Annotated in this window: 63 protein-coding genes and 2 other annotated features (1 of these 65 running past the window's edge); of the genes, 53 read left to right on the top strand and 10 right to left on the bottom strand. The window is 42.8% G+C overall.

Features of this window, described 5'->3' with window-relative positions; translation table 11 throughout:
* The 20 genes from icd to ACFSUO_RS12775 form a co-directional block, all read left to right on the top strand.
* On the top strand, positions 1-518 hold the final stretch of the coding sequence (gene icd, locus ACFSUO_RS12870) for an NADP-dependent isocitrate dehydrogenase (protein ID WP_382394707.1). It extends 754 nt beyond the left edge of the window; 518 of the gene's 1,272 nt are visible here — the last part of the coding sequence; its start codon lies beyond the left edge, outside the window; its stop codon occupies positions 516-518.
* Between the two features lie 95 nt (positions 519-613).
* Positions 614-1,552 carry a malate dehydrogenase gene (mdh, locus tag ACFSUO_RS12865; protein WP_382394705.1) on the top strand — a complete coding sequence of 313 codons (939 nt, stop codon included), beginning with the start codon at positions 614-616 and terminating at the stop codon, positions 1,550-1,552.
* Positions 1,553-1,772: 220 nt separating this feature from the next.
* Positions 1,773-2,249 (top strand): MaoC family dehydratase, encoded by a 477-nt coding sequence (locus ACFSUO_RS12860; protein ID WP_382394703.1) that lies wholly within the window; start codon positions 1,773-1,775, stop codon positions 2,247-2,249.
* Between the two features lie 149 nt (positions 2,250-2,398).
* Entirely contained in the window at positions 2,399-3,091 is a 693-nt protein-coding gene (locus ACFSUO_RS12855; protein ID WP_382394701.1) for a response regulator, read from the top strand.
* Positions 3,091-4,479: a two-component system histidine kinase PnpS gene (gene pnpS, locus ACFSUO_RS12850; protein ID WP_382394699.1), complete on the top strand. Its 1,389-nt coding sequence runs from the start codon at positions 3,091-3,093 to the stop codon at positions 4,477-4,479. Before ACFSUO_RS12855 ends, pnpS begins: the two co-directional genes overlap by 1 nt.
* 315 nt (positions 4,480-4,794) lie before the next feature.
* Positions 4,795-4,920 (top strand): hypothetical protein, encoded by a 126-nt coding sequence (locus tag ACFSUO_RS12845; protein WP_382394697.1) that lies wholly within the window; start codon positions 4,795-4,797, stop codon positions 4,918-4,920.
* A gap of 70 nt (positions 4,921-4,990) precedes the next feature.
* A complete protein-coding gene (polA, locus tag ACFSUO_RS12840) occupies positions 4,991-7,633 on the top strand; it encodes a DNA polymerase I (RefSeq protein ID WP_382394695.1) in 2,643 nt (880 codons plus the stop codon).
* Between the two features lie 12 nt (positions 7,634-7,645).
* Positions 7,646-8,476 carry a DNA-formamidopyrimidine glycosylase gene (gene mutM, locus ACFSUO_RS12835; RefSeq protein ID WP_382394693.1) on the top strand — a complete coding sequence of 277 codons (831 nt, stop codon included), beginning with the start codon at positions 7,646-7,648 and terminating at the stop codon, positions 8,474-8,476.
* Between the two features lie 9 nt (positions 8,477-8,485).
* Entirely contained in the window at positions 8,486-9,085 is a 600-nt protein-coding gene (gene coaE / locus ACFSUO_RS12830) for a dephospho-CoA kinase (RefSeq protein WP_382394691.1), read from the top strand.
* Between the two features lie 127 nt (positions 9,086-9,212).
* The gene (locus ACFSUO_RS12825) at positions 9,213-10,247 is read left to right on the top strand and encodes a glyceraldehyde-3-phosphate dehydrogenase (RefSeq protein ID WP_382394689.1); all 1,035 of its coding nucleotides are present in this window, start codon (positions 9,213-9,215) and stop codon (positions 10,245-10,247) included.
* A gap of 763 nt (positions 10,248-11,010) precedes the next feature.
* Positions 11,011-11,193, top strand: coding sequence for a hypothetical protein (locus tag ACFSUO_RS12820; RefSeq protein ID WP_382394687.1), 183 nt, complete (start codon positions 11,011-11,013; stop codon positions 11,191-11,193).
* Positions 11,187-12,038: a DUF4209 domain-containing protein gene (locus tag ACFSUO_RS12815; RefSeq protein ID WP_382394683.1), complete on the top strand. Its 852-nt coding sequence runs from the start codon at positions 11,187-11,189 to the stop codon at positions 12,036-12,038. The genes ACFSUO_RS12820 and ACFSUO_RS12815 overlap by 7 nt, the downstream gene beginning before the upstream one ends.
* A gap of 221 nt (positions 12,039-12,259) precedes the next feature.
* Complete coding sequence (locus ACFSUO_RS12810) at positions 12,260-12,760, top strand: rhomboid family intramembrane serine protease (protein ID WP_382394681.1); 501 nt, start codon at positions 12,260-12,262, stop codon at positions 12,758-12,760.
* Between the two features lie 104 nt (positions 12,761-12,864).
* A complete protein-coding gene (locus ACFSUO_RS12805; protein WP_382394679.1) occupies positions 12,865-13,146 on the top strand; it encodes a hypothetical protein in 282 nt (93 codons plus the stop codon).
* A 102-nt stretch (positions 13,147-13,248) separates the two neighbouring features.
* Positions 13,249-13,497 (top strand): DUF3923 family protein, encoded by a 249-nt coding sequence (locus ACFSUO_RS12800; RefSeq protein ID WP_382394677.1) that lies wholly within the window; start codon positions 13,249-13,251, stop codon positions 13,495-13,497.
* Between the two features lie 214 nt (positions 13,498-13,711).
* Positions 13,712-13,936, top strand: coding sequence for a hypothetical protein (locus ACFSUO_RS12795; protein ID WP_382394675.1), 225 nt, complete (start codon positions 13,712-13,714; stop codon positions 13,934-13,936).
* A gap of 81 nt (positions 13,937-14,017) precedes the next feature.
* Entirely contained in the window at positions 14,018-14,209 is a 192-nt protein-coding gene (locus ACFSUO_RS12790) for a helix-turn-helix transcriptional regulator (protein ID WP_382394673.1), read from the top strand.
* A 171-nt stretch (positions 14,210-14,380) separates the two neighbouring features.
* Positions 14,381-15,223, top strand: coding sequence for a tyrosine-type recombinase/integrase (locus ACFSUO_RS12785; RefSeq protein ID WP_382394671.1), 843 nt, complete (start codon positions 14,381-14,383; stop codon positions 15,221-15,223).
* Between the two features lie 107 nt (positions 15,224-15,330).
* Positions 15,331-15,501 carry a hypothetical protein gene (locus tag ACFSUO_RS12780; RefSeq protein WP_382394669.1) on the top strand — a complete coding sequence of 57 codons (171 nt, stop codon included), beginning with the start codon at positions 15,331-15,333 and terminating at the stop codon, positions 15,499-15,501.
* Positions 15,491-15,820, top strand: coding sequence for a type II toxin-antitoxin system PemK/MazF family toxin (locus ACFSUO_RS12775; protein ID WP_229671892.1), 330 nt, complete (start codon positions 15,491-15,493; stop codon positions 15,818-15,820). The genes ACFSUO_RS12780 and ACFSUO_RS12775 overlap by 11 nt, the downstream gene beginning before the upstream one ends.
* A gap of 55 nt (positions 15,821-15,875) precedes the next feature.
* Here the strand turns inward: ACFSUO_RS12775 and ACFSUO_RS12770 are convergent, their stop codons facing one another.
* The gene (locus ACFSUO_RS12770; RefSeq protein ID WP_382394666.1) at positions 15,876-16,301 is read right to left on the bottom strand and encodes a DUF3888 domain-containing protein; all 426 of its coding nucleotides are present in this window, start codon (positions 16,299-16,301) and stop codon (positions 15,876-15,878) included.
* A 138-nt stretch (positions 16,302-16,439) separates the two neighbouring features.
* Here ACFSUO_RS12770 and ACFSUO_RS12765 point away from each other — a divergent pair, with 138 nt between their 5' ends.
* The 15 genes from ACFSUO_RS12765 (at position 16,440) to ACFSUO_RS12695 (ending at position 29,074) form a co-directional block, all read left to right on the top strand.
* On the top strand, positions 16,440-16,628 hold the full coding sequence (locus tag ACFSUO_RS12765; protein WP_382394664.1) for a hypothetical protein: 189 nt from the start codon (positions 16,440-16,442) through the stop codon (positions 16,626-16,628).
* 668 nt (positions 16,629-17,296) lie between these two features.
* Entirely contained in the window at positions 17,297-17,704 is a 408-nt protein-coding gene (locus ACFSUO_RS12760; RefSeq protein ID WP_382394662.1) for a cytosolic protein, read from the top strand.
* 15 nt (positions 17,705-17,719) lie between these two features.
* The gene (gene nrdR, locus ACFSUO_RS12755; protein WP_382394660.1) at positions 17,720-18,190 is read left to right on the top strand and encodes a transcriptional regulator NrdR; all 471 of its coding nucleotides are present in this window, start codon (positions 17,720-17,722) and stop codon (positions 18,188-18,190) included.
* Positions 18,191-18,236: 46 nt separating this feature from the next.
* A complete protein-coding gene (locus ACFSUO_RS12750) occupies positions 18,237-19,601 on the top strand; it encodes a replication initiation and membrane attachment family protein (protein WP_382394658.1) in 1,365 nt (454 codons plus the stop codon).
* A gap of 11 nt (positions 19,602-19,612) precedes the next feature.
* Positions 19,613-20,548 carry a primosomal protein DnaI gene (gene dnaI / locus ACFSUO_RS12745; RefSeq protein ID WP_382394656.1) on the top strand — a complete coding sequence of 312 codons (936 nt, stop codon included), beginning with the start codon at positions 19,613-19,615 and terminating at the stop codon, positions 20,546-20,548.
* 220 nt (positions 20,549-20,768) lie between these two features.
* Positions 20,769-21,611 carry a sporulation protein YtxC gene (ytxC, locus tag ACFSUO_RS12740; protein ID WP_382394869.1) on the top strand — a complete coding sequence of 281 codons (843 nt, stop codon included), beginning with the start codon at positions 20,769-20,771 and terminating at the stop codon, positions 21,609-21,611.
* 62 nt (positions 21,612-21,673) lie between these two features.
* Positions 21,674-21,893, top strand: a binding site (T-box leader).
* A 76-nt stretch (positions 21,894-21,969) separates the two neighbouring features.
* Entirely contained in the window at positions 21,970-23,919 is a 1,950-nt protein-coding gene (gene thrS / locus ACFSUO_RS12735) for a threonine--tRNA ligase (protein ID WP_382394654.1), read from the top strand.
* Between the two features lie 146 nt (positions 23,920-24,065).
* Positions 24,066-24,191 (top strand) — a sequence feature (ribosomal protein L20 leader region).
* 74 nt (positions 24,192-24,265) lie between these two features.
* Positions 24,266-24,769 (top strand): translation initiation factor IF-3, encoded by a 504-nt coding sequence (gene infC, locus ACFSUO_RS12730; RefSeq protein ID WP_382394652.1) that lies wholly within the window; start codon positions 24,266-24,268, stop codon positions 24,767-24,769.
* Between the two features lie 29 nt (positions 24,770-24,798).
* Complete coding sequence (gene rpmI, locus ACFSUO_RS12725; protein ID WP_382394650.1) at positions 24,799-24,993, top strand: 50S ribosomal protein L35; 195 nt, start codon at positions 24,799-24,801, stop codon at positions 24,991-24,993.
* 74 nt (positions 24,994-25,067) lie between these two features.
* Positions 25,068-25,424 (top strand): 50S ribosomal protein L20, encoded by a 357-nt coding sequence (rplT, locus tag ACFSUO_RS12720; RefSeq protein ID WP_382394648.1) that lies wholly within the window; start codon positions 25,068-25,070, stop codon positions 25,422-25,424.
* A gap of 92 nt (positions 25,425-25,516) precedes the next feature.
* Positions 25,517-25,804, top strand: a complete 288-nt coding sequence (locus ACFSUO_RS12715; protein WP_382394646.1) for a DUF1294 domain-containing protein — start codon at positions 25,517-25,519, stop codon at positions 25,802-25,804.
* Between the two features lie 320 nt (positions 25,805-26,124).
* Positions 26,125-26,697, top strand: coding sequence for a TVP38/TMEM64 family protein (locus ACFSUO_RS12710; RefSeq protein WP_382394644.1), 573 nt, complete (start codon positions 26,125-26,127; stop codon positions 26,695-26,697).
* Between the two features lie 405 nt (positions 26,698-27,102).
* Positions 27,103-27,588, top strand: a complete 486-nt coding sequence (locus ACFSUO_RS12705; RefSeq protein ID WP_382394642.1) for a dUTP diphosphatase — start codon at positions 27,103-27,105, stop codon at positions 27,586-27,588.
* 63 nt (positions 27,589-27,651) lie between these two features.
* A complete protein-coding gene (locus tag ACFSUO_RS12700) occupies positions 27,652-28,737 on the top strand; it encodes a M42 family metallopeptidase (RefSeq protein WP_382394640.1) in 1,086 nt (361 codons plus the stop codon).
* Positions 28,738-28,906: 169 nt separating this feature from the next.
* The gene (locus ACFSUO_RS12695; protein ID WP_382394638.1) at positions 28,907-29,074 is read left to right on the top strand and encodes a hypothetical protein; all 168 of its coding nucleotides are present in this window, start codon (positions 28,907-28,909) and stop codon (positions 29,072-29,074) included.
* On the opposite strand, the gene sspI is transcribed toward ACFSUO_RS12695, so the two are convergent.
* Entirely contained in the window at positions 29,036-29,257 is a 222-nt protein-coding gene (sspI, locus tag ACFSUO_RS12690; protein WP_382394636.1) for a small acid-soluble spore protein SspI, read from the bottom strand. The genes ACFSUO_RS12695 and sspI overlap by 39 nt on opposite strands.
* Before the next feature lie 99 nt (positions 29,258-29,356).
* Here sspI and ACFSUO_RS12685 point away from each other — a divergent pair, with 99 nt between their 5' ends.
* The 3 genes from ACFSUO_RS12685 (at position 29,357) to pheT (ending at position 33,929) form a co-directional block, all read left to right on the top strand.
* On the top strand, positions 29,357-30,097 hold the full coding sequence (locus tag ACFSUO_RS12685) for a TrmH family RNA methyltransferase (protein ID WP_382394634.1): 741 nt from the start codon (positions 29,357-29,359) through the stop codon (positions 30,095-30,097).
* Positions 30,098-30,453: 356 nt separating this feature from the next.
* Positions 30,454-31,503: a phenylalanine--tRNA ligase subunit alpha gene (gene pheS / locus ACFSUO_RS12680; RefSeq protein WP_382394632.1), complete on the top strand. Its 1,050-nt coding sequence runs from the start codon at positions 30,454-30,456 to the stop codon at positions 31,501-31,503.
* On the top strand, positions 31,503-33,929 hold the full coding sequence (gene pheT, locus ACFSUO_RS12675) for a phenylalanine--tRNA ligase subunit beta (RefSeq protein WP_382394630.1): 2,427 nt from the start codon (positions 31,503-31,505) through the stop codon (positions 33,927-33,929). The genes pheS and pheT overlap by 1 nt, the downstream gene beginning before the upstream one ends.
* Before the next feature lie 204 nt (positions 33,930-34,133).
* On the opposite strand, the gene ACFSUO_RS12670 is transcribed toward pheT, so the two are convergent.
* The 7 genes from ACFSUO_RS12670 to rnhC form a co-directional block, all read right to left on the bottom strand.
* A complete protein-coding gene (locus ACFSUO_RS12670) occupies positions 34,134-34,316 on the bottom strand; it encodes a hypothetical protein (protein WP_068446700.1) in 183 nt (60 codons plus the stop codon).
* A 152-nt stretch (positions 34,317-34,468) separates the two neighbouring features.
* Positions 34,469-35,185 carry a dihydropteridine reductase gene (locus tag ACFSUO_RS12665; protein ID WP_382394628.1) on the bottom strand — a complete coding sequence of 239 codons (717 nt, stop codon included), beginning with the start codon at positions 35,183-35,185 and terminating at the stop codon, positions 34,469-34,471.
* Between the two features lie 150 nt (positions 35,186-35,335).
* The gene (locus ACFSUO_RS12660; protein ID WP_079708065.1) at positions 35,336-36,403 is read right to left on the bottom strand and encodes a serine hydrolase; all 1,068 of its coding nucleotides are present in this window, start codon (positions 36,401-36,403) and stop codon (positions 35,336-35,338) included.
* Positions 36,404-36,509: 106 nt separating this feature from the next.
* Positions 36,510-36,908: a DUF3021 family protein gene (locus ACFSUO_RS12655; RefSeq protein ID WP_234032379.1), complete on the bottom strand. Its 399-nt coding sequence runs from the start codon at positions 36,906-36,908 to the stop codon at positions 36,510-36,512.
* A gap of 72 nt (positions 36,909-36,980) precedes the next feature.
* Complete coding sequence (gene merA / locus ACFSUO_RS12650) at positions 36,981-38,624, bottom strand: mercury(II) reductase (protein ID WP_076570160.1); 1,644 nt, start codon at positions 38,622-38,624, stop codon at positions 36,981-36,983.
* Between the two features lie 113 nt (positions 38,625-38,737).
* Positions 38,738-38,953, bottom strand: coding sequence for a DUF6366 family protein (locus ACFSUO_RS12645; RefSeq protein WP_382394625.1), 216 nt, complete (start codon positions 38,951-38,953; stop codon positions 38,738-38,740).
* Between the two features lie 313 nt (positions 38,954-39,266).
* Positions 39,267-40,199, bottom strand: coding sequence for a ribonuclease HIII (rnhC, locus tag ACFSUO_RS12640; protein ID WP_382394623.1), 933 nt, complete (start codon positions 40,197-40,199; stop codon positions 39,267-39,269).
* A gap of 135 nt (positions 40,200-40,334) precedes the next feature.
* Between rnhC and zapA the strand changes: the two genes are divergently transcribed.
* The 12 genes from zapA (at position 40,335) to uvrC (ending at position 53,623) form a co-directional block, all read left to right on the top strand.
* On the top strand, positions 40,335-40,598 hold the full coding sequence (zapA, locus tag ACFSUO_RS12635; protein WP_382394621.1) for a cell division protein ZapA: 264 nt from the start codon (positions 40,335-40,337) through the stop codon (positions 40,596-40,598).
* A 1-nt stretch (position 40,599) separates the two neighbouring features.
* Positions 40,600-41,157: a CvpA family protein gene (locus ACFSUO_RS12630; RefSeq protein WP_382394619.1), complete on the top strand. Its 558-nt coding sequence runs from the start codon at positions 40,600-40,602 to the stop codon at positions 41,155-41,157.
* Positions 41,158-41,277: 120 nt separating this feature from the next.
* A complete protein-coding gene (gene polX / locus ACFSUO_RS12625; RefSeq protein WP_382394867.1) occupies positions 41,278-42,999 on the top strand; it encodes a DNA polymerase/3'-5' exonuclease PolX in 1,722 nt (573 codons plus the stop codon).
* A gap of 226 nt (positions 43,000-43,225) precedes the next feature.
* On the top strand, positions 43,226-45,568 hold the full coding sequence (locus ACFSUO_RS12620; protein WP_382394617.1) for an endonuclease MutS2: 2,343 nt from the start codon (positions 43,226-43,228) through the stop codon (positions 45,566-45,568).
* A gap of 23 nt (positions 45,569-45,591) precedes the next feature.
* The gene (locus ACFSUO_RS12615; protein WP_382394615.1) at positions 45,592-46,005 is read left to right on the top strand and encodes a DUF350 domain-containing protein; all 414 of its coding nucleotides are present in this window, start codon (positions 45,592-45,594) and stop codon (positions 46,003-46,005) included.
* 176 nt (positions 46,006-46,181) lie between these two features.
* Positions 46,182-47,882 carry an AMP-binding protein gene (locus tag ACFSUO_RS12610; RefSeq protein WP_382394613.1) on the top strand — a complete coding sequence of 567 codons (1,701 nt, stop codon included), beginning with the start codon at positions 46,182-46,184 and terminating at the stop codon, positions 47,880-47,882.
* A 122-nt stretch (positions 47,883-48,004) separates the two neighbouring features.
* Positions 48,005-48,598 (top strand): TetR/AcrR family transcriptional regulator, encoded by a 594-nt coding sequence (locus tag ACFSUO_RS12605; RefSeq protein WP_382394611.1) that lies wholly within the window; start codon positions 48,005-48,007, stop codon positions 48,596-48,598.
* Positions 48,599-48,612: 14 nt separating this feature from the next.
* Complete coding sequence (locus ACFSUO_RS12600; RefSeq protein WP_382394609.1) at positions 48,613-49,386, top strand: enoyl-CoA hydratase; 774 nt, start codon at positions 48,613-48,615, stop codon at positions 49,384-49,386.
* A gap of 72 nt (positions 49,387-49,458) precedes the next feature.
* Entirely contained in the window at positions 49,459-50,232 is a 774-nt protein-coding gene (locus ACFSUO_RS12595) for an electron transfer flavoprotein subunit beta/FixA family protein (RefSeq protein ID WP_382394607.1), read from the top strand.
* A gap of 37 nt (positions 50,233-50,269) precedes the next feature.
* Positions 50,270-51,241, top strand: coding sequence for an electron transfer flavoprotein subunit alpha/FixB family protein (locus ACFSUO_RS12590; RefSeq protein WP_382394605.1), 972 nt, complete (start codon positions 50,270-50,272; stop codon positions 51,239-51,241).
* Between the two features lie 126 nt (positions 51,242-51,367).
* Positions 51,368-51,685 (top strand): thioredoxin, encoded by a 318-nt coding sequence (gene trxA, locus ACFSUO_RS12585; protein WP_382394603.1) that lies wholly within the window; start codon positions 51,368-51,370, stop codon positions 51,683-51,685.
* Positions 51,686-51,829: 144 nt separating this feature from the next.
* Positions 51,830-53,623 (top strand): excinuclease ABC subunit UvrC, encoded by a 1,794-nt coding sequence (gene uvrC / locus ACFSUO_RS12580; RefSeq protein ID WP_382394601.1) that lies wholly within the window; start codon positions 51,830-51,832, stop codon positions 53,621-53,623.
* Between the two features lie 33 nt (positions 53,624-53,656).
* Here uvrC and ACFSUO_RS12575 read toward each other — a convergent pair whose 3' ends face one another.
* Positions 53,657-54,091: a YslB family protein gene (locus tag ACFSUO_RS12575; RefSeq protein ID WP_382394599.1), complete on the bottom strand. Its 435-nt coding sequence runs from the start codon at positions 54,089-54,091 to the stop codon at positions 53,657-53,659.
* 285 nt (positions 54,092-54,376) lie between these two features.
* On the opposite strand from ACFSUO_RS12575, the gene ACFSUO_RS12570 reads away from it, so the two are divergent.
* From ACFSUO_RS12570 to sdhB, 3 genes are read left to right on the top strand one after another with little or no spacing between them, the layout of a single operon-like run.
* Positions 54,377-54,997, top strand: coding sequence for a succinate dehydrogenase cytochrome b558 subunit (locus ACFSUO_RS12570; protein ID WP_382394597.1), 621 nt, complete (start codon positions 54,377-54,379; stop codon positions 54,995-54,997).
* 27 nt (positions 54,998-55,024) lie between these two features.
* Positions 55,025-56,788 (top strand): succinate dehydrogenase flavoprotein subunit, encoded by a 1,764-nt coding sequence (gene sdhA / locus ACFSUO_RS12565; protein WP_382394595.1) that lies wholly within the window; start codon positions 55,025-55,027, stop codon positions 56,786-56,788.
* Positions 56,789-56,790: 2 nt separating this feature from the next.
* Positions 56,791-57,555 (top strand): succinate dehydrogenase iron-sulfur subunit, encoded by a 765-nt coding sequence (sdhB, locus tag ACFSUO_RS12560; protein ID WP_382394593.1) that lies wholly within the window; start codon positions 56,791-56,793, stop codon positions 57,553-57,555.
* Positions 57,556-57,671: the final 116 nt, after the last annotated feature.

Below are 57,671 nucleotides of genomic sequence, written 5' to 3'. Positions count from 1 at the left end.
CTGAATACGATCGTATCGTTGAAAAAGAAGGTAAAGAAGCGGCCAACAAGGCAGAAGATGAAGCTGTTGCTGCCGGTAAACTGCTCGTAAAAGACGCTATTGCTGATATCTTCCTGCAGCAGATTCTGACTCGTCCAAAAGAATTTGATGTTGTCGCAACGATGAACCTGAATGGCGACTACATTTCCGATGCACTGGCAGCACAAGTTGGCGGAATAGGTATCGCGCCTGGGGCGAATATTAACTATGACACCGGTCATGCGATTTTCGAAGCAACACATGGCACAGCACCAAAATATGCCGGTATGGATAAAGTTAATCCATCTTCCGTTATCCTTTCCGCTGTACTAATGCTTGAGCATCTGGAATGGAGAGAAGCAGCCAACCTGATTACAAAAGCAATGGATAAAACAATTGCTTCCAAAGTAGTTACCTATGACTTTGCACGTATGATGGACGGTGCCACTGAAGTGAAAACAAGTGAATTCGGTGATGAACTGATCAAAAATATGGACTAAAAACTCTCGAGTATGCGATTAGCTGGGCGTGGCTACTATCATAGCCAGGTGCTGCTTCAGATTATAACTTTCTAATCAATGGAAGGGGATCGGACATGGCGATCAATCGCAAAAAAATATCTGTCATCGGTTCCGGTTTCACTGGTGCCACAACTGCTTTGATGATGGCACAGAAAGAACTGGGTGACGTCGTATTAGTGGATATTCCGGATATGGAAGACCCGACGAAAGGGAAAGCGCTGGACATGAAAGAAGCTAGCCCTGTTCAGGGATTTGACGCCAATATTACCGGAACAGCGAACTATGAAGACACGAAAGATTCCGACCTCGTTATCATTACAGCTGGTATTGCACGAAAACCAGGCATGAGCCGTGATGATCTGGTTAATACGAATGCTAAAATCATGAAGACTGTCACAAGGGATATTGTCAACTATTCACCGGACACAACCATTGTCGTATTGACCAATCCGGTTGATGCAATGACGTATACCGTGTTCAAAGAGTCCGGACTTCCGAAAGAACGTGTCATCGGCCAATCCGGTGTACTGGATACAGCGCGGTTCCGTACATTCGTCGCTGAAGAACTGAACCTGTCTGTTAAAGATATTACCGGGTTCGTTCTTGGTGGACATGGTGACGATATGGTTCCATTGATCCGCTATTCATATGCTGGCGGAATTCCACTCGAAAAACTGATTTCCAAAGACCGTCTTGATGAGATTGTTGAGCGTACCCGTAAAGGCGGCGGTGAAATCGTTGGACTGCTGGGTAACGGCAGTGCCTATTACGCACCAGCCGCTTCGCTGACAGTTATGGCGGAAGCAATCCTGAAAGATCAGCGCCGTGTCCTTCCATCTATCGCATACTTGGAAGGCGAGTATGGCTACAATAACATTTATCTAGGCGTGCCAACTGTCATTGGTGGAAATGGTCTGGAAGAAATCATTGAATTGGATTTGACTGATGACGAAAAAGCTGCACTGGATAAATCAGCCGACTCTGTTAAGAATGTGCTTCAAGTACTAGAATAGCCATAAAGCTTCTCACTGCCCATAAGAGGTAGTGGGAGGCTTTTTTTATTGATGAGCCTTTGACTTTGACAATTAGACCATTGTTTAGGTGTATGGAGCAGCCGAAATGTCCGCAGGCTCGGATAAGAATAATCTATACGAAAAAGCTTTCTGAGTTAAATGGAAACAATCATAATTTTTTGTTATAATGGAAAGCGCTTACAAAACGGGGGGTGATCAAGTGATTGGCAAAAAGAGAAAACTGGGTAAAAAGATTGACGATTTACAAATTGGCGATTCATATACCGCATCCCATATGATGGAGGATAAAGAACTATTACTATATTTGGGTCTGACGAACGATGCTAATCCGCTCTATATTCAGCATGATTACGCTTCTCAGACACCTTATAGGCGGCCGGTCGTTCCATCAGTCATGCTTTTCGGAATGGTCTCATCCATCGTATCGATGCATCTGCCTGGGCCTGGCAGCCACATTACTCAGCACGAGATGACATTTCCAAAACCGGTGTTTCACTATGCTGAAGTAACATTTACACTTGAGATTATTGCGATTGACCGGGAAAGTTATGAAGTAACTTTATCCGTTATTGGATTTGACCGTGAAGGGGAGGAAGTGCTGCGCGGCAAGCTGAATGTCTGCCCGGCCTATGAACCTGAGTCATTGACGGGATGGTCGCTGGAAAACTTCTTTTAGAGGTTAGCCGACCGGTATTCTGTTTCCCAATTGGTGCAACCGCCTATGCTGTTTTGTAAATTTATTTTTACATGGCAATCTGTTCACATTGATGCCTGTTCATTGTAAGATAAAGATAACATTGCACGTATGGGAATGGGGAGTGCCAAATGAAGAAACGGATTCTGATTGTTGATGATGAAACGTCTATTGCAACTTTGTTGACATTCAATCTGGAACAGGCGGGGTTTGAAACAGATGTCGCATATGATGGCAGAGAGGCAGTCGAAAAAGGGGAGAAAGGGAGTTATGATCTGATGATACTTGATCTGATGCTTCCTGAAATGGACGGGACGGATGTATGTAGGCATCTGCGGAGCAAACAGGTTGACACTCCAATTCTGATGCTGACAGCGAAAGATGAAGAGTCTGATAAGATTCTGGGACTTGATCTCGGCGCAGATGACTATTTGACCAAACCTTTCAGTGTGAAAGAAGTGATTGCGCGGGTGAAAGCAATATTAAGGCGGACCGAAAAAGCTGGATCCGCCACTGATATCTTTATTAAAATAGGCCGTCTTACTATTTATCCTGACCGGTATGAGGCAGAAATGGACGGAAAACTTCTGACATTCACCCGAAAAGAATTTGAGCTGTTATATTACCTTGCTTCCCATAAAGGAAAGGTACTTTCTCGTGACCAGCTTTTGAGTGCGGTATGGAATTATGACTTCGCTGGAGACACTCGAATTGTTGATGTTCACGTCAGCCATCTGCGGGAAAGGATTGAGCCGGATACGAGAAAACCGATTTATATTAAAACGATTAGAGGACTGGGCTACAAATTGGAGGAACCGACATAATGCGATTACGGCCATTATTTACCAAACCGCTGGCATCCTATCATGCCGGTGTTTTTATCCTGGTTGCAGTAACAGGAATTGTTATCAGCCAGCTGACGGAAGAGCATATTATTCTTGGCTCGATTTTAATAGTGGAATATCTTCTGCTGCTTGTTCTTATGCTTCATGTTTATGAGAAATATATGAGACCAATTAAGAAAGCTTCAAAGTCGGTGGATGAACTTGTGAAAGGAAATTACCGGACCCGGATACATCATACTTCAGGAGGGAGTATTGGTGAACTGAGCAGCAAACTGAATATGCTGGCCCGGAATCTCAGTGAGTTTCAAATGCAGGAACAGATGCAGGAAGAGCAGCTGTCTACCGTTATTGACAATACACAAAGCGGACTTGTTCTGATTGATGAAAAAGGATACATCCATCTGGTCAATCGGAAGTTTTTATCTATGTTTGGCGGTACACCGAAGGATTATCGAAGTTTTTTATATTATGACGTGATGGAAAATGAAACGATTCACGAAACCGTTCAGCAGACATTTTTGTATGAACAAAATATTAAACACTCGTTTACACAGACAATTGATCTGGATAAAAAGTATATTGAAATAATCGGTGCACCGATATTTAATGAACGAAACATGCTGAAAGGTGCTGTCCTGCTCCTTTATGACATTACCCATCTGAAGAAACTGGAACTAATGCGGAAAGATTTCGTCGCCAATGTGTCCCACGAACTGAAAACGCCGATCACTTCGATTACCGGATTTGCTGAGACACTTCTGAACGGGGCGTTGAATGATAAAGAGACATTGCATAGATTCCTGACCATCATCTATGATGAAAGCTACCGACTGCAGGGGCTGATTGAGGATCTCCTGACATTATCCAAACTGGAAAAAGACGATTTCAGGCTGACCAGGACAACGGTGCATATGGATCAGCTGACGGGAGAAATTCTTCCAGTTCTTCATCAGCGTGCCGGACAAAAAGGAATTAGCCTGTCAACGGACGTGAAGGAAGATATAGCATTGCAGGCTGATGGAGAACGGATAAAACAGGTGATCATCAATTTACTGACAAATGCAATCAGTTATACTCCGGAGAATGGTGAGGTGAAGCTGTCCGTAACCGATGAGGAGGATCATGTGCACATTACCGTGTCGGATAATGGTATCGGCATCCATCCGGAGTATGTTCCACGAATATTTGAGCGTTTTTACCGTGTGGATAAGGCCCGTAGCCGGAATACAGGTGGAACAGGGCTCGGACTGGCTATTGTTAAACACATAGTGGAAGTGCATAATGGAAACATATCTGTTGAGAGTGAACCGGGTAAAGGTTCCGTTTTTCATGTGCTTCTTCCCAAACACGATGAAACATCCCTGTAATGGGGGTGTTTTTGTTATACTGTTCCGTATAAATTGTGTTGTTGAACCCGCTGCCCGAATACACTTCGCTTTCACCACTCCGGGTACAACTGCGACATCTGCTTAAGCTCCCTCTGGTCGCTTTCACAGTGTCTCCTTTGCCGCGGGCGAGTGGCAAGCCTCCTCGGGCAGAGCCCTGTGGGGTCTTGCCTATCTCGCACTTCCCGCAGGAGTCTACGTGTATTCGGGCTGCTCAGGGGTATCTATACTATTTTAATTTCATTCAAAATAACGTCGGAAAGAAGTTAAATAATGGTTAAAAGGGGGCGTGCAGAATTGGATATGAGCGATGCTGGCATCATCATTATTATTGCTATCGCCTACTTGCCGGTCATTTACAATATGCAGAAACGCATTCGCAGTCTGGAAGATGAGGTAAGCAGACTAAAAGACCGGAGATAATTTTTTCATTCGTGAGCAGATGATGATAAACTATAGATAGTATTCAGATGCTGATCGGAGGAAAGTGTCCATGTCAAACAAACTTGTACTGATCGACGGAAATAGTGTTATTTATCGGGCATTTTTTGCACTGCCACTGTTAAATAATGATAAAGGCGTTTATACAAATGCTGTATATGGCTTTACAAATATGCTTCTTAAAATTCTGGAGGATGAACAGCCGACCCATTTACTTGTCGCTTTTGACGCCGGGAAAACAACGTTCCGACATGAAACATATAAGGAATATAAAGGCGGACGACAGAAAACGCCACCGGAATTATCGGAACAAATTCCGCTGCTGAAGGAAGTGTTGGATGCGTTTCAGATTTCGCATTATCAGCTCAACTTATATGAAGCGGACGATATCATTGGTACCCTTTCAAGAAAAGCACAGGAGAAAGAATGGGAAGTGACGGTCATTTCCGGTGACAAGGACTTGCTCCAGCTAGTTTCAGAGCATGTGACCGTCAATCTGACGAAAAAGGGAATCAGTGATATTGAACCGTATACCCCATCTTTTATGAAAGAAAAAATGGAAATCACTCCAGAGCAGATTATCGATCTGAAAGCACTCATGGGAGATAATTCGGATAATATTCCAGGTGTTCCAGGTGTTGGTGAGAAAACAGCGACAAAACTTCTGAAACAGTTTGAAAAAGTGGAGAATGTGTACGACCAGCTGGATGAGGTTAGTGGCAAAAAATTAAAAGAAAAGCTGCAGGATCATAAAGACGAAGCATTTATGAGCAAACAACTTGTCACGATCGACCGAAATTCACCGATTGAGATAACAATCGATGATATCGTTTATGCCGGCTACCCGTTAGCTGACGTCAGCGCCATTTTTAAAGACCTGGGATTCCAGTCGCTATTAAGCCGGATTGACAATGAGTCAGCGGATGATAGTGAACAGGAACAGGCTGAACTGAGTGATATTGCGTACATGACAGCTGATGAAGTGACGAAGGACATGCTCACTGATGAAACGGCACTAGTAGTGGAAATGCTTGATGAGAATTACCATTATGGAAAAATAGAGGGTATTGGGCTTGTTAATAAGTCGAAAACTTATTTTATCCCGGCAGAAACAGCTGTCAATTCAAAAGTTTTCCAGTCATGGGCCGAGGATAGCAGCAAATCGAAAATTGTTTTTGACGCGAAGCAAACGCTGGTAGCCTTACTGAACCGGGGTATTCACATCAAAGGCATAACGTTTGATATGCTTTTGACATCCTACTTGCTCAATCCAGCCGAAAACAATCATGATATCCCGGCAATTGCCCATCGTTTAGGGCAGACCGATATATTATACGATGAAGAGGTGTACGGAAAGGGCGCCAAAATGGCCGTGCCCGACCAAGCTGCATTGAGTGAACATATAGCCAGGAAAACCAGCCTCCTTTTCCGATTGAAAGAGGAAATGGAAGAGAAGCTGAAGGCGAATGAACAATATGAGCTGCTGAAAGAGCTGGAATTGCCGCTTGCCCTCATTCTTGGGGAAATGGAACATACCGGTGTGCTCGTGGATACGGAACGCCTCAAGGAAATGGATAAGGATTTGAAACAGCGTCTACACGATCTGGAAAGTGAAATCCATGAGTTGGCAGGTGAAACGTTCAATCTCAACTCACCGAAACAGCTTGGTCCGATTTTGTTTGAGAAACTGGAGCTCCCGGTGATTAAGAAAACGAAAACTGGCTATTCCACCGCTGCCGATGTGTTGGAACAGCTGCAGAATGAACACGAAATTATTCCGAAACTGCTCTTGTACAGGCAGCTCAGTAAACTCCAGTCAACGTATCTAGCCGGTCTGTTAAAAGTGGTGGATAAGGATACCCATAAAATTCATACGCGATTTAACCAAGCCTTGACCCAGACAGGTCGATTGAGCTCTATTGAGCCTAATTTGCAGAACATCCCAATCCGGCTGGAGGAAGGACGCAAGATTCGTCAGGCTTTTGTCCCGTCTAAGCCAGGCTGGATGATGTTTGCAGCTGATTATTCACAGATTGAACTGCGTGTTTTGGCACACATTGCGAACGATGAAAAGCTGACAGAGGCGTTTACCAATGAATTGGATGTTCATACCCGGACGGCGATGGATGTATTCCATGTTGACAAGGAAGATGTGACGGATGGCATGCGTCGACAGGCAAAAGCGGTAAACTTCGGAATTGTGTATGGTATTAGTGACTTTGGATTATCCCAGAGCCTTGGCATTACGCGCAAGGAAGCAAAACAGTTCATTGACCGTTATTTTGAAAGCTACCCGGATATCAAGGCTTACATGGATGACATTGTTCAGGAGGCCAAACATCAAGGGTATGTAACGACACTAATGAAGCGAAGACGCTATTTGCCGGAAATCACAAGCCGAAATTTCAACCGGCGCTCGTTTGCCGAACGAACAGCTATGAATACACCAATCCAGGGAAGTGCCGCCGATATTATCAAAAAAGCAATGATAGATCTGAGCGAAAAACTAAAAGATGAAAATATGCAGGCACAAATTCTTCTGCAGGTACATGACGAACTGATTCTTGAAGCACCTAAGGAAGAAATAGAGCAACTGAAAGAAATCGTGCCGGCCGTCATGGAAAATACTGTTGACCTGAATGTTCCATTAAAGGTCGAGTATGAATATGGCGACAGCTGGTTTGATGCGAAATAAGGGGAAGATGACATGCCAGAGCTGCCAGAAGTAGAAACGATCAAAGAAACACTGAAACGATTGGTGATCAACAAGACTATTACAGATGTATCTGTCTATTGGCCGAATATTGTTAAACGGCCGGATGATGCTGAACAATTCAAGCACCGGCTGGCAGGACAGACGATCAGAGACATAGGCAGGAAGGGAAAATTTCTGCTGTTTCAGCTTGATGATGCTGTGCTCGTCTCCCATTTGCGGATGGAGGGGAAATACAGTGTCCATCCATCCAACGAACCTGTCAAAAAGCATACCCATGTTATTCTGGCTTTTAGCGATGGGGAGGAACTTCGCTACAATGATGTGCGCAAGTTCGGTACGATGCATGTATTTGATAAGGGTGAGGAACTAGTCCATAAGCCGCTAAATCAATTGGGTCCGGATCCATTTGATGCAGCCTTTACAGCAGAATACCTCTATCAGCGGCTGAAGAAAACAGAACGATCGATCAAAACTGTGCTTTTGGATCAAACAGTGGTTGCGGGTCTTGGCAATATTTATGTCGATGAAACATTATTCAAAGCGAATGTTCATCCTTTACGCAAGGCTTCGAGGCTAAAAAAGAGAGAAGTAAAAGCTATTTGGGAGGCGGCCATTGCAACACTGCGGGAGGCGGTTGAGATGGGTGGGACCACCATCCGGTCGTATGTTAATTCGCAGGGGGATATGGGGATGTTCCAGCAGGAGCTGTTTGTTTATGGCCGGGAGAGTGAACCTTGCAAAATGTGCGGCAAACCAATTGTCAAAATGAAAATCGGCGGGCGCGGGACACACGTCTGTGTTGCGTGCCAGGAAATGAAATGAGGTTGTAAAATGACACTGGTACTTGGACTTACCGGAAGCATTGCCAGCGGAAAAAGTACTGTTTCCCTAATGTTTGATGATTTCAATATCCCTGTCATTGACGCGGACAAGATTTCCAGGGAAGTCGTAATGCCCGGGGAAAAAGCATATGAGCAAATTGTTGATGTATTCGGTGAAGGTATACTACGGGAAGATTGCTCCATCGACAGGAAAAAGTTAGGAGCTATCGTTTTTGACAACGAAGAAAAACGCGGCACATTAAATAGTATTGTCCACCCGGCTGTCAGAAAAAAAATGATTGCCAGAAGAGATGCTTACGTTACATCTGGAACGAAAAGTGTGGTGCTGGACATTCCACTCTTATTTGAAAGCAAACTGACACACCTGGTCGATAAAACAATTGTTGTTTACGTGGATGAGGAAGTACAGCTGGAACGCCTGATGGAGCGGGATGGATACACAGAAAAAGAGGCCCGTCAGCGGATGAATGCACAAATTCCTGTGAAAGAAAAGGCTGCTCTTGCTGATGCTGTCATTGACAACAATGGGAGTAAACAGGAATCGTTCCGGCAGCTGGAATCCTTCTTACATGACTGGGGGATCCGATAACCTTGCGAAAAGTCCGAAAATATTTTTTCGGGCTTTTTTTGCTGCAATAAGTCACAATTTTATTTTTAATATGTTATAATAATTGTAGAATAAGATTAAAAGAGTATAACATATTGGGGGACCGCATATGAATAAAACCCGGATTGCAATTAATGGATTTGGCCGTATCGGACGAATGGTTTTCCGCCAGGCGGTAACGGATCATGAATTAGAGGTTGTGGCAATAAACGCAAACTACCCTCCTGAGACATTGGCCCATTTAATCAAATATGATAGTGTTCATGGTATTTTTAACGGAGAAGTGAAAGCGCTACACAACAGTCTTGAGATAGATGGAAAAGAAATTGCCATAGTAAGTTCACGCGAACCAGAAAAACTTCCATGGAAAGACTATGCTATTGATATTGTGATAGAAGCAACAGGAAAATTCAAGACAAAAGAAGAGGCTGGACGGCATATTCAGGCTGGTGCACGAAAAGTAGTTATTACGGCACCGGGAAAACAAATCGATAAAACGATTGTTATGGGTGTCAATGAACATTCTTATTCGCCTGAAGAAGACCATGTTATTTCCAATGCATCGTGCACGACCAACTGTCTAGCTCCGGTAGTTAAGGTACTGGACGATAATCTCACCATTGTAAACGGTCTAATGACGACGGTGCACTCGTTCACAAATGATCAGAAGAACCTTGACAACCCACACAAAGACTTGCGCCGGGCCCGCGGATGTACGCAATCCATCATTCCGACGTCTACAGGAGCAGCGAAAGCACTCGGGGAAGTATTGCCGCATTTGAATGGGAAGCTACATGGTATGGCATTAAGGGTTCCGACACCAAACGTTTCGCTTGTAGATTTAGTTATTGATGTGGAAGAGGCCGTTTCAGCAGAGATGGTTAATGACATGTTCAGGAACGCGTCAGAAAATGGGCTGAACGGAATTATCAAATACAGTGATGAACCGCTTGTTTCCATTGATTACACAACGACCGAACATTCTGCTATTATTGATGGCTTGTCAACAATGGTTATGGACGATCATAAGATTAAAATACTGGCCTGGTATGATAATGAATGGGGCTATTCCAAGCGTGTGACAGACTTAGCCAAACATGCCGGAAGCCATATCCGCCAAGAACACATGGAAGTTACCCGCTGACAATCCAGCTGGTTTATATATCATGAAAAAGATTGACTGCTTTCATCAGAATGTGTGTCAGTCTTTTTTTATGGCTCTTTTCGTAAACTTTATTGTTTTATTAGTGAGGACTAATATAAACTGCAACGTAGTGAAAATATTTGAACATTTATGTAGGGGCGAGTATAAGTTATAATAAGAGTATAGTTATGGAGGTGCATGATAGTCTATTCCAGATAAAATTATCAAGGAAATTGACATGTTGAGTGAGGCAGAAAGACAAAAGGTACTCGATAAAATGAAAGAAAAATATATGTCTAGGGATGTCATTTTACTAAGCGGAATTATTCCTGGTGGGATAATGAAGAGGATGTGTCGTTGTTGCTCCAGTTACCATCCAACAGCCCAGAAATCAGTTTGGCGTTGTTTTGGAGTACTGGAACGAAGCCGAGTTGTTAAAACCATCTGTGGCACGCACTTCAAAAATTATTTCGGTGCGTGGATCTGAATTAAAACGTCATATAGGTGTATTACATAAGCATGATCCTGAACGAGTAATTCATATGTGCAGGAATTTATTTTAGCAGTGTGATTTCTCTGTCCCATTCCATTAAAGGGTGCGATAATCAGGTAAGTATGTTCCATAATAGGGCCATTATGTTGAAGACTTGAATTCGAGATATTTCAAAGTCATGCCCCTTTTGGCTAGATGATGAATGACATAGAATTTTCATATAGAGGTAATGATATGGAAAAAATTACTTATAATAGGGAGGGGTAATTTGTGAATAATAATTTAGATGATATTTTACAAAATATTGATAATAAGAGAGAAGGTTTAGCCGAGTTCGAAATAGCACAAAAAATAAAAAAAGAATTTAATGGTGATCAAAATAATGATGCTTATTTATCTGAATTAAGTGGCTTGAGCATGTTCACGAACTTTTCGTTCAATTTCAAATGGTAAAAGAAGCAGAAACAATCAGTAAAAAGTTAAGTGAAATTGGACCAAAAGTCAAAGAAAATTTATCCGAAATTTCTCATTCAATGGAATTATCGGATCAAGAGATAAATGATTTTGTTAATTCTTTCTTAAGTGAGGACATTTCTAGAGATATAGCTATGATTTCATTTAGGTTTGTTCCAAAGAGAGATCAAGTCACACAACAAGTATTAGAGTTATCTAAAAATGCTCCTCTACAATTTATGATGCCAAAAGCACTCTTGGGTGAAGATGGAAGAACAGTTGCTGAAATAGGGAATTTAGAAGAAGATTTAGAAGGTAATGTAATTCACCAAATTTCACAAAATCTAAGTATTCAATCATTCTTCTTAAATCAAATACTCGATAAAATGAAAGTTCATCATAATTTAGATGCTGATACTTTATTAGAGATTTTGATGCAATCTCCTTTGTTTGATGAAGAAAAAAAGCAGATATTACAAAATGGCTTAGAAATGTACTTTAAAGAAAATTTTATTGCAGCTATTCATATATTAATCCCACAAATTGAAAATGCTTTTAGAAGAATGATCTATCTATCAGGAGGTGCAACTTTAAAACCTTCAAATAACCACGGGGGGTATAGGGTGAAGCTTTTTGGAGCACTTCTTAGTGATCCTATTATTGAACAGGTTTTTAGTGAAAATCATAAATTATATTTTAGAATTTTATTTAGTGATCAAAGGGGTTTAAATTTACGTAATAATATAAGTCATGGTTTGAGTAGTAGTAATACATTTAATAAAGCACATGTCAATTTATTAATACATGTTCTCTTTACTTTGTCTCTAGTCAGAGAGGTTGAATAGAGATTATGTAGTAAGCTTAATTAAAATTACCTTGAATTCAAATGTTCCGCAACGGGCGCGATTCTCTAATAAGAATTAGTGTCCAATGTTGAAGAAAAGAGCCATTTTGTTGTAGAAAGAGCATTGAACTACGAAAGCAGTTAAGTCTAAAAAAGGGGCGGATACAATTTATTCCTGATGTTTATACAATACTCATTGTTCTCTACGTTTCAGTTTTTATATTGGATAAACTGGTGTTTAAAGATACTCTTTTGCAATGGGCTGGCGGGAAAAGTTTTAATAATATGCAGGGTAAAGAATGGTATCGACTGCTTACAGGATCATTTTTCCATCAAAACATATTGCACCTATTAGGTAATGCCTATGGTATATATTTTGTTGGTGTTATTCTCGAGAATAAGATTGGGAGTTGGAACTTCCTTGCCATTTATTTAATCGGAAATATAGCCGCTTATATCGTTTACGCTATATTCTCAAATTACACAGAAGGCACTGGAGCGTCGCCAGGAATTTATGCACTCATTGCTTGTATAATTATCTTACATCTATATAATAAAGAATTTCTTAATTTACAATTTGGTAATTGGCCCGTGAATTACACATTTGCTTATTTATTATTAGGCAACTTTTATGGGATGGGCGCATTTATCGTACATATACTTGGTTTTAGCTTTGGTACAATTATTACGTTAATATTTTTATTTTTAAATGTAGTGATTTAGCATAATGATTTATTAATCCAGTTCCAGAATCGGGCGCTTTCCTTGAATAAAAACATCCTTCAGGATCGAGCCATTTAACGGTAAAATTGAAAGGTGATGTAGGCTTGACAGGTGATAATGCTGCAAAGCAAAAACGCCCCTGGTATTTAAGAAAAATTTGGGTGTATGTAATGATTCTATTGCTTTTCCCTATAGGTGCGATTAACGTTTTAGTGCATCGAAATTACTGGCAGCGTGAAGAACGAAGAGAATATATAGGTATACTGGTTATTCTCGGCTACTTATGGATACTGAACTTTTTACCCGATCGTTTTTCGTGGCCGGGTATTTCTATAGGATTAGTAGTCCTTTTAGTTATTGGTGCATTGCAGTTGGTAAGAAATTGATGCTTATATTTAGCATACAATCGGGCGCGAGAATTGCATAAGACTTGTGCCAATTTTGCTCCAGATGGCTTTTATCTTATTAGTTTTAAAGGGGTGTGTTTGGTGAAATTCGCTTGGATTGCTTGGTGGATTGTAAATACATTTTGGTTGGCCTTATTTGCAGCAGGATCGATTTTTTTAGCAAAAAGAGACATAGATGCGGCTGGTGCCATTCAAACTCCGGAGATCATTATGTTAAATATTTTGGTTTTAGCATTACCTTTTTTAATCCCTTTGCTCATTCAAATTGGTTGGTTAGTTGCAATGCTTGTTATAAAAAACAAAAGAAAGCAAAACGAACAGTACTCTTAAGCAATACCAGCTAATATCAAAATGGCTGTTCAGGAAACGGGCGCAAGAACTGAATAGAGCTTTGCGCCCATTTTTACTTTTCAAGGGACAAATTGTTGTTTGAAATAAGTGGAAGCCTCCTTTTCAAAATGTAAGAAGAATTTGACATTTTTGTCGCAAGTGATACAATGATGATTGTAAAATACTTTTGACATTTTTGATGAGGAGAAAAAATATGGATTGGATATTTTTAGCTTTGTTTTTCGGCATCTTAGGGATTAGTGCAATCTTGATTATCGCTACTCTTGTATCCTTACCACGATTGGGTGATGAGAGAAAAAATCTTATTAAAATGAAAGCCCAGTCCTACACGTTTGCAATTGTTATCGGATACGCTTTAGTTGAAATGGCTAGAAAAACTTATATAGTTTTCTGGGGTGATGTTCTTATGAAGGGATAAATCCGTTTACCTTTCTTGTAACAACTTCAATCGTATATTTAATCTCATTACTGTTTTTTAAAAAGAAATTCGGTGGTTAGAATGAAAAACCATATTAAAAAATTAAGAGGAACAGCTAAAATATCTCAAGAAGAACTGGCCAAACGCTGTAAGGTATCCAGACAAACAATAAATGCGATTGAAAACGATAAATATGACCCTACTTTACAATTAGCATTTAACATTGCCAATGTACTGGACACAACAGTAGATGAGTTATTTGTCAATAAATAAAAAGATCAGCAATCGGGCGCTTATCCCGAATAAAAATAAGCGCCCTACCCGGTTTTTCGTAATTACTCTATGATTTATTTTGTTATACATTTCGATTGTTGAATAAATGTTGTGTAAAAAGACTATACTAGAATCAAATTAATTGATTCATAGTATGGGAGCGTGAAATACATGTTGCTGTCGGAAGCATGGGGAAAGTACCAGTCTGATAAAAAAATTGAGGGTTATTCTCCTCTTACTTTGAAGATGTATGCCTTTCAGTGTGACCTTTTAAAGCGTTATTTCGGAAATATCAGAATGTGTGATATTACAACAGAAAATTTAAAACAATACCTGGGCGAAGCTGGAGGACATTTAAAACCATCCAGTTTGGGGCATCGAGTAAGATTTGTTAAGTCGTTGTTTAAATGGACACATGAGGAAGGTTTTATCTTAAAAAATCCGGCTGCCAAATTAAAAGAGCCTAAGTTAGGTAAGCGAATTCCAAAGTTCCTTTCCGAACATGAAATTGAACATCTCCGGGAGGGATGTCATACACCGATGGAGAATGCTTTGTTTGAATTTTTTTATTCAACTGGCTGCAGGATTGGAGAAGTTGCGAAGTTAAATCGAGATGATATTAATTTCACTGAAAACTCGGTGATTGTACATGGAAAAGGTGACAAAGAAAGGGAAGTTTATTTTAATATACGCTGTGCGATTTGGCTAAAAAGGTATTTAGACGAACGTGTCGATGATGAACACTGTTTATTTGTCACAGAACGTAAACCTATACGACGCATGAGTGTAGACACATTGAGATACATTGTTAAACGTATATCCAATCGTGCAGGAATCAAAAAAACGATTCACCCCCATCAATTACGTCACAGTTACGCTACACACATGGTAGACAATGGAGCCCCTCTTGAAGTAATCCAAAGCCTTCTTGGTCATGAAAAGAGTGAAACAACAAGAATTTACGCTCATCTTAGTGGAAAATTGAGGCATGATCTTTATAGCAAGTATTTTTGATATACATTTACATTACTTTGGAGAAAATTAAAAATCCCTTATTTGAACATTTATGTTGATGCAAATATAAGATATAATAAGATCATACCTTAATGGAGGTGAATGATATGTCTATGCCAGAGAAAATCATTCAGGAAATTGACATGTTGAGTGAGCATGACAGACAAAAAGTACTCAAAAAGATTAAGGAAAGGTATATGGCTAGGGACGTTATTTTGCTAGGTGAAAGTTACTCCTGGTGGGATAATGAGGAGGATGATATATATAATGAGCGGTAAAATGAAACAGGGTGATGTTTGGTTGGCAGATGTCCTTTTTAAAGGGACCCGTCAAACTAAACAGCGCCCTGTTATTATTGTTGGAAATGAACTGGCGTTAGATGTGGATGTCATTATTGCACCGGTTACCAGTCACAAACCAAGAAATCAATTTGATGTTGTTTTGGAATATTGGAAAGAAGCTGGGTTGTTAAAACCATCCGTAGCACGTACTTCAAAGATCACTTCTGTTCACGGTTCCGAATTAAAACGTCATATTGGTGAATTACATAACCATGATCTTGAACAAGTACTAAACATGTGTAAAAAATTATTTTAATAATGCAGTAATTGTTTTAATTCTGCAAACGGAGCCATATTGTTGAAGAATGACTTTATTTAACAATGTGTTGCCAATTTGATGGGAGTTCTTCGGTTTTTATGTGGTTAGATTTTGTGAGTTCCACTTTTGAACCGTTAATTTTAAAAGTCATTTTGTCCGCTCCAACTGAAATATGCGGACCAACTACAGGAATAACCTTAAGTGTTATTGAGAACCTAAAACCTCGGAAATGATTTCTTTCCGTATTCTTAACATAAACCATGTAAGGGTAAACAACTGGACTTTCATTAAGTATAGATGCGTATGTTTTATTTATCCTTTTTTGTATACGAGGAAGGAGCATAGAAATAACCATATCATGGTACAGTAGTGCCTGTGACGGTTCATCAGTATTTATATCTTTTGCCAAAGAATCAAAGGGTTGTATGGTCATTGAAATTCCAAGTGTTAAACAAATGGCAATAATGGTTTTTTTCATTTCGTCGTTCGTTCCTTTCACATGTTTTAAATTTAGGATTTCCCTCTCAGAAAAGTTTATGTGTGGAAGAATAATACTTCCGGAAACGGGCGCGCATAAGAAGAAGCCTCTGCCTTGCGAATATAGGTGGTGAAAAGTGTGAATGGTAAAGCCTTTGCTTTATTATTGATTGTTCTTGGAATTAACACTTTAAGGTATGGAACTTACCTTTTAGAAGGATCTACGAGTATATATAATTGGATACTTTTTGCTTTGAATTTGCTATCTTTGACCATAATCGTCATTTTAAAAACTAAAACAAAAGCAATTGATTCAAAGGATAATTAAGTCAAGCCAAGTTATCCGTTATCGGGCGCAATTCTATAATAAGTTTTATAAGCAGACTCTCAGTTGATTGGAGTGGAAGGCGGCGACTCCAGCGGGAATAGCATGAGCTGAAGACCCCGCAACGAAGCGTAGCGAAGTGAGGAGGCTGACGCCATGCCCGCGGGAAGCGTCCGCCTGAAACGGAAATTAACGGGTTGTGGACAAGAACAACTGAAAGACAGCACAATTAACCGCTGGTCCATATATCGAAGAGGTTGCTAGACACATCGATGAAAGATTTGATGAAGTAAAAGATATTTTTCAAAGCCCATTTAAACGCATACTAATAAAAACAATAAGGAGCGATTATGCTCCTTTTTCCTTCGTTCTCCAAATAACCTCCTTAATAGATTTCTCCAATTAACGAAAGAATTATAATTACAAAGTACGACCAACTGTTCATTATTGTATAACTTCGGAAATTGTTCAGCAGGGTTTTACTCTTTGGAGTGGCGCAAAAAGCAACAGTCATTTAGAAAACAGTTCTTTTTTGATGAACGCCACCTGGAAACGCATTTCATTAATTTTATTTACTTCAGTGGTGAAAATCGTGTTACAATATAGAAACATAGTCTATGATTAAATTAGCCATTAAAAGATATATACTCATAACAGAGCGGGTGAGGAAAGTGCCGTTACGTCAAACAATCGCCAGGTATTTCAGTGATCATGCGGAAACAAATGATTCACATACGGATCCCTTGCTTCAGACACACTATTACAAAATAACTGCTGATAAAGGAGTAACTATTCTGGAAAGTCTATTTCGGAATGATCCGTTGTATGATATTCATGCTTCCTCCAGCGATCGCGGTGAAATTAGCGCAACGATTACTGAACGTAAAAAGGCATTTATTGTAGCAACTGTGACTATGGTCAAGCCGCTTCAGACAGCCATCGACTTTTCGGTTACAACCGAGTCATTCCTACGATTTGATCTCGGCTTCAGCCATAAAGTGATTCAGCGGTTATACGCCCATACGGATAAAGAACTGCCGCTTGTAAAAAACATAGAGCAACAGCCTGCTCACAGATGATTGGAGTAAAACAACATGCGATGCTCAAATTGCCAGAATAAAAGTACAAAAGTGTTGGATTCACGACCGATTGAGGAAGGGCGTTCCATCCGACGGCGCAGGGAGTGTGAACAGTGCGGTTTCCGGTTCACGACGTTTGAGCGGATTGAAGAAGTTCCGCTGATTGTCGTTAAAAAAGATGGCACCAGACAGGAGTACAGTCGCGAAAAATTGATACGCGGACTCATCAAAGCATGTGAAAAACGACCGGTCCCGCTGGAATCCATTGAAGAGGTTGCACTTGAAGTTGAAAAAGCCTTGCGTAACGAAGGTGTATCGGAAGTGGAAAGCAATCAAATAGGTGAAATGGTGATGGAACAGCTGTCAACAATTGATGAGGTGGCATATGTTCGCTTTGCTTCTGTTTACAGGCAGTTTAAGGATATCTCTGTGTTTTTGGATGAGTTAAAAGATTTGATAAAGACGGATAAAGAACAAAACGATTAAGTTATAAAGAAATATTTGTTTACAATAGGGAAAGGGTTTGTGCACCATGCGTGACATTGGGAAAATTTTACCGATTGACGGCTATCGAGTACTGCTGGAAAAAGATTTGCCGGCGGATTTTGCACATGCACTGACACATTTGTACCAGCCGCTCATCGGCATACAGGCAATTTCCTTGTACATGACACTACTGCATGAAATCGAGCTGCAGCAAGATTCGGCCGTACAGACACACCACACATTAATGAATTACATGGATTTGCCGCTCGATGATCTTTACCGGACCAGACGGAAATTGGAAGGCATCGGTTTATTAAAAACCTTCCAGGAGCAGGCGAATGAATACAACATTTATACGTATGAATTACACCCGCCTTTTGCCCCGTCACAGTTTTTTATGGATGAAATGCTTGCACAGCTCTTGTATCATCATATCGGAAAGGTGAAATTTGCAATGCTGAAGGATCATTTCGCCAAACCACATCGAGGCAATCAAGGTGTAAATATTACGGCTTCTTTTGGAGATGTTTTTCAAACCGTGTTGCCGGATGAAGGGACACTGGAGAAACCCGCGGCAGAATCTCGTAATTTGCATGAAAGAAAACCAGAACAGTCAACGGAACCTGATTTCAGTTGGATGGAACGGGTACTAAAGCAGCGAATGATCCCTGCAGAACAAGTGCTGACACAAGCCAACAGGCAGTTGATTGCACAGATGATGACACTGTATGATATGCCGGAATATGAGGTTGAAAAAGCCGTGCTATGGGCACTGACAGAGGAAAACGCACTAAATCAAAATGAATTTAAAGAAGCGTGTCATGACCTTTTCCAGAATAATCACCAGGCCGCTGTCAGGCTGACGGAAAAACAGCCGGACACAACGGAAGAAACAATAACGCACAACCCAACGACAAAAGAGGAACAGCTGATTGCAGAACTGGAAAGGATATCACCGAAGCAGCTGTTGGAAGACTTATCCAATGGCGGTCAGGCGTCCAGCCAGGATTTGAAGGTAATCCGGGAAGTGATGACAACGCAAGGCCTGCCTTCACCGGTCATGAATGTGCTGATTCACTATGTTTTGCTTCAGTCCAACATGAAGCTGTCCAAAGCCTATATGGAGACGATTGCAAGTCACTGGTCGCGTGCTAACCTGCAGACGGCAAGGGAAGCCATGCGCTTTGCCAAAAACGAAAAGGCACACTATCAACAGCGCAAAAACAAGAAAAAATCCAGCCAAAAAACGGCTTCAAAAGAAGTTGTCCCCGAGTGGTTCACGGAAAGAAAAAAGAAACAGCGTGACACTAATCCTGCTCCCAAACAGCAGCAAGGCATATCAGACGAAGAATGGCACGAAACGGAACAGCTGCTGAAAAAGTTCTCCGGGAAGAAGAATAGTCAATCGTAAGGATGATTTACATGAAGCCGGTACAATCGGAACTGAAAAAATGGATGCAAAAAAACAAAAACTTCAAAGAAAATTATTTGCGTGTTCGGGAAGAAGTACTGAATGATCCGGAAATACAGGCATTCCTGTCACGAAATCCGCAGCTGTCCCAGCAGGAAGTGGACAAGAACCTGATTAAACTTCATGAATATAAGACACAATCCAAGCAGTGTGACAAGTGTGCATCATTCGGACAGTGTATCAACATGCTGCAAGGTTACTCCCCTGTTCTTCAGACTGAAAATGGCGAAATTCATCTGGTTTACGAGAAATGTCATAACAGGATTGATGTGGAAAAACAGCGGGAACAGCAGAGTCTTATTCAAAGTTTATATATGCCGAAAGAAATACTGGATGCAACGATAGCCGACATTGACCATGATAGTGAACGAGGAGAAGGTATTCGGCAGCTACTTCTTTTCCTGAATAATGCTAGCAACGAATTGCCTGCAAAAGGTATTTATTTCCACGGTCCATTCGGTGTCGGCAAGACTTATCTAATCGGTGCACTAGCCAATGCACTGAAAGAGTACAATAAATCATCGATGCTAATTTACATGCCTGAATTTGTCCGGGAAATGAAGAGCTCCATTAAAGATGATTCGATTAATGAAAAAATCAATTACTTTAAAAACACCGATGTGCTCATGCTTGATGATATCGGTGCGGAAACCCAGTCCGCCTGGTTCCGGGACGAAATACTTGGATCCATTCTGCAGTATCGGATGATGGAAAATATGCCAGTGTTCTTCACGTCCAACTACAGTCTGGAACAGTTGGAGCAGCAAATGGCCTCCACTAGCCGGGGCGGCAATGAAACAGTGAAAGCTGGCCGTATCATCGAGCGAATCAAACAGGTTAGTAAAGAAGTTGGTCTGGGTGGTGAAAACCGCCGGGATGGCCAGTAATTCTCATGAGAAACCACGGTCGGTCCGAAGGGTGTTTGTCTGGTTCAAGAAACTGGATAGACACCTTTTTTTGCAACAGGCACTAGCATCGTGCATCTCCCTATCTTACTGAGCCTGGACAAAGATAGTTACTAGTTTTTATGGAGTATACATGTTTCGGTATGGATGTCCATATAATGTAACAGTTTGGTCTTGGGTGAGGGTGATGTATTTGCTTGAAGTGTATTTCGAATCGGATAAAGAGGCAATACGTTTTTGTGAGTATTTATTTCAAATTAACAAAAAGCTTGAGCTGCACTGGAAAAACAATAAAGAATGGGGGAATCATTTACAGCTGGATTATCAGGTGCCCGGCAACGATCTAATGGAGACAATCGCCGAGGCAATGGTCGGTGTATTTGTTTCACATCGGCTAACGGATATGCTGGATGCTATTATTAAAGATTATTATTATTATTCGAATCCTGATGAAGTTGAACGCATTATGGATTTGTCCTATCGTATCGTCACGGGTGATGTGGATGATAGTCAGATTATAAGAAACAATAAGGATCCATGCCGTCTTCTTTACTCGCTTTTCTCCGCCAATATTAAACATTCCGGAGCGGTTCATTTTGATTCCATTGTCAACTTTCAGTCAAAAGTGTTTAAGGATCAGCTTGCTCACTATGTTGGACTGGCCATTGACGAATTCAAACTGGAAGAGGATCACCAAGCGTTTATTGACATGCTGCGCAACCATATCGGACAACGCAAATCCATGTTTCATACGGTTCACGTTCTCCAGGGCGAGCCGTTTTCTTTTTACAGACCGGATGGGAAACGCTTTTCCAGAATTGAACTGCGGAGGCTGATGCAAGAGGAACCGCTTTATATGGTTGGACTTGACGAGGATGAGTGGAATCTTGCACCACTGATTGCCATGTGTCCGGAAACCATCTATATTTACGGAGACAGCCCGTCAGATGCAAAAACACTGACCGTCATCAACGTCTTTCAGGAGCGCGTGACATTCGAACCAAAGAAGCGATTTCCATTTCCATATCAACTGACACATAAATGAAAAAAGGACTTGATTTTATGTGGAACGGGAGCTATAATAAAACAAATATCATTTTAAGCTAGTTAAAAGTAACGATAAGGACATGATTATTTGCCCCGGCAGCAAAGAGAAGGAAGTCATTGGCTGAAAGCTTCCACTGATCGGACAAATGATTACCCCCTTTGAACTCTGCTGTTGAACCGAGGAAGTAAACAGCAGCGCCTCATCAGCGTTAACGATCGATGAGCCGCAATTTTTTGCGGGAAATAGGGTGGAACCACGTGACCAGCGCTCGTCCCTTTGCTTTAAGCAGAGGGATGAGCGCTTTTATTATTGTAGGAAATAGCGAAACTAGGAATCATGGAAGGAGCAGTGGACGATGGAACAATTAACGATCACATTTCCAGACGGAGCAGAGAAACAGTTTCCTGCAGGGACTACAGGGGAGGACATTGCGGCCTCTATCTCCCCGGGGCTGAAAAAACAGGCACTTGCCGTTAAACTAGACGGGGAATTGGTGGATCTCCGCCGGGAACTCCCACATGACGGCACAATTGAAATTGTCACTTATAAGGACGATGCAGGTGTTGACATTATGCGCCATTCAACCGCACATCTACTCGCACAAGCGGTCACTAGGCTGTATGGCGATGTCAACTTTGGTGTCGGACCGGTAATTGAAGAAGGGTTCTATTACGATATGGACCTGGAACATTCCATCACACCGGAAGACTTACCAAAAATTGAAAAAGAAATGAAAAAGATTGTTGACGAGAATTTGGAGATAGAACGTGTGGAAGTTTCCCGTAATGCGGCAAGGGAAATGTTCCGGGAAATTGGTGATGATCTGAAACTGGAATTGATTGATGCTATTCCGGAAGATGAGCAAGTAACCATTTACAGGCAAGGGGAATTTTTTGACCTATGCCGTGGGGTTCACGTCCCATCAACAAGCAAGATCAAAGCATTTAAACTGCTGAGTGTATCTGGAGCCTATTGGCGCGGAGACAGCAATAATAAGCAGCTGCAGCGTGTATATGGCACAGCGTTTGAAAAGCAAGGACAGCTTGATGAACATTTAAAGATTCTTGAAGAACGGAAAGAACGTGATCATCGTAAACTTGGGAAAGAATTGGAGATCTTTAACGTTTCGCAAAAGGTTGGACAAGGACTGCCACTCTGGCTGCCAAAAGGTGCGACCATCCGCCGTAACATTGAGCGTTACATTGTCGATCTGGAAGAACGCCTTGGCTATGATCATGTGTATACACCAGTACTTGGCAGTGTTGAACTTTACAAAACAAGCGGACATTGGGACCACTATCAAGACGACATGTTCCCTGCAATGGAAATGGACAACGAAGACCTAGTCCTGCGCCCGATGAACTGTCCGCACCATATGATGGTGTACAAAAACCAGCTGTGGAGCTACCGCAATCTCCCAGTACGCATCGCGGAACTTGGCACGATGCACCGTTATGAAATGTCCGGTGCTTTGGCAGGACTGCAGCGGGTTCGCGCAATGACGCTGAATGATGCACATATCTTTGCCCGTCCGGACCAGCTTAAGGATGAATTTGTCCGAGTGGTCGAACTTGTTCAGAAAGTATACAAAGATTTCGGGATTGACGATTACTACTTCCGGCTTTCCTATCGTGATCCGGATGACAAGGCAAAATATATTGACAACGATGAAATGTGGGAAAAAGCACAGGCCATGCTGAAAGAAACGATGGAAGAAATGAATGTCGAATACATTGAAGCGGAAGGAGAAGCTGCCTTTTATGGTCCAAAACTTGATGTGCAGGTGAAAACAGCTTTAGGCAAGGACGAAACATTGTCGACTGTACAGCTTGATTACCAGCTGCCGGAACGATTCGATTTGACTTATATTGGCGAAGATGGCAATCAGCATCGTCCGGTTGTGATCCACCGCGGTGTTGTTTCCACCATGGAACGGTTTGTTGCTTTTCTGATTGAAGAATATAAAGGGGCATTTCCGACTTGGCTGGCACCAGTTCAGGTAAAAGTAATTCCTGTCGCACCGAAGGCTCATCTGGATTACGCCACGAAAGTTGCTGATAAATTACGGTATCAGGGTGTTCGCGTGGAGGTTGATGAACGAGATGAGAAAATTGGCTATAAGATAAGGGAAGCACAGACACAAAAAGTTCCATTTGCCTTAGTGCTTGGAGATAACGAAATCGAAAATGATGCTGTGAATGTCCGCCGTTATGGGGAAAATGATTCACAGACACTGGCCTACGAAGACTTTGAAACAATGATTAAAGAAGAAATAGATCAAAAGGTATTGCGGAAAAAACAATAAGATATCATCGGAATGCTGTGATGTTTCTGGGCTTTTCATTCTGCAGGAACCATGATACACTGACATTGGACGTATTAGCGATAGCAGGTGACGGTTGACAGAATATCCGATCAATGCTATTCTATAAAAGCTAAAATGAAATGATCTGAGACAAGAAGAAGCACCCGCTTCTCACCTGATCGACGCTGGTTTAGCAGTCGGCTGGTTCCGTACTTTTCAGCAAACGATGGAAGACGTGTGGGTGCATAGTATGCCCGCACGTTTTTGTTTGATAAAAATGGACACTTGTCAATGACGGATCAATAACATAAATAAAAAATGGAGGTGGCTGGCAATTAGCAAAGAGATGAACGTCAATGAAAAAATTCGTGCCCGCGAGGTGCGGCTGATCGATTCGAACGGCGATCAGCTGGGAGTGAAGTCACGTAACGAAGCGCTTGACATTGCCCAAACACGGGACCTTGATTTGGTTATGGTGGCACCGAACGCGAAACCACCAGTATGCCGGATCATGAATTACGGGAAATACCGTTTTGAACAGCAGAAGAAAGAAAAAGAAGCACGCAAAAAGCAAAAAGTTATCAATGTTAAAGAAGTACGTTTCACTCCCGGGATTGGCGAACATGATTTCAACACCAAATTAAAGAATGCAAGAAAATTCCTCTCCAATGGGGATAAAGTGAAGGCATCAGTACGTTTCCGTGGGCGTGCAATCACGCACAAAGACCTTGGCCGCGAAGTACTGGACCGGATGGCAGAGGAAACAAACGATGTTGCAACGGTTGAATCCAAGCCGAAGATGGAAGGCCGCAATATGTTTATGATGCTTGCACCAATTAAAGAAAAATAAGCTTTTAACTGTACAAGGAGGATACCAGTATGCCAAAAATGAAATCTCATAAAGGCTCACAGAAACGTTTCAGCAAAACAGGCACGGGCAAATTCAAACGCGGGCATGCATACACAAGCCACATGTTTGCGAATAAATCACAGAAACAAAAGCGTAAACTGCGTAAAACAACCACTGTTTCGAAAAGTGATTTCAGACGCATCAAAACAGTGCTTCCGTATTAATTAGTATATGACCGATTAATGTATAAAAACGACTATAAAAACATCTATTCAATCGTATTCAGGAGGGATTTACCATGCCACGTGTAAAAGGTGGAACAGTAACACGCCAGCGCCGTAAACGCGTATTAAAACTGGCAAAAGGGTATTATGGTTCGAAACGGACGCTATTTAAAACAGCCAAACAGCAAGTGATGAAATCCGGTCAGTATGCTTATCGTGACCGCAGACAGAAAAAACGTGATTTCCGCAAGCTTTGGATTGCACGTATCAATGCTGCAGCACGTATGAACGACATTTCATACAGCAGAATGATGCACGGTCTCAAACAGGCTGGTGTCGAAGTGAACCGCAAAATGCTGTCAGATCTTGCAGTTAATGATGAAAAAGCTTTCGCACAGCTCGCTGACAAAGCAAAAACTGCATTAAAATAACGTTCTGATTTACGTGTTTCATAATGTAGAAGAGAGTGGCCAAATCCTTTGAATGGGTTTGGCCCTTTTTTACTTGGAAGGGGATTTCCAGTATGGATGTTGCAAATCTGGTTTTGTTTTATTTGATAGGGATCAATGCCATCACGTTTATGTTAATGGCGCTCGACAAACATAAGGCGAAAAAACATGTTTACCGCATACCGGAACGGACTATCTGGACGCTGGCCATTTTAGGCGGTGCGGTCGGTGTCTTTCTTGGAATGAGGCAATTTCGTCATAAAACGAAACACCGCTCGTTTACGATCGGTGTGCCAATACTGATTCTGCTGCAGGCAGCTATTTTCCTCCGCTTTCTTTTCTCACGCATTAACGGGCTGTAAAACCCCCCGCCTTTAAAGTGGAAAAGCCAAAAACGGAAGGTGGGGGATAAACAGCCCGGCCGATAATAACGCGACGTCCTCGAAAAAGAAAAGCTTTTTTTCTCACGAAGAGGCTGTGCTGTCGCAGCTTTCCTTGTCCTGTCGCAACGCTTGCACTAGCACGTCCTGTGCATCGTAAATTCCTGATTCGTTCTACTAACAATCAGTGGGAGATAAAAAAATCTCACTGATTGAAGTTTCACTTCATGTCATAAAGGCTCGTCTCTTGTCATATAGATGTACCAATTGGATGAAATAAGGAGTGATGAAGGAGGGAAGAGATGGAGCTGTTGGGCAATTACCTGTTGGCATTTATTGAAACTGGCGGTCTGTTTGCACCGGTCTTATTCATTAGTTTTCATTTACTAAGGCCGCTTTTTTTCCTCCCGGTCGTGTTTATATGTATTTCGGGTGGTGTCCTCTTTGGAGCTGCAGCGGGTACTTTATATTCGGTTATCGGGATAACGTTGTCCAGTATGATGTTTTACGGCTTAATCAACTGGATGCCGAAAACATTTGCCAAACTGATACGGCTAAAGCAGCGGTTAATCGGCAATAATGCTGCGTTTACTGCATCCCAAATAGCTGTACTGCGACTCGTGCCATTTATCCATTTTCATCTGCTGTCATTGTGTCTGATTGAGATTTCTGCTAACTTCAGAGACTACACAAAATCATCATTGCTTACCAATATACCACTTGCATTTATTTACACCTCTGTCGGCCAATGGATTTCACGTTTGTCCCCGCTGTACATCCTCTTATTCTTGCTTGCCCTGCTGCCGTTTATCTATCTCTTGCGCAGAAAAGAAATGATTATAAAATGGGATGAATTTTTCCAGGTCAGTACATGATGGCCACATGCACATCCGGGCGCACGGGTGTGCATGGTTTTTTGGTAGACAAGGAGGTATAAATATTTTCTTACTGTATAAGTGCAACTAGGGCGCGCGCCTTCTACCGATCCGGAAATACTTGGATGCTTGTCGTGTTGCAAGTTTATTCAGCGGAACTGCACTCCTCGCAGGTCTTGGTCCTGAGAAAGCTTCTCTCGGACTTTTCGGCTGTATTCGGTTGGGCTTTTGACCTTGAGAAGCTCTCTCCTGGACTTTTGGTGACGCAAAAAGCAACAGTCTTTTAGGAATCTCTTTAGCGATAAGCCAAGTTTTCTAATTGCATGATTTTGTTTTCTGTTTCTTCCCACACTGTTTTCACCTGAACGTGTTACAATGAAGGAAAAGGGAAATGGGGGGCTTTCCATGGAATGGTCATCATTATACGTGATGCAAAAGCAACTGGATGATTATATTGAAACGCATCATCAATTGGTGAATGAGGACTTATTTGAAAAAAAATACCTTGCTCTGCTGACGGAATTAGGCGAACTGGCAAATGAGACAAGATGCTTTAAGTTCTGGAGCACTAAACCAAGGAATAAACAATCGGTCATTTTGGAAGAATACGTTGATGGTATTCATTTCATTCTTTCACTAGGTATGGAAAAAGGATACCGGAGTGCACCTGATCCAGTAAATGCTGCGGCACCGGATGAGTCTGGCCAATTTATTCGGGTTTACGACACATGTGCTAACTTTTATCATCATCCATCTGAACAGCTTTACAAAGAATTGCTTGGGCAGTATGTGAAACTTGGGGAGCTGCTCGGATTTGACGAACAAGCCGTCATTGATGCATACCGAGAGAAAAATGAAATTAATTATGAGCGGCAGGATCAGGGATACTAATGTGAAAATAGTTTGTCATTATGGCTGAAAACGTTATAATGAAGAAAAAGGAGGCAATTACATATGGCAAAGTTAGATGAAACAAATACGATGCTAAAAGACTTGACCGATGCAAGAGGAATCCCGGGAAATGAAAAGGAACCAAGGGAGGTCATGGAAAAATATATTTCCCCGTATGCTGATGATGTGTATACGGACAACCTTGGCAGTCTGATAGCGAAGAAGTCCGGGGATGTGGATGGACCGAAAATCATGGTTGCCGGCCATCTGGATGAAGTAGGTTTTATGGTAACCAGAATCGACGATAACGGTTTTATTTATTTCCAGACAGTTGGAGGCTGGTGGGAGCAGGTGATGCTTGCTCAGCGTGTTACCATTATGACCGCTAAAGGAGACATAACAGGCCTGATTGGTTCCAAACCGCCACATGTGCTGTCCAGCGAGGAACGCAAAAAGCCTGTGAAAATAAAGGATATGTTTATCGATATCGGTGCAGCTGACAGAGAGGAAGCACAAGAATTCGGGGTACGCCCAGGTGACTCGATTGTCCCTTATTTTGAATTCACCCAAATGAAAAATGAAAAAATGCTAATGGCAAAAGCCTGGGATAATCGGATTGGCTGTGCGATAGCCATTGAAGTACTGAAACAGCTGAAAGAGGAGAAACATCCAAATACAGTATACGGTGTCGGCACAATTCAGGAAGAAGTTGGACTGCGCGGTGCACGCACTTCTGCCCATGCTATTAAGCCGGATATTGGTTTTGGTGTCGATGTTGGTATTGCTGGGGATATGCCCGGTGTTTCGGACAAGGAAGCCGACAGCAAGCTTGGTAAAGGGCCACAGATCATCATTTATGATGCATCGATGGTACCAAGTATGGGAGTCCGTGACTTGGTGGTTGATACCGCCGATGAGAAAAATATTCCGTACCAGTTCGCATCCATGGCCGGCGGTGGCACAGATTCCGGGTCCATCCATTTGACAGCGGATGGGGTGCCATCATTGTCCATTACGATTGCAACTCGTTATATTCACTCTCATGCTGCTATTTTGCACCGTGATGATTTTGAAAATGCCGTAAAACTGATTGTGGAGACCATCAAAAAGCTGGATAGTGACAAAGTGAAAGAAATCAAACTGGGCTAAAAGTTTTTTCCAAAAATAAAAAACGGCACTCCGATTGTAACTTGGGGTGCCGTTTTTGCATTTTAAAACTTGCTGTCATGCTAAATAGGTGTTCATGACTTTATTAACGTAGTGCTTTGTTTCGTTATTCTAAAATACCGTAGAAAAATGAGGGAGATGCTTTCTCATAATGGATATACGCAGTTCAGGCAACGTCGACAAGTATCAGGGCATCCCGCCAGTTTATACCGATACAGCTGAAAGGACAACCATTTTTACAGAATTGGCTGCAAAAAAGGCGAATGTGCTGACATCCGCCTTACGCATCATTTGCCTGTTTGACGCCCTGTTCGAGTGATTCAATCATTTCCTGCTTGTCTTGTTCGTCTGACTGTTTCCAAATTAGTTCAAACAGTACGCCAAGACCTGGTAGCATTTTTTCTTCGCCTGCCTGAATCGCATCGACAATCGTTGCCTCCAATTGCTCCTGATCATTGGAAGCGATGTTGGATAAAATCGCTTTCCGTAAATTAAGATCCATGATACCACCTCTTCTGATTGTTGAAACTAAGGATAGTTTGACCTGTGAACCCTAAAATATGTATGATAAGAAAGAAAAACAATTCGTGTGGGGATGAGTATGGTTATAACGTCATTGCAAAATGAACAGGTGAAAAAATGGAATAAATTGCACAAACGAAAAGGACGCATGCAGGCAGGTATGTTTCTTGTGGAAGGATTCCATTTAGTGGAAGAGGCCTACCAAAGCGGGTGGGAGATTGCCGAGATTATTGTACAGGAAGAAATGGACCGTCCTGACTGGTGTAAGCACCTGCCAGTTGTTATGGTCAGCAGGAAAGTGCTGCAGCATATTACACAGACAGAAACCCCGCAAGGCATCGCAGCAACTGTGTACATGAAAGAGCCAGAGGAGATAACTGGCAATACGGTGCTTCTAATGGATGCCATCCAAGATCCGGGCAATGTCGGCACGATTATTCGAACAGCGGATGCCGCTGGTTTTGCTGGCGTCGTACTTGGGGAAGACACGGCTGATTTGTTTAATGACAAAGTAATCCGATCAACTCAAGGGTCATTGTTTCATTTGCCAATTGTACAGGCTGATTTAAAAGAAAAAGTTCCTGCAATGCAGCAGGAAGGATTCACTGTTTGGGCTGCTGCACTCCGGAATGCCTCCTCCTTTGAAAAACTGGACGTCAGTCAGCGAACGGCGTTAATCGTTGGAAACGAAGGAGCAGGGATCAGGGAAGACATTATCGAATTGGCTGATCAATCGGTCACTATCCCTGTCCGCGGACAAGCAGAATCGCTGAATGTCAGTGTCGCAGCCGGTATTTTAATGTATTATATTCACGGTTAAAGGCTTGCATATTTCGGCAAAACTATTTATAATAAAAGAAATTTGATGGAAAATGAATTTTAAAGGCGTTGAAAGAGACGTGCTGTAAAGGATTGCAGCAGCTAAAGGGAAGAGGTGTCACGGACTGAAAGCATCTCACTGCGGCATTTATGGCAACTTCACTCTGGAGCCGGCACTTGGACCTTATGCTTAAGTAAAGGTGCACCGGATTAACGATCCGTTAACAACGAGAGCTGGACACAGGACAATTGTGTCAACAAGGGTGGTACCGCGATATCATAGCCTCGTCCCTTTGATGGGATGGGGCTTTTTATATTGACCGAAACTGCCGAACAACCGTATAAGGAGGTATAGTGATGAAAGAACAATTAGAAGCAATCCGCCGGGAAGCACTTGATAAAATAGATGGAGCAGCTGATTTAAAGGCACTTCAGGACATCAAAGTGACTTATTTGGGTAAGAAAGGGTCACTTACAAGTGTACTGCGGGGAATGGGCAGCCTTTCCAAAGAAGAAAGACCTGCAGTAGGAGAGATGGCCAACAATGTTCGCGAGGCTATCACAAATGAAATTGCGAAAAAGACGGACGAACTTGAAAAAGCCGCATTGGAGGAAAAACTGGAAAAAGAGGCGATAGACGTCACATTGCCGGGCCGTCCGATTCACGTTGGCGGACCACATCTTCTGACAAGCATTATCGAGGAAATAGAGGACTTATTTATTGGCATGGGTTTTGAAGTGCGGGAAGGTCCGGAAGTGGAAACGGATTACTACAACTTTGAAGCGCTGAATCTTCCTAAAGGACATCCGGCACGTGACATGCAGGATACATTTTACTTAACAAATGAGCTGCTGCTAAGAACACATACATCACCTGTACAGGCAAGAACCATGCAGCAATATGGCGGGTCCCGCTCAGTCAAAATGATTTGCCCGGGAAAGGTTTACCGCCGGGATACAGACGATGCGACCCATTCCCATCAGTTCACACAGATTGAAGGGCTCTATGTTGACAAGCATGTCCGGATGAGTGATTTGAAAGGGGTTCTTGACAAATTCGCCAAAAGCATGTTTGGTGATGACCGCAAGATCCGTTTACGCCCAAGCTTTTTCCCTTTTACAGAGCCATCGGTGGAAATGGATATCTCCTGTAAGGTATGCCATGGTGGTGGTTGTTCGGTCTGTAAGCACTCCGGTTGGATTGAAATCCTTGGCGCTGGGATGGTACACCCGAATGTTCTGGAAATGGCTGGATATGATCCGGAAATTTATACTGGTTTTGCATTCGGGATGGGGCCGGAACGTATCGCAATGCTGAAATATGGAATTGATGATATTCGGAACTTCTATACAAATGACAAACGCTTTCTTACTCAATATCATCATGTAAAAGGAGGTACATTATAGTGCTTGTATCGATAAATTGGCTGAACAATTATGTTGATACTGGTTCGATTTCCCCTGAAGAATTAGCGGAATTAATTACGAAAACCGGTATCGAAGTGGATGGAATTGACCATATCGCCGAACAAAGCAGCAATGTTGTTATCGGCCATGTTGACGCGTGTGACCAGCACCCGAATGCGGATAAGCTGAATCTTTGCCAGGTCGATGTTGGTGATGAAAAATTGCAGATTATATGCGGGGCACCGAACGTCAGACAAGGACAAAAGGTGGCAGTTGCCAAACCAGGTGCTGTGTTACCGGGCAATATGAAAATAAAAAAAGCAAAACTGCGCGGAGTCGAATCAAACGGCATGATTTGCTCGCTGCAGGAACTTGGCATCGCGGAAAAATACGTACCGAAAGATGTTGCAGACGGCATTTTCGTTTTCCCTGACGATACGGCCGTTGGTGCGGATGTTCAGCGCCTTCTGAATTTGGATGATGCGGTGCTGGAATTTGACTTAACGCCAAACCGTTCGGATGCTTTAAGCATGCTCGGTGTTGCATATGAAACGTCAGCGATTCTGGATAAAGAGCTGACAATGCCGGATGAAGGTGTGCAACCTGACAGCGAGCTTGCGTCAGACTATATTTCTGTTGATGTAGAGGCAACGGATTTGAATCCATATTACGGGGCATTTATCGTAAAGGATATTGAGGTAAAACCATCCCCGCTATGGATGCGCAATGCCCTGATGGCCGCCGGAATTAGGCCAATAAATAATGTGGTCGATATTACCAACTATGTGCTGCTGGAGTATGGTCAGCCGCTGCATGCATTTGACTATGACCGTTTTGGTTCCAGCAACGTTGTCGTCCGGCGTGCCGGTGATGATGAACGCATGACGACACTGGACGGGGAGGAAAGAGTCTTGTCCGGTGATAACCTTGTTATTACAAACGGAGAAGAGCCTGTTGCACTTGCCGGTGTCATGGGCGGTTCGAATACCGAAGTAAATGACAACACGAAAACGATTTTGCTGGAAGCAGCATATTTCTCCCCGCAGGCAGTGCGTACAACTGTAAGAGATACAGGGCTCCGTAGTGATTCCAGTACGCGATTCGAAAAGGGTGTTGACCCTAATAGGGTTGAACGTGCCGGATTCCGGGCCTGTCACCTGCTTGAAGAGTATGCCGGAGCAACCGTACTAACCGGACCAGTTGTTTTTGACGAATTGGACCGTACCGAAAAAACGGTAGCTATCACAGAAAAGGCGATCAATCATCGCCTGGGAACGGTAATTACTTCAGCTGAAATAGAAACCATCTTAACCAAACTGCAATTTCCGTTTGTGGAAAACGATGATGTGTTCACCGTAACGGTTCCGACCCGCCGCGGGGATATTGTCATTTTTGAGGATATGCTGGAGGAAATTGCACGCATGTACGGGTATGATAACCTGCCATACACACTTCCAGAAGGATCATCACAGGCAGGCGGACTGACAAAACGGCAGGAGCTGAAACGAGCAATAAGCAGTTATTTACAGGGTGCCGGACTGATGGAGACGATTACGTATTCACTGACCGATGAAGCTTCGATAGGCCGGCTGATGAGTCCAGATCTGCGCATGAAAGAACCTGAACCTGTCAAACTTCCAATGCCAATGAGTGAAGACCACAATTATTTGCGGCTAGGCATGCTGCCGGAATTGCTGAAGTCAGTAGCGTACAACCGGGCAAGGAACCAAATGGACATCAGCTATTTTGAAATGGGAAATGTGTTTATTTCGAATGAACAAACACTTTCACATCAGCCGAAGGAAAATTTGCGGTTAGCAGGTGCCATGACTGGTATGTGGCTGCGTCATCCGTGGCAGCATGAGCAGAAACAAGTCGATTTCTATCTTATCAAAGGAGTGGTTGAAGGACTGTTCGCATTTCTGGATATCCCGATTTCCTTTGAACAGGCGAAATTGCCTGATATGCATCCTGGCCGGTGTGCTTCCATTTCGATAGATGGACGTACCATCGGATTTCTGGGCCAGACACATCCGGTTATGGAAAAAGACATGGACCTTGGCGAAACATTTGTGTTTGATATCGACTTGGAGAAGGTCATGGATTTGTACACGAATACAACGGGCTATGAACCGATTCCGAAATATCCAGCCATCGCAAGGGACATTGCATTCATTGTGGATGAAGATGTGAAGGCAGGGGATATTAAAGAAACCATTGAAACGGAAGGGACACCGCTGGTTAAAAATGTCCGGATTTTCGATGTCTACAAAGGGGAGAATTTACCTGAAGGCAAAAAATCAATTGCCTACAGCCTGTTCTACCAGGACCCGGAAAAGACACTGCAAGACGATGAGGTTGAACAGTCCTATCAAAGAATCGTTACAAGTGTCAATGAGAAGTTTGATGCGTACGTGCGTTCATAATATAAGCTGATGAATGCTGATAGAGCAACCGCCAATCTGGGGTAAGTAGTTCTCTTACCGCAGACCATTGTTCAGGTTAATTAACTAGAAAATGGACGTATTAAAAAACATTACTCTGTGGCGGTCTTCGTTATTAAAAATAAAACAGCTCAGTTCACATTAACTGAGCTGTTTTATTTAATTATTAAACAACCGCGCCCGTTTTTACAAACCCGTTAATTGATCTCCTCTATTCGAGCCTAAAAGCGTGAATATTGCTGAAATAATAACAAAATACGCCCAGTAGCTATTATTGTATACCGCCAACACTATGCCAATAACCCCTAATAATAAAGACGTTGCTGTTAATGACCACCATTTTGCGTCTTTTAGTACTGCCCAGTTCAATTATTACACCCCCTTTTTCCTTCAACTTGGACGTCATAACCAACATTATTTAATGGCCCGATAAGCCAAGAAAAGTCGTAATTATTATTCCGTTCTTGCGCCCTTTAATGGAACATCTATTTAGTATTTACCAAGAAAATACTTTGTCTCGCTTAAATTAACAAATCAAATGATAAAAACTGAGGCAGTTCTTGTTCATGCTTGTCGAGAATAATCTGTTCCGGCTTGATGCCCTGCTCACGCAGTACTTCAATGTTCTGCACGAGGAATTCGTCGCTGCCGACAACGTAGAAGAGTCCATCCCTATCTGTAGCAAGATGTTTCACTTCTTCATAGTAATCTTTACGGTTATCGACAAACCGTGATGTGAACTTCTTGTCAGGTGCGGATTCAAAAATATTAGTGAATAAGAACTCTTTTGATGAATCGATGTTCAGGGAATGAATTTGATTGACGTTGTCAGCACGTTGGAAATAATCAAGTACAAGCGGTCTGAAAGTTGCTAGGCCGACACCTGATGACAACAGGTAAACATTTTTGTCTTCTCTTTTAAGCGGTACATTCGAATGGGTTTTAAATATTGCAACTTCATTGCCGATCTCAAGATTTCTTAAGATCGTTTTAAACTCAGAGCACTGCTCTCTGATGCGTGTTGTGATACCAATTGAATTTTCGTGCGGTAAGGTAGAAATTGACATGTGGCGAATCAGGCTACGGTTTGGTTTATCTCCGGCATTAAAACCTTCCAGTGCGAAGTGGGTGTGGGAACCTTCTTCCCATGTAAAGTCTTCCGGACAGTCGAGCAGGTACGTTTTAACCTCAGGTGCTTCTTCAATAATCTTATTTATTTTAGTCCAGTATATTTGCATTATATATTCTCCTTACTCAATTATCTGTATCGTTTACTATCTAATATACAATAATTGATAACAATTCTCAATTAAACGGATTGATTATTTCAGATAATTCACTGCTTAAATTGCCCTTTATTCCGCAAGTGCGCCCGTTTGTGTAATACTTTAACTTGCTAATTCCTTTACTTTTTTTCTAAACTCCGTATCTGTGGCAACACTTACAACAAAGTCATTGAATATATTTCCTATCCAATACAATTCTCCACCTTTGTCATCCTCGATAAACAGAGAAACCGATATCGTGGTATCTTGAGATTCTTTATATAAGGCAGAAGTTATTACATATGGTGTAGCTCCACCCTTGTACCAAAAATAGTCATCCTGGCCATTTTTGACGTTTTTACCTATTAATATTTCGCTAAATAAGTCTTTTTCCTTTTTGGTTAAGAGTTCCTTTCCCAACCTAAGCATTAGGTCAGCATATTGCTTGGTCGATGAAAAAGCCATTTTTTTAGTGATTAAAAGTTGCGTTTTCTGATCCAGCATTTTAGACGTTTTTTCTTTAAGATAATCACTTTCATCATCTTTCATTTTTTCAAATAATTCATTCGATAATTCTTCGTACGATTGCCCATTCATTGCATTTATCTTATTTATAGCTAGCTTCCGTTTATTTGATAAATATCCCGGCATTATGACAGGTGGTGTTAAATAACTTATTTTATCGTGATTTAGCTGGAGCACTTCGATACTTTCGTTAATAACGTCTACTCCGATTTTATTTATTAGAAAATCCGTACAGGCATTAGAACTGAATTGCATCATTCCTTTAGCTATTTCTAATAAAGATACTTCAGTCGGATAGTTTATAGACCTTTTCCAGTTAGGATGAGCGCCTCCATCTGTATCTTGAATGTAATATTTATCAAGTTCTTTTAATTTTACCTTGTCAGTAATGGAGATTTTGTTACTCATTGCACTCTTAACAAAATTAAATGCTATTATTATTTTCAAGGTACTCGCTAACGGAAACTTTTTATCAGAGTTTATAGCTAGCGTATCTTGACCATCTTCTTTAAGCGTAATAGATAATGAACCTTTATGTTTTTTAAAGTAATTTAATAGGTCATATTTATCTTTCTTCATATTATGCTTATTCAAGGCAATTCCTGAAATAACAAACACGATTGTTAGTGTTAATAATATTGCTAAACCTATAATAATAATCTTCACTTTTCATCTCCTAGAAATTTCGTTTAATTACCTGCCCCATTTCCGCAAAGTAACAAGCCCATCCTTATTCCAGATAGGCACCCGATTGTGGTATACACTTAATTATTTACCAAGAAAAAATTCTGGCTAATATAAAAAATAAGGACCATAAAATTATGCCAACAAAAGCAAAAAGAATAAAAATTTTAACAGCGTCAAATACAGATGCAATCGTAAACCAACCACTTAATAAAAGGATAGGATAAATTGTTATAAGCATTATTATAAAATGGACACCGCTTCGTTTAATCAAACTCCAATGCTCTATGTTATAAATAATGGATGCAGCGCCGACAAAAAAAGCGATCAGGCTTGCAACAAATGTACCTTTAGCATCCGAGTACTTTCCTTGAAAATAAAGTAATAAAGCAATACCGCTCATAATGATGAATGGTATTCCACCTCTTAAAAGAGCATTCATAACCAAAATCTCTAACCTTCTTTCAAAAAATATATTCTTATTCAAGAAAATGGTCCAATAATGCCACTTTAGGCACCGTTCTTTATTCCGTGTTCGCGCCCGTTTGAGGAAGCTCAATTAACCTGCACAACAAGATAATTTAGAAACGTCCTTATCAAAAGTCAAGGCTGCGAGTTTCAAACCTTCAGCCATGGTTAAATAAGGCGCAAAGCTATTCGTAAGGTCATCAATGGTCAATCCGAATTGCACCGCCAACGTCGCTGTATAAATAACATCCCCGGCATTTTCACTGACGATATGGGCACCGATTAATTTCCGAGTTTGACCATCCACGATAAGTTTATAGACACCGGTTGTTTCCTGATTAACCAATGCCCTCGGCACAGCGTCCAACGGCAGAACCGACGTTTTCACGTCGTAACCTTTTGCTTTGGCTTGTTGCTCGGTCAGGCCAACCGTCGCGATCGACGGGTTCGTGAAAGTCACCCCGGGCACAAATCGAAGATCGATTTTCCGTTTGGTCACACCGAGTGCATTGTCCGCGACAATACCCCCTTCATACGCCGCAACATACACGAATTGTGAACCGAGTGTCACATCCCCTGCGGCATAAATGCGGTCATTAGTCGTTTGCAAAAATTCGTTGGTAAGCACTTCCCCTTTTTTGCCTGTTTTCACACTGGCTGCTTCCAGATTTAGGCTCTCTGTGTTTGGCTTTCTGCCTGTTGCCACCAATATCTGATCGGCTTCAATAACTTGTTTTTCGCCATTCACTTCAATCGTCACGCTTTTGGTATCACCGTTTTGCTCGACTTTTTGATAGGTAACCCCAGTGATCAGGTTGATCCCCTGCTCCCTTAAAGCTTCATCGATGGCGTCGGAAACCTCCGGCTCGTACGTTTTAAACAAACGCTCACTTCGCTGCATGAGCGTCACGTCTGTTCCGAAATTGTGAAACATTTGGCCCAATTCCGCGGCGATGTACCCGGAACCGATCACGGCAAGGCGTTTTGGTACTTCTTTCAATTCAAGGGCTGTCGTGCTCGTTAAATAATCGACGTCCTTCAATCCCGGAATATCTGGAACGGCCGGATTTGCCCCCGTTGCAATTAAAAAGCTTTTGGCTGTGATGTGCTCTCCATTCACTTGAATCGTTTTTTCATCAACAAACGAGGCTTCACCACGAATCAAATCAAATCCATATTCGTCGATCAGATTGATATATTTTTCCTGACGCATTTGACTGACCAATTCATCTTTTTGCTCGGTCAATTTCGCAAGGTTAACACCACCAGCACCTGTTTGTAATCCGTTAAATGGATGGTTCTGTGCCAATCCATTGATGTCACCGGCACGAAGCATGGTTTTTGATGGGACACAACCGATGTTGACGCAGGTCCCCCCAACCGTGCCACGTTCCACCATGGCCACTTTGGCGCCGTTTTCGCTCGCTTTGATTGCGGCTGAAAAGGCCGCACCACCTGACCCGACAATCAGAAGGTCATAATCGCCATCTCGATCGAATGCCACAAAGCTGCCAGTAGTTTGAATTTCTTCTTCATCGGGGTGATAGCCAGTCTCCTCAATGTTTTGCTTTGCTTGGTCGATCCAGTCCTCGCTTAATTGAAAAATCGCCTCGCCGCGCCGAAAATTAGCTGACACATTTTTGGCACCGGCTTGTTCCAACGCTTCGGTTACATGTTCTTCACAACCCGTGCAAGTCATGCCTTGCACGGGTAATTTATATTGATTGACGGTCATTTGAATCCCTCTTTCTGTTTAGAAAATAAAGGTCATTCGGGGTAAATTTCTTCCACAATATGGCCCGTTTGCGGAAGACCAATTTTACTTTTTGTTATTATGCTAAAGCGTCTTTAACGGAGGAATAAGGCATAAATTATAAATCCAAATATTATTATTAGAATCAGTATTCCAGTGCCTTTCCACCCTAAACTTCCTACTAAATCAACAAGACTTCCATTAGAACCTCTATTTAGTGAATCATTCAAATTTCCAGTTGGGTTGTTTTTCCATTCTTGTTGTCTCAGTCTCTCCCTTCTTTCTTCAGGTATTTCTTTGTCTTTGTCCATTTCAAGCCCCTTTCCATAAAGAATGTTGATACGTTTCTTTAAGACCTTTTCATTACAATCTTTAGATTTATTTTAACATAAATATTCAGAATACCTGGTTAAAATAAAAAAATAGCGTACTAAATTTTATGTGATTTAGTACGCTAAATATAATGTGATTTTATACCTTCTCCACCGTAATTAAACTTCTCTTTTTTCATGGATGCTTTTGAACCTTTATTATTTTTCATCACCGTAGTTACCATACTCGTCGCGTTGCGGGCTATTTCGGCGAAGGGTACGCTCCAAGAAATAGGTTAGAAAAATAGCTTCATTATAAGCGTGCTAAGGCTTTCTTTGTGTTGGCAAAGTGGGTTTTGGCACATTTCTCGAGCATGTTTTTTCCGTTTGCCTTAATGACCCTGGCTGCCGCCTGATCCACTTTGCCTGAGGCACCTTTGGGCAGCGTTGCACCTGTTTTTGCAGAAAGTTTGTCAAGTTCGTTCAGAAAACTGGTTCTGGCAATGATGGAGGCTGCTGCTACGGCGATGGAATAACTTTCCGCCTTTGTCATGAAATACGTTTTTTCATGTAATTGCTGCTGCTCAGTTCCAATATGGCGTTTATAAATCCCGGGTTCACAGAACTGGTCAATGAGAATGCCGTCGGGTGTTTCTGCCTTCTTGTCTTTCAGCACGTTATCAATTGCGTGATGATGGAGCATAGCCTTCATTTTGCCCTGAGACCATTTCTTTCGCTGCAGCTGGTTATACCGCTCATTATGCAATATCATCAGTGAGTAAGGGAGTTCAAGTTTCATCAGATCCCCAGCGATTTTCTTGATGGTTGAATCGGTCAGGTTTTTAGAATCCTTGACACCCAATTCCTTCAGCAATTCGATTTGGTCTTTGCGCACATAAACGGCTGCAACCGTAATCGGGCCGAAGTAGTCGCCAGTCCCAGCTTCATCGGAGCCGATGTGGCTGCTGGTAAACAGTGCCTCCGGCGGGGCGAATTGTGCGTTTCCCTCGTTATTTTTTTGCCTGTGCTTCGGTGTACTGCTAGCAGCATCTGCCCATTTTCCCGCTTCAGCTGCAGGATCCTTACCTTGAAACAGCACTTTTCCGGATTTATAAGTAGTTATCACCGCGTTTGGTGTTTTTGCGCGAAACACAGCCCCCTGTGGCGTGGACTGCAGGCTGTTCTTGTAATAGGTTTTCATATTTTCCACTGTATCGAGTGGCATCGTATATACTTGTTGCGGCATGCCTGTACCTCCATTCATATCCTGTTTAAACTATAGCAAAAGGAGCATTCATTGAAAAGAACATTTGTATTTCCCCATTAGCGGTCTTTGTGTTACGATAAAATGGATTATTTTCGTTTGTAGGGAGGGTGCCTTGTGACCCAGAACGATAAAACACGAGAAACCGTTGAAATATATAACAGATATTATACCGTTGTCGGCAATGAAAGTTCCAGTCATGTCCGTCTGGTTGCAAGCCAGGTTGACCAGAAAATGCGTGAAATCCATGATGCTAATCAGCAGCTTACGTCAACAGAGCTTGCTGTTCTTACTGCGGTCAATACCATGAGCGATTATATGAAGCTGAAAGAAGAATATGCGGCGTTACTAGGATCAACATATAAGAAAGAGGACAAGTAGCATGATAGATCTCATTTTAATTGCTTTATTAGCTTTCGGTTTTTTAATTGGTTTAAAAAGAGGCTTTATTTTACAGGCATTCCACTTGATCGGGTTTATCGCTGCATTCATTCTTGCCGCCCTCTATTATGACAAGCTGGCACCAAGACTGGCACTCTGGATACCATATCCAGAATTGGAAAACAGTGGTGCTTGGGCAGACTTTTTGGAGTCACTACCCCTTGAAGGTGCTTTTTACAATGCCATTGCATTTGCGATTATCTTTTTTGCCACTAAAATAATTCTGCAAATTATTGCTTCCATGCTTGACTTTGTCGCTGAACTGCCGATACTCCACGCTGTCAACCGGTGGCTTGGTGCTGTGCTGGGATTTGCTGAGGTTTACCTGCTGATTTTCATTGTTTTATACATATTGGCACTGACACCCGTTTCAGAAATCCAGGCGTGGATCAATCAATCAGCAGTTGCGTTGTTTATTGTTGAACACACCCCGTTTCTATCGGAGCAAGTGAAATCGCTGTGGTTCACCCACATGAATGAGATGGTTGATTTTAGTTGAGCAGGAAAGGTACGAGGCTGGTTTGACATACCGGGATGAACGCAGAAGTCTCCCGGTAATGGATCAGTCTTTTTTCATGCGGATGGCAAAATGGACAATAATAGAAAAAAGGTGAGAGAAATGACGGTAAACAAAAAAGATGTCATTAAACTGTTGGAAAGAATAGCGCTCTATCTGGAACTGAAAGGAGAAAATCCGTTTAAAATTTCAGCCTACCGGAAAGCTGCACAGGCACTTGAACGAGATGATCGTTCCATTGCCGATATCGATGATTTCACAAAAATGAAAGGGATTGGGAAAGGAACCGGTGCTGTCATTGAGTCCTACATTCAGAATGGAACTTCCGAAACGTTGACAGAATTGGAGAAAGAAGTTCCGGAAGGGCTGATCCCGTTATTAAATCTGCCTGGACTGGGCGGAAAGAAACTGTCCAAAATCTATCAGGAGCTGGGTGTGACGGATGCTGAGTCACTCAGACAGGCATGTGAAAATGGACAAGTTGAATCATTGGAAGGCTTTGGGAAAAAATCTGCGGAAAAAATAATCACTGCGCTGGAAGAAGCTAACAAGCGCCCGGAACGGCTACCGATCGCTTATATGCTACCGCTTGCTGAAAGAATGGAACAGTATCTCGATTCCATAAGGGAAATTAATAAATTCTCACGAGCAGGCAGTTTAAGGCGGATGCGTGAAACAGTGAGGGATATTGACTTTATCATTGCCTCTGAGGACCCTGCTGCTGTCCGTGATCAGCTCCTTGAACTGGAACAGATAAAAGAAGTGATTGCACAAGGGGAAACAAAAGTATCCCTTGTTCTGGCTGATGTTTATGATGTGAATGTGGACTTCCGGATTGTTGCCCCAGAGGAATTTGCGGCAACCCTCCACCATTTTACCGGATCCAAAGATCACAATGTGTCCATGAGACAGCTTGCAAAGGCCAGAGGCGAAAAAATCAACGAGTATGGTGTAGAATCTGAAGAAACTGGTGAAATAACGACATTCGCCAGCGAACAGCAGTTGTTCCACCATTTTGGTTTGCATTATATTCCGCCTGAAGTACGGGAAAATACTGGTGAGGTGGAAGCATTTCGCGAATCTGTCTCCCTGATCGAACTGAGTGATATCCGTGGGGATTTGCATATGCATACAACATGGAGTGACGGCGGACAATCCATTGAGGAAATGGTGAATCGTGCCCGGAGTAAACAGTACGATCATATTACCATAACAGATCACTCGAAGTTTCTGAGGGTTGCGAATGGGTTGACGGAAGCAAGGCTCAGAAGACAGCGGGAAGAAATTGACCGCTTGAATGAAAAATATGACGATATCCATATCTTCGCTGGCGTGGAAATGGACATATTACCTGATGGCACACTGGACTTTGATGATTCATTCCTGCAGGAGCTGGATTTCGTTATTGGAGCTATTCACTCGAGCTTTAATCAGTCACAGGAGAAAATTATGGCAAGACTGTTTGCTGCTCTGGAAAATCCATATGTGTCCCTGATTGCTCATCCGACAGGTAGACTTATCGGACGCCGCGAGGGCTACCGTGTCGACATTGACCGGCTGATTGAACGGGCAGGGGAGACGGGTACAGCACTGGAAATCAACGCTAACCCCAACAGGCTGGATCTGTCCAGTCACTGGGCGTACCGGGCACAGGAAGCCGGGGTTAAAATTGCCATTAATACCGATGCCCATGATTATGCTATGCTTGATCACATGAAGTATGGTGTCGCAACAGCCCGAAAAGGTTGGCTGCACAAAGAAACCGTTCTAAATACATGGCCGACGGAAAAATTGAAGGCATTCATGAATCCTGGCAGAAACTGATATGACAGCAGGGGTCCTATAAGTGCGTGTTCAAAAAGGAGGATAAAAAGGACCGAGAATTTCGAGGCGGCGCAAGCTCCCGAGTAGCGGAGTGTATGCAAATGAATACATGAGCACCGGAAAAGCAAGCCAACGAAGAAATTCGATGTGTCATTATTACCGGACTGTTTGAACAACCTCTATAAAACCCGACAGGCTGAACTACTTGTAAAAGGGGATCATCCTGATGAATGAACAAATACTAAAAACGCTTGAATTCGATAAAATAGTCAATGAATTGAAAAGTCGGGCAGCAACATATGCAGGAAAAGAACTGGCAACCGGGCTGAAGCCTGCAAGTGCCATTGAAAAGGTTAATGAAATGCAGGCTGAGACGGATGAGGCATGCCAGATTTTTCGGCTGAATATGGATGTTCCGTTGGGCGGTATAGCGGACATCCGGGCGAGTGTCAAGCGGAGTGTTATTGGCGGCGTACTGACGGCAGAAGAATGTCTTGACGTTTCCAATACGCTTTATGCTGTTCGGCGGCTAAAGACATTCTTTGAACAGCTGGAGGAACCTTTGCCGCTTTTACAGGAACTTGGCGAACAGCTCGTAACGATACGCAGCCTGGAAACCAGCATCAATAGCTGTATTGACGACAACGGCCATATTATGGACAGTGCATCTGTCAAACTCCGGGGAATCCGTTCATCCATCCGCAGCAACGAAAGCAAAGTGCGTGACAAGCTCGACAATTATACAAAATCAAAAAGTAAAATGCTGTCTGATGCCATCATTACGATCCGCAATGAACGGTATGTCCTGCCAGTAAAACAGGAATACCGTGGTGCGGTAGGTGGAATTGTGCATGACCAGTCCACATCCGGTGCTACATTGTTCATGGAACCACAGGCAGTTGTCGACCTTAATAACGAACTGCAGGAAGCCAGAGCCAAAGAAAAACACGAAATGGACCGGATCCTCCGGGAGCTAAGTGGCAATATTGCTGACAATGAAGCAGCCCTTGCGGAAAATGTGCGCATACTTGCCCATATTGACTTTATAGCAGCACGGGGGAAATGGAGCAGGGATAAGCGCGCTGTCATGCCGGTCATGAATGACAGTGGCAGGATAAAGATGACTCAGGTACGGCATCCGCTCATCCCACCGGAAGAAGTCGTGCCGAATGATGTTGAACTCGGGCAAGATTATACCTCAATCGTCATTACCGGTCCAAACACTGGCGGGAAAACAGTGACACTTAAGACGATTGGGCTGTGCACATTAATGGCACAGTCCGGCCTGCAGGTTCCTGCCGATGAAGGATGTGAGATGGCAGTTTTTGAAGATATTTTTGCCGATATTGGTGATGAACAGTCCATTGAACAAAACTTGAGTACATTCTCATCCCATATGACAAATATCGTATCGATACTGGATCAGGTGAATTCCAAATCACTAGTGCTGTTTGACGAACTTGGCGCTGGGACAGACCCGCAGGAAGGTGCAGCTCTTGCGATGTCCATCCTTGATGATGTTATGTCGCGAGGTGCACGGGTTGTAGCTACAACACATTATCCTGAGCTGAAAGCATACGGCTTTAACCGTGACAATGCAGTCAACGCCTCGGTTGAATTCGATGTGGAGTCACTGAGGCCGACTTACCGCCTGCTGATTGGCGTACCTGGGCGCAGCAATGCTTTTGAAATTTCCGCGCGGCTTGGCCTTGACCAGTCGATTATCGAGCAGGGGAAAAGTCATATTGGTACGGATTCCAAAAGTGTGGAAAATATGATTGCCTCTCTCGAACAGTCGAAGCGTCAGGCAGAAGCATCCTATGAGAAAGCGCAGGAAGTGCTGACGGAAAGCGAAAAGCTGCATGAAGAATTGAAAAAAGCGTGGAACCAGTTTGAAGATAAACGGGAAACGCTTTATAAAAAAGCAGAAGAAAAAGCGGACAAAGCACTGCAGAAAGCACGGGAAGAAGCGGAGGCAATTGTTGATGAGATCCGAAATATGAAAACAGATGCCCAGCTGAAAGACCATGAGTGGATTGAAGCCCGGAAGATGCTGGAAGAGGCACAACCTGATTTATCATCCAAAAAGTCCCAAACCAATAAAAAGCAAACCGGTCCGCAACGCGAACTCCACCCGGGTGATGAAGTAAAGCTTATGTCAGCGAATCAGCAGGGCACCATTATTGAAAAAATCAATGTGAATGAATACCTCGTCCAGGTTGGCATTATGAAGGTCAAAGTAAAAAGCAATGACCTGAAGTTTCTGCAGCAGCAGTCAACTGTCACCGAAAAACCACTCACCACCGTTAAAGGTTCAAGCCATCATGTGAGGACAGAACTTGATTTGCGCGGAGAACGTTATGAGGACGCACTTGAGCAGCTGGAAAAGTACATTGACGATGCACTGCTGGCTGGATATTCATCTGTTTCAATCATTCATGGTAAAGGCACTGGAGCGCTCCGGAAAGGTGTTAATACTGTCGCTAAAAAACATCCGCGTGTGGCTTCCGCAAGGCCGGGAAAAGAAGGAGAAGGTGGCAGCGGAGTGACGGTTCTGGAACTGACGTAGCATAATGGGGGAGGGGGAGAACCATGAGTGGCTTCTGGGACAATATTCTTGTAGAAACAGCCGCCAGATACAGTGCTGTTGTTCTGTGTACCATTGTATTTTTAGCGGTGTTCGAGTTTGCCACCTCCTACCGTAACTGGGAGGAAATAAAGCGGGGCAATCTGGCTGTAGCGATGGCAACAGGCGGGAAAATCATTGGGATAGCTGTTGTTTTTAAGTACTCAATTGAGCATAATGATACCATTATCCAAAGCATGGGCTGGGGGGCGTTTGGATTCGCCCTGCTGTTGTCCGGCTATATTATCTTTGAATTCTTAACACCGGCCATCAAAATCGATGAAGAAATCGGGAAAGGAAATAAGGCAGTAGGTCTGATTGCCATGCTGATATCTATTGGGTTATCATTCGTCATTGGGGCGAGTATTGGGGGAGGTTAACATGTTTCTTGATAAATTGGCGAAATACATGATTGTTGTCGCGGTTTTATTTTTGGTGATTGGGATTGTGTATGTGATGCTGTAACACGTAATTTAAAACTTTTTTCAGTAAAAATTGCAAAAAGTGCAAATTAATCGGTATAATGGGAGTATGCTATTATTAAAGGAGGTATATGATGACCGAAACAAGGCGCTGGCATACCCATTATCCGAATGAGATTCCTTTGTCAATCGAGTATGAAGAGAAGCCATTGCATGCGTTTTTGGAAGAGACTGCTGAAGTGTATCCAAAAAGGAAAGCGCTTCACTTTATGGGGAAAGAACTGACGTTTGCTAATGTTCTCTCGCAGGCCAGAAAGGTGGCGAGTTTACTGCAGTCGCTTGGCCTTCAAAAGGGTGATCGTGTCGCTATCATGCTGCCAAACTGTCCACAGTCCGTCATCAGTTACTATGGAACATTAATGGCGGGCGGAATTGTTGTGCAGACAAATCCGCTGTATAAGGAGCGGGAATTGGAATACCAGCTGAATGATTCCGGTGCGTCGTTTATTATTTGTCTGGATGTTCTCTTCCCCAGAGTTTCCAATGTACGCAGCAAAACGGAACTGCAACATGTCATTGTAACCGGCATCAAGGACTATCTGCCATTTCCCAAGAACCTCATCTATCCATTTATTCAACGGAAGGAATATAAAAGTATTGTGGAAGTCGAGCCAACAGATGACACGCACGACTGGGGTACAGTGATGGACAGCCGAGATGAAAATTATACTCCCATAGCTGTCGATGCAAAGGAAGATTTGGCACTTTTGCAGTATACCGGCGGCACCACCGGGCATCCCAAGGGGGTCATGCTTACCCATTCCAATCTTGCGGCGAACTGTCAGATGTCCCGAAAATGGCTCCATCAAGCTACACCTGGTGAGGAGACGATTTTGGGTGTTTTGCCATTTTTCCATGTGTACGGGATGACTGCGGTCATGAACATGTCAATTATGTATGGGTTCAAAATGATTTTAATGCCAAAATTTGATGCCGGAGATGTGCTCAAGACAATTCAAAAACAAAAGCCAACCATGTTTCCAGGTGCACCGACGATCTATGTCGGGCTGCTTAACCATCCTGACCTGGAGAAATACGACTTATCCTCTATTGAAGCCTGCATCAGTGGTTCAGCCCCATTGCCGAGTGAGGTTCAGTCCCAATTTGAAAAAGTGACCAATGGAAAACTTGTCGAAGGCTACGGCTTAACCGAGACGTCACCGGTAACCCACGCCAATTTTGTATGGGGAAAACGTGTGGCCGGCAGTATCGGCGTTCCATGGCCTGATACGGATGCCAAAGTTATAAATATGGAATCCGGGGAAGAAGCAGTAATTGGGGAGGTTGGTGAAATTGCTGTTAAAGGACCGCAAGTGATGCGGGGATACTGGAACAATCAGGAGGAAACAGACCGGGTTTTGCGGGATGGATGGTTTTTCACCGGGGATATGGGTTACATGGATGAACATGGTTTCTTTTATATCGCCGACCGTAAAAAAGACATGATTATTGCCGGTGGCTATAATATTTATCCCCGGGAAGTAGAAGAAGTGCTGTATGAACATGAAGCAATACAGGAAGCTGTTGTTGCAGGCATTCCAGATCCTTATCGCGGAGAAACGGTGAAGGCATATGTCGTATTAAAATCAGGTTATGCCGATGTAGAAGAAAAAGATTTGGACACATTCTGCCGGAGCAGACTTGCAACATTCAAAGTGCCAAGGATTTATGAGTTTCGAAATGAACTGCCAAAAACAGCAGTCGGAAAAATCTTACGCAGAAACTTGGTGGAAGAAGATAAAGAAAGGAATAAAGAGAAAGGTGAAAAAGTGTAAGGCTTTCTTTTTTTGACGAATAATGAGACAAGCTGGTCGTTGACATTTTTCTGTATTATTTGTAAAATAAATTTATGAATGATTATTCATTCATCACGTATAATGGCCATGAGGAGATAACCATGAAGAAACAGAGACCAAAATATAAACAAATTATTGAAGCAGCAGTGGAAGTGATTGCTGATAATGGCTACCACGCTTCACAAGTTTCCAAGATTGCTAAAAAAGCCGGGGTAGCTGACGGGACGATATATCTTTATTTCAAAAATAAAGAGGATATTCTTATATCTGTGTTTGAAGAGAAGATGGGGCAGTTTATTGAGCAAATTGTCGATAGCATCAGTAATAAGAATAATGCCAACGACAAATTGCTGACACTGATAGAAATGCACTTCCGCCAGCTAACGGCAGATCACCATCTGGCCATCGTTACGCAGTTGGAATTACGGCAGTCAAACGCAGAACTCCGACAGAAAATTAATCAGATTTTAAAGCCCTATTTGGTAGTTATTGATGATATAATTGCAGAGGGAACGGAGCAAGGAATCTTTCGTGATGGACTGAATGTTCCACTCATCAGACAGATGATTTTCGGAACTTTGGATGAAATCGTGACCAACTGGGTCATGAAAGAGCAGAAATATGACCTCGCCGAGCAGGCGCCAGTTGTACATGCGTTCATCACGGATGGTCTCTCCGTTAAACATAAACATTAGAGAGGGGGATTGGCTTGGCTGTTATCAACTATGAAGTGAAGAACCAAATTGCGGTGCTGACAATTCAAAGCCCACCCGCGAACGCACTGTCTGTTTATCTATTGAACAGCCTCGAAGACACGTTGGACAAAATTGAAAACGATACCAGCGTAAAAGCGATTGTATTGAAAGGGGAAGGCAAATTCTTTTCTGCTGGGGCAGATATTAAAGAGTTCACTTCCCTGGAAAGTGCCTCTGACTATCAGTCTTTGTCAGAGAGAGGCCAGAAGCTCTTTAATAGGATTGAACATTTTCCGATTCCGGTCATTGCAGCCATTCACGGCGCTGCTCTGGGTGGAGGTCTGGAACTGGCTATGGCATGTCATATCCGTATTGGCGCTGAAAATGCCAAATTTGGCTTGCCGGAGACTACCCTTGGCATTATTCCCGGATTTGCCGGAACACAGCGACTGCCACGATTTGTCGGAGCCGCGAAAGCATATGAAATGATTTTGAGCGGGCAGCCGATTAAAGGGGAAGAGGCCAAAGCGAATGGACTTCTTAACCAGGCTGTTGATGAGGAGGCTGTTTTTGACACAGCATACAGCCTTGCTGAAAATATTGCAGCGAAAAGCAGGGTCTCTATCAATGCAGTCATGAAATTGGTTCCATATGCCAAAACTGAACAATTTCAGCAAGGCGTCCAGGAAGAAGCGAAAGCATTTGCGGATATTTTTGGTTCAGAGGATGCGAAAGAAGGTGTGCAGGCTTTTATTGAAAAGCGCAAACCGGAATTCAAAGATAAATAGATTACGGCAGATGCCGGGTCGTATAACTTACCCCAACCGGCGATGCCGATATCAACAAAGGGAGGATGACAAATGAACATATACGTATTGCTGAAAAGAACATTTGATACAGAGGAAAAAATTGTGGTATCTGATGGACAGATTGAGGATGAGGGTGCAGAATACATCATTAATCCATATGACGAGTATGCGGTTGAGGAAGCAATTAACCAGCGGGATGCACATGGCGGTGAAGTAACCGTTGTCACTGTTGGTGATGAGGAAGCAGAGAAACAGTTGCGTACAGCACTAGCCATGGGTGCCGACAAGGCTGTGTTAATTAATACAGAAGAAGATCTGGAAGAAGGGGACCAGTTCACGACAGCCAAGGTTCTGGAGGCCTATTTTGACGATAAAGAGGCCGATCTGATTCTGGCAGGCAACGTTGCCATAGATGAAGCGAGTGGTCAGGTTGGGCCGCGCCTTGCCGAAAGCATGGGAATCAGCTGCATTACAACCATCACCGCGTTAGAAATTGACGGTGAAACAGCAAAGATAGATAAAGATGTGGAAGGCGATGTAGAGAAGATTGAAACATCTTTACCTTTATTGGCAACGTGTCAGCAAGGACTGAACGATCCAAGGTATCCATCATTGCCCGGTATCATGAAGGCAAAGAAAAAGCCACTGGAAGAATTGGAGCTGGATGATCTGGATCTTGATGAAGAAGACGTTGAGGCAAAAACAGAAACAGTGGATATATTCCTCCCGCCTGAAAAAGAAGCAGGCCGGATTCTGGAAGGGGAAGTTGATGAACAGGTGAAGGAATTGGTTTCCCTCTTGAAAGACGATAAAAAAGTGCTATAAGTGCGTGTGAATTTTTACATTGGAAAGGAGAAGGAGTATGGGCAAAAAATTACTCGTCATAGGCGAAGCAAGAGATGGTGTATTGCGGAATGTAACATTTGAGGCTATTGCTGCCGCAAAAAAAATAGATGCAGATGGGGAAGTCGTCGGCATGCTGTGCGGAGACACTGGGCTGAGCGAACAAGCCCAGGAAATGATTTATTATGGAGCAGATCGTGCTGTTACCGTTGAACATGAAAATTTGAAAACCTATACATCGGAAGGATACGGACAGGCGGTTATGGCTGTTGCAGAAGATGAGTCACCGGATGCCATTATAATGGGGCATACAGCAATTGGGAAGGATTTGACCCCAAAAGTCGCAAGCAAGCTCGATTCAGGCCTGATTTCGGATGCAACCAGCATTGAACAAGAGGATGATAACACGGTATTCGTCAGACCGATATATTCCGGTAAAGCATTTGAGAAAAAGGTGATTACAAGCGGACTTACATTTGCGACCATCCGGCCGAATAATATCAAGCCGCTTGAACGTGATGCGTCCCGGTCAGGGGAAGTGACCGAACAAGAGGTGGACGTGAAGGACATCCGCACGGTAATCAAGGATGTTATCCGTAAAGCTTCGGAAGGTGTTGATTTGTCTGAAGCAAATGTCATTGTTGCCGGCGGGCGCGGAGTAAAAAGCGAAGAAGGTTTCAAGCCGCTGTATGAATTGGCAGAAGTCTTGGGTGGTGCAGTAGGGGCTTCCCGCGGTGCTTGTGATGCCGAATACTGTGATTACTCACTTCAAATCGGGCAGACAGGCAAGGTTGTCACCCCAGATCTTTATATTGCTGTCGGTATTTCCGGTGCAATCCAGCATCTTGCCGGAATGTCGAACTCGAAAGTAATTGTGGCCATTAACAAAGATCCGGAATCAAACATTTTCAATGTGGCTGACTATGGTATTGTTGGGGATCTGTTTGAAGTGATTCCAGCATTGACAGAGGAAATTAAAAAAGTAAAATAAACCTGCAAAAGGTCTGATCGAAAACGGTCAGACCTTTTCACTGATGGTATAAGCAAAGTATTCGCGAGCACATACTAACGATGATATACTAAAATGCACAGTTAGATGAAGAGGAGGGAAATGAAAATGGCGATTGAACATGTCACTGATCAGAATTTCACTCAACAGGTTTCTGAAGGATTAGTGCTGGCTGATTTCTGGGCACCTTGGTGCGGACCTTGCAAAATGATTGCACCAGTTCTGGAAGAAATTGATGGTGAAATGGAAGATAAAGTGCAAATTGTGAAACTTGATGTGGATGAGAATCAGGAAACAGCCGGTAAGTACGGTGTGATGAGCATCCCTACACTGCTATTATTCAAAAATGGAGAGGTCGTTGATCAAGTTGTCGGATTCCAGCCTAAGGAAGCGTTGGTCGACTTGATTAACAAACATGCTTCGTAAGTTTATAATCGTATAGGCAGTGTTTACATAATCCCTTGTTACAATAAGTGACAAGGGGTTATTTATAGAGGTTATTCAAAAAGGCGGATCTTTTTGAACAGCCTCCTATAGTTGTGAAAATGTGTTCAGGGGATGAAATTGCCAATGAATCAGCAAATAAATGAAAAATTAGCTGTGCTTCCATCACAGCCTGGATGCTACCTGATGAAAGATAAGCATGGAACCGTTATATATGTGGGAAAGTCTAAAATGCTCAAGAATAGGGTGCGTTCGTATTTTACCGGGGCAAATGATAAAAAGACCCAGCGCCTTGTACAGGAAATAATAGATTTTGAATATATTGTCACAACTTCAGAGATGGAAGCGCTGATCCTGGAAATGAATTTAATTAAAAAGTATGATCCGAAATACAACGTCCTGTTAAAAGATGATAAGACATATCCCTATTTGAAAATAACGTCTGAACGGCATCCAAGACTTTTAATTACGCGAAATGTTAAAAAGGATAAAGGAAAATATTTTGGTCCATACCCGAACGTTCTGGCAGCCAAGGAGACGAAAAGACTCCTTGATAAATTGTACCCACTGCGTAAATGCAACAATCCTCCGGGCCGCGTCTGCCTGTACTATCATATGGGACAGTGCCTGGCATGCAGTGAGAAGCCTGCAACAGAGGAAACGTATAAGGAAATTATCCAGGATATCACATCTTTTCTTCATGGGGGTCATAAAGAAATTAAGCGGGATTTGACCGGTAAAATGCACGAAGCAAGTGAGGCGCTTAATTTTGAGCGGGCGAAGGAATTACGTGATCTGATTCAGCATATTGAGTCCGTTATGGAGCAGCAGCGGATGACACTGAACGATCGGACCGACCGGGACATCTTCGGTTACAGCTATGACAAAGGCTGGATGTGTGTGCAAGTCTTTTTTGTCCGTCAGGGTAAGCTGATTGAGCGGGACGTTTCTATTTTTCCATTTTTTGATGACCCGGATGACACATTTTTAAGCTATGTCGGCAGGTTTTATTTGCATCAGCATCACTTAAAGCCGAAACAGATCCTTGTACCGATTGGGACCGAGACAGAATTATTGAAGGACCTTTTGGAGGTCAATGTGCATACACCATTCCGGGGTCGGAAAAAGCAGCTGGTCGACTTGGCCGAGAAAAATGCATCCATAGCTCTGGAGGAGAAATTTTCACTTATTGAACGGGATGAAGAACGGACAATCCAAGCAGTGGAAAAATTGGGGGAGGTCCTTCATATCGAGGTTCCCCACCGGATTGAAGCATTTGACAACTCCAATATTCAAGGGGCGGATCCGGTATCGGCGATGGTTGTGTTTACAGATGGACGTCCTGATAAAAAAGAGTACCGGAAATATAAAATAAGAAATGTGGAAGGTCCTGATGACTATGAAACGATGCGCGAAGTTATCCGGCGCCGCTATACACGTGTACTGAAAGAGGACCAGCCGCTGCCGGATTTAATTGTCGTTGATGGAGGCAAAGGCCAGATGAGTGCCGCTGTGGATGTATTGGAAAATGAGCTCGGTCTGGATATCCCCTTATGCGGACTTGCAAAAGATGAAAAACATAAGACAAGTGAATTGTTGTATGGCTCCCCGCCGGTGCCGATTGATTTGCCACGGAAGTCACAGGAATTCTATCTGGTACAACGAATTCAGGATGAGGTACACCGATTTGCCATTTCATTTCACAGGCAGTTGCGCGGAAAAAATCTGTTCCGGTCTGAACTCGATAAGATTCCGGGAGTAGGCGAGAAGCGGAGGCAGCTTCTGCTGAGTCATTTTACATCTATTCATGATATCCGTAATGCTGCAGTGGAAGAGATTACGAAATTGGGTGTTCCTCAAAATGTAGCTGAAACCATCCTTGCCCACTTGAATGATGAAAAAGGCAGTGGAACAACCTGATGTACCGGCTGTTCCAATCAACTGGACGGATGCTTAATCCGTGAAAACGGCGGAAAACTCGATCTGGTGGATTTTTTTATGTATTTCTTCTTCACATTCACATGGTCTTTGGTTGACAAGGCCTATAGACTCACTCAGAAAACCTGCTTCCAGACGGAATTCTGTATCAAGTGGCGAATTTAGGCGATAAACGATTGTATCGGCCATAAGCTGAAAGGTGAGTTCATTCTTTTTTTCTTTAACCAGTTCCAGGTGTCCCCAGCCTAATTTCTCAAACGCATAAACGATATCGGATAAGGACTGGAACTCAAATTTCCGTGCCATGTTTTTTCCCATGAAATATAGTAATGCATCTGCCTGGTTGCCAAATACATCAGGCAGACCGACATACCGGATAATGTCATAGCCTGCACCTGCTGTATGCAGTTCATCAAGTACTGTGACAGGCATTTCCTGTTTTTTTGACATGGATGTCATCCTTTCTGAAGTGACTAAAGTGTTCTTTGTCATATAGATCACTCTTTTTTTTGCTGTCCTTATTATTATCTATGGAAACGGATAAACGTGCAAGCACTGATTGGTTCATGAGGGAAAAACAATTATCACACCCTTTTCTTGACGGTTCTCAGAGATAGAAGTACAATAAATATGTCATAAATTGTACATTTTACGGGCAATAACTATACATAAGCTTTATTGTCAAAAAGGTGTACTTTTTGCAAACTAACATATCTTGACTGAGGGGGGTAACGTATGGCAGAACACCGTGAGTTTTTTTACCGCAGGCTCCATTCTCTGTTAGGGGTAATTCCTATCGGTGTATTTCTGATTCAGCACTTGGTTGTTAACCATTTTGCTGTTTATGGTGAAGAAAGTTTTAACAAAGCGGCGGGATTCATGCATGATTTGCCGTTTAGACTGGCACTGGAAATCGTTATTATTTTCCTGCCAATTTTATTTCATGCAATACTAGGGGTTTACATTGTATTTGTCGCAAAGAACAATACAAGACGATATGGTTATTTCCGTAATTGGATGTTTTATCTGCAGCGGGTAACCGGTATTGTCACCTTCGTATTTATTGCATGGCATGTTTGGGAAACGCGCGTGCAAATTGGAATGGGAAATGCAGAACTGGACTATAATCTGATGGAGAACATTTTATCTAATCCATTCATGTTCTGGTTTTATATTGTCGGTGTCATTTCAACAACGTTCCATTTTGCCAATGGACTGTGGAGCTTCATGGTATCATGGGGCATAACGCAATCACCGAAATCCCAAAAAATTGCTACATACGCCACACTGGTTGTATTCCTGGCTATCAGCTATATCGGTGTGCGGGCATTAATTCAATTTGCTTACGGAGTTTAATACAGAAATAGGGAGTGAGCATTCCAAATGAGTAACCGAAAAATTATCGTTGTCGGCGGCGGATTAGCCGGTCTAATGGCAACCATTAAAGCAGCTGAAGCAGGTGCAGAAGTTGACCTGTTTTCGATTGTGCCGGTAAAACGTTCTCACTCTGTGTGTGCCCAGGGCGGCATTAATGGAGCGGTTAACACAAAAGGTGAAGGGGATTCACCATGGATTCACTTTGACGATACCATTTACGGTGGTGACTTCCTCGCTAACCAGCCACCGGTAAAGGCTATGTGTGATGCCGCACCAAGCATCATTCATATGCTGGACCGGATGGGGGTTATGTTTAATCGTACTCCGGAAGGGCTGCTTGACTTCCGTCGCTTTGGTGGAACACAGCATCACCGGACTGCCTATGCCGGAGCGACCACAGGACAGCAGCTTTTGTATGCGCTGGACGAACAGGTTCGCCGTTATGAAGTAGAAGGGCTTGTTAACAAATATGAAAGCTGGGAGTTTGTTGGTGCTGTCATAGATGAGGATAATGTGGGAAGAGGCATTGTTGGACAGAATATCCGCTCACATGAAATCAAGTCATTCCCGGCGGATGCTGTCATTTTGGCATCAGGCGGACCGGGAATCATTTTCGGAAAATCAACAAACTCGATGATCAATACCGGTTCAGCCGCAAGCATCCTGTATCAGCAAGGTGCTAAATATGCCAATGGTGAATTCATTCAGATTCACCCGACCGCCATACCGGGTGATGACAAACTGCGCCTAATGAGTGAATCTGCACGTGGTGAAGGCGGACGTGTCTGGACATATAAAGATGGGGAACCATGGTATTTTCTTGAGGAGAAATACCCGGCATATGGTAACCTGGTACCGCGTGACGTTGCCACACGCGAGATTTTTGATGTCTGCGTAAACCAGAAGCTGGGTATCAATGGCGAGAACATGGTTTATCTTGATCTTTCCCATAAAGACCCGAAAGAGCTGGACGTTAAGCTGGGCGGCATTATTGAAATTTATGAGAAATTTGTCGGTGAGGATCCACGTAAAGTACCGATGAAGATTTTCCCTGCTGTCCACTATTCGATGGGTGGTCTGTGGGTTGATTATGACCAGATGACAAGCATCCCGGGTATTTTTGCTGCCGGTGAGTGTGATTTCTCACAGCATGGAGGAAATCGTCTTGGCGCCAACTCGCTGCTATCGGCCATTTATGGCGGATCTGTTGCGGGACCAAACGCGATTGAATATATCGACGGATTGGATAAGCATGTAGAAGATTTGCCATCCAAACTGTTTGAAGACAAGGAAAAAGAAGAACAAGAGAAATTTGAAAAACTGATGAAAATGGATGGCACGGAAAACGCGTACCAGATCCATAAAGAACTCGGAGAATGGATGACAGATAACGTAACCGTTGTTCGTCATAATGATAAACTGCGGGAAACAGATGAAAAGATTAAAGAATTGATGGAACGCTGGGAAAATATTAATATCAATGACACGTCCAGGTGGAACAACCAGGGTGTTATGTTCACGCGTCAGCTCGAAAGCATGCTGCAGCTTGCACGGGTTATCACAAATGGTGCCTTGAAACGCGATGAGACACGCGGTGCGCACTATAAACCGGAATTCCCGGAGCGTGATGACGAGAACTTCCTAAAAACAACCATTGCCCAGTATGACGAAAAGAATAATGAACCTGTAATTACGTATGAAGACGTGGACATTTCTCATATCAAACCACGTAAACGTGATTACACCAAAAAAAGCGAAGGGAGCAAGTGATGATGGCTGAGCAAAGTACCGTTACGTTTATTATCACCCGTCAGGACAGCCCGGAATCATCTCCTTATCAAGAGACTTTTGAAATACCATATAAAAAAAATATGAATGTTATTTCCGGACTAATGGAAATTCGTCGGAATCCGGTGAATGCAAATGGAGAAAAGACCACGCCCGTTCAATGGGACATGAACTGCCTCGAGGAAGTCTGCGGGGCTTGTTCCATGGTCATCAATGGGACAGCACGGCAATCCTGTGCTGCCCTGATTGATGAACTGGAGCAGCCAGTTAAGCTGGAACCGATGAGCACATTCCCGGTTATCCGGGACTTATTCGTTGACCGTGAACAGATGTTTGATGCACTGAAACAAGTCAAGGCATGGATTCCAATTGACGGCACACATGATCTTGGACCAGGTCCCCGAATGCCGGAGAAAAAACGGCAATGGGCATATGAATTGTCAAAATGTATGACATGCGGTGTATGTCTCGAGGCTTGTCCGAATGTGAATGACAAATCAGACTTTATCGGACCGGCTGCTTTGTCACAGGCTCGTCTGTTTAATGCACATCCAACAGGTGAGATGAACAAGAGTGAACGGCTAGAAGGATTGATGGAAGACGGCGGTGTCTCCGGTTGCAGTAACGCACAAAACTGTGTACAAGTTTGTCCAAAAGGCATTCCATTAACAACTTCTATTGCTGCTATGAACCGTGCAACAAATATCCAGTCATTTAAGAACTTCTTTGGCAGTGATCATGCGCATTAAAACTAGCAAACTTTGAAACTAATGACCCTTGCCCTCGAGGTAAGGGTTTTTTGTGCGACGGGCAGTCGCACCTAGTGTAGATTACTACACTGAACTAACTTTTAAAGGATTGGAGT

This window comes from Lentibacillus juripiscarius (genome assembly GCF_042685205.1).
Lineage (GTDB): Bacteria > Bacillota > Bacilli > Bacillales > Amphibacillaceae > Lentibacillus > Lentibacillus juripiscarius.
The sequence above is the reverse complement of the archived record's forward strand: the minus strand, read 5'-3'. Positions and strand labels throughout refer to the sequence as shown.

Coding starts and splice junctions, on each gene's coding strand:
- ACFSUO_RS12615 (WP_382394615.1), top strand. CDS start 45,592: ATGAGTGGCTTCTGGGACAATATTCTTGTAGAAACAGCCGCCAGATAC.
- uvrC (WP_382394601.1), top strand. CDS start 51,830: ATGAATCAGCAAATAAATGAAAAATTAGCTGTGCTTCCATCACAGCCT.
- ACFSUO_RS12570 (WP_382394597.1), top strand. CDS start 54,377: ATGGCAGAACACCGTGAGTTTTTTTACCGCAGGCTCCATTCTCTGTTA.
- infC (WP_382394652.1), top strand. CDS start 24,266: ATGAACGTCAATGAAAAAATTCGTGCCCGCGAGGTGCGGCTGATCGAT.
- thrS (WP_382394654.1), top strand. CDS start 21,970: ATGGAACAATTAACGATCACATTTCCAGACGGAGCAGAGAAACAGTTT.
- merA (WP_076570160.1), bottom strand. CDS start 38,624: ATGACCGTCAATCAATATAAATTACCCGTGCAAGGCATGACTTGCACG.
- ACFSUO_RS12620 (WP_382394617.1), top strand. CDS start 43,226: ATGAATGAACAAATACTAAAAACGCTTGAATTCGATAAAATAGTCAAT.
- sspI (WP_382394636.1), bottom strand. CDS start 29,257: ATGGATCTTAATTTACGGAAAGCGATTTTATCCAACATCGCTTCCAAT.
- pnpS (WP_382394699.1), top strand. CDS start 3,091: ATGCGATTACGGCCATTATTTACCAAACCGCTGGCATCCTATCATGCC.
- mdh (WP_382394705.1), top strand. CDS start 614: ATGGCGATCAATCGCAAAAAAATATCTGTCATCGGTTCCGGTTTCACT.
- ACFSUO_RS12795 (WP_382394675.1), top strand. CDS start 13,712: ATGGATTGGATATTTTTAGCTTTGTTTTTCGGCATCTTAGGGATTAGT.
- ACFSUO_RS12605 (WP_382394611.1), top strand. CDS start 48,005: ATGAAGAAACAGAGACCAAAATATAAACAAATTATTGAAGCAGCAGTG.
- ACFSUO_RS12700 (WP_382394640.1), top strand. CDS start 27,652: ATGGCAAAGTTAGATGAAACAAATACGATGCTAAAAGACTTGACCGAT.
- ACFSUO_RS12590 (WP_382394605.1), top strand. CDS start 50,270: ATGGGCAAAAAATTACTCGTCATAGGCGAAGCAAGAGATGGTGTATTG.
- pheS (WP_382394632.1), top strand. CDS start 30,454: ATGAAAGAACAATTAGAAGCAATCCGCCGGGAAGCACTTGATAAAATA.
- polA (WP_382394695.1), top strand. CDS start 4,991: ATGTCAAACAAACTTGTACTGATCGACGGAAATAGTGTTATTTATCGG.
- trxA (WP_382394603.1), top strand. CDS start 51,368: ATGGCGATTGAACATGTCACTGATCAGAATTTCACTCAACAGGTTTCT.
- rplT (WP_382394648.1), top strand. CDS start 25,068: ATGCCACGTGTAAAAGGTGGAACAGTAACACGCCAGCGCCGTAAACGC.
- ACFSUO_RS12780 (WP_382394669.1), top strand. CDS start 15,331: ATGTCTATGCCAGAGAAAATCATTCAGGAAATTGACATGTTGAGTGAG.
- ACFSUO_RS12610 (WP_382394613.1), top strand. CDS start 46,182: ATGACCGAAACAAGGCGCTGGCATACCCATTATCCGAATGAGATTCCT.
- ACFSUO_RS12770 (WP_382394666.1), bottom strand. CDS start 16,301: ATGAAAAAAACCATTATTGCCATTTGTTTAACACTTGGAATTTCAATG.
- nrdR (WP_382394660.1), top strand. CDS start 17,720: ATGCGATGCTCAAATTGCCAGAATAAAAGTACAAAAGTGTTGGATTCA.
- ACFSUO_RS12790 (WP_382394673.1), top strand. CDS start 14,018: ATGAAAAACCATATTAAAAAATTAAGAGGAACAGCTAAAATATCTCAA.
- mutM (WP_382394693.1), top strand. CDS start 7,646: ATGCCAGAGCTGCCAGAAGTAGAAACGATCAAAGAAACACTGAAACGA.
- sdhA (WP_382394595.1), top strand. CDS start 55,025: ATGAGTAACCGAAAAATTATCGTTGTCGGCGGCGGATTAGCCGGTCTA.
- ACFSUO_RS12750 (WP_382394658.1), top strand. CDS start 18,237: ATGCGTGACATTGGGAAAATTTTACCGATTGACGGCTATCGAGTACTG.
- ACFSUO_RS12575 (WP_382394599.1), bottom strand. CDS start 54,091: ATGTCAAAAAAACAGGAAATGCCTGTCACAGTACTTGATGAACTGCAT.
- coaE (WP_382394691.1), top strand. CDS start 8,486: ATGACACTGGTACTTGGACTTACCGGAAGCATTGCCAGCGGAAAAAGT.
- ACFSUO_RS12705 (WP_382394642.1), top strand. CDS start 27,103: ATGGAATGGTCATCATTATACGTGATGCAAAAGCAACTGGATGATTAT.
- rpmI (WP_382394650.1), top strand. CDS start 24,799: ATGCCAAAAATGAAATCTCATAAAGGCTCACAGAAACGTTTCAGCAAA.
- ACFSUO_RS12825 (WP_382394689.1), top strand. CDS start 9,213: ATGAATAAAACCCGGATTGCAATTAATGGATTTGGCCGTATCGGACGA.
- ACFSUO_RS12665 (WP_382394628.1), bottom strand. CDS start 35,185: ATGCAAATATACTGGACTAAAATAAATAAGATTATTGAAGAAGCACCT.
- ACFSUO_RS12645 (WP_382394625.1), bottom strand. CDS start 38,953: ATGGACAAAGACAAAGAAATACCTGAAGAAAGAAGGGAGAGACTGAGA.
- ACFSUO_RS12595 (WP_382394607.1), top strand. CDS start 49,459: ATGAACATATACGTATTGCTGAAAAGAACATTTGATACAGAGGAAAAA.
- ACFSUO_RS12815 (WP_382394683.1), top strand. CDS start 11,187: ATGGTAAAAGAAGCAGAAACAATCAGTAAAAAGTTAAGTGAAATTGGA.
- dnaI (WP_382394656.1), top strand. CDS start 19,613: ATGAAGCCGGTACAATCGGAACTGAAAAAATGGATGCAAAAAAACAAA.
- ACFSUO_RS12785 (WP_382394671.1), top strand. CDS start 14,381: ATGTTGCTGTCGGAAGCATGGGGAAAGTACCAGTCTGATAAAAAAATT.
- ACFSUO_RS12630 (WP_382394619.1), top strand. CDS start 40,600: ATGATAGATCTCATTTTAATTGCTTTATTAGCTTTCGGTTTTTTAATT.
- polX (WP_382394867.1), top strand. CDS start 41,278: ATGACGGTAAACAAAAAAGATGTCATTAAACTGTTGGAAAGAATAGCG.
- ACFSUO_RS12715 (WP_382394646.1), top strand. CDS start 25,517: ATGGATGTTGCAAATCTGGTTTTGTTTTATTTGATAGGGATCAATGCC.
- ACFSUO_RS12710 (WP_382394644.1), top strand. CDS start 26,125: ATGGAGCTGTTGGGCAATTACCTGTTGGCATTTATTGAAACTGGCGGT.
- ACFSUO_RS12695 (WP_382394638.1), top strand. CDS start 28,907: ATGGATATACGCAGTTCAGGCAACGTCGACAAGTATCAGGGCATCCCG.
- ACFSUO_RS12685 (WP_382394634.1), top strand. CDS start 29,357: ATGGTTATAACGTCATTGCAAAATGAACAGGTGAAAAAATGGAATAAA.
- sdhB (WP_382394593.1), top strand. CDS start 56,791: ATGGCTGAGCAAAGTACCGTTACGTTTATTATCACCCGTCAGGACAGC.
- ACFSUO_RS12855 (WP_382394701.1), top strand. CDS start 2,399: ATGAAGAAACGGATTCTGATTGTTGATGATGAAACGTCTATTGCAACT.
- rnhC (WP_382394623.1), bottom strand. CDS start 40,199: ATGCCGCAACAAGTATATACGATGCCACTCGATACAGTGGAAAATATG.
- ACFSUO_RS12775 (WP_229671892.1), top strand. CDS start 15,491: ATGAGCGGTAAAATGAAACAGGGTGATGTTTGGTTGGCAGATGTCCTT.